Below are 57,671 nucleotides of genomic sequence, written 5' to 3'. Positions count from 1 at the left end.
AAATATCACCAGAAAAAGATAAATCCACATTATTATCAAAAGTTCTATTCTCTATCACAACTTTAGTATAAAGGTTATAAAATTCCCCCTCTTTTCTCTTTAGTATAAAGGAATCTATAATAGCCACTTTTTCCTTATTAATCCTTTGAAAATAAAGCTTTGTTATAAGTTCTTCCAGAGATCCTGGCTTTCTAACCATAAACCCTTTAGAGTCTTTAGGATAACTCTCTAAAACCTTTGTATCTTTAAGAAGTTGAATATCAAAAAGAAGTTTTTCATTATGTAAAAAAACTATATTAAGGGGAATTCTTATTTCTAAAATTTCATCTAAAGCCCAAAATATATCATCACTTAAAGATGTTTTATTGTCTTTTGATATTTCCAAAGATAATATTTCTTTAGTATAATCCCTAAAATTTAATTTTAAGGATATTCCCTTATCAAAGAAATCATTCACCTTCCCATTTTTTACATCAATCCTTATATAAAGATTCTCAAGATCATAGCCATAATATATTCCCTTTATCAATCCATCTTCCCCCAAAAGATTTAAAGAAGAAAGCATCCACTCATCTTGGAAAGTAACTTTCCCGTCTATTTTAGGAGTAAAAATAAAAGATTCTCTTGATTTCCAAATAGGATTTTTAAAGACAATGGGAAAATCCAAAAAAGTAGGATAATCTCTATTTAGTGATCTAAAAACATTTTTCAAATGTTCTCTAAATATATAATCAAATACCTCATCATGGCCTGAATCTTGATCATCTCCATACCACCAGAACCAATCACTCCCCTCAGCAGCCCATAAGCTTTTCCAATCTAAACTTTCCTTATCAAAATAGGCTTTTTTAATTCCTCTTTCTAAATAGGCTCTAACTAAACTCAAATAATCCCAAGCCAAATTTTCTTCAAGCTCTCCAATCCAAGTAGTAAGATCAGTATTTATCCAAGATCCTGTAAAAACATAGTTTAAAGTATCCTTTGGAGGATTTTTAAGTATAAACTCCCCGACCGTTGTAGTTTCAACTTCATTAGAATTCTCAATCAATGTATAAAGATGCCTTAAAAAATCTCTACCATCATTATCATAATATTCCCAGCAGTTTTCACCATCCAAAGCAATAGTCAATAGATAAGACCGATCCTTGGGTAATCTATCCTTTATTTTAATTATTCTCTCATACAGATTCTTAGCTGCATCATAGGGATTCATATTCATATAAACAAAGCCTATCATGTCTGATAAGAACTGATCTCTAAACACTATATTAACTCCTTTACCATTAATATTTACTCTATATGGTTTACACAAAATTTCTGGATTTAAAATATTTCCATTACTATCTCTCACTATCTCTTTTCCAATAGTCTTTCCAAGAATTTTCTCATCTGTAATTATCCACTTTATATTAAGCTCAGAGCATAAAACTATAACCTCTGGAGAAACAGCCTCTTCAGAAGGCCACATTCCTATAGGTTCTCTTGAAAAAATTTTTTTATAATATTCCTTTCCTAAAATTATTTGAGCTTTTGCATCTTCAGGATAAGAAAAGCTAAAAGAAGGTAAAGGTAAATCTGGAGTAGATATCTTAGCATTCTCGGTACTTACAAGAAGTGGTAATATGGGGTGAAAAAAGGGAGAAAAAGTTATTTCTATTTGCCCTGAATCTTGTATCTCTTTATAAAGAGAAAATAAATTTTTAATTATATAAAACTGTTTCTCTATCAGTTTTACTTTTTCCTCTTCATTAAAAAATCTTCCTTTTTTACATAATCCTCTCAAAAATTCATCCTTTTCCCTAAATTCAGGATCAAACCAAGCCAGATTATATAAAACCTGCAAATCTAAATAATCCTGATTAGAATAATCTTCATTTTTTAACTTTTTATCATACAATTCTTTAAACCTATCAAAAATAAACCCCATTTTCTCCTTATTAAGCAGAAAAAAGTTGTCTTTAATAAATTTTCTCTCATTTTCATTTAAATCCTCCACTTTTTTAAGTGTATATTCAAGCCAAAGATCCGTAGTTGTCCCATTTAAATATTCTTCAATTTGCATTAGTAAACTTGGAACTAAATTAAAAGTTTGCTTAATTTTGGGAAAATCTCTTAATATGGACACCATATTGTAGTAATTTTTAATTGCATGAAGCCTCACCCATGGAAAAAGGGAAAGATTATTAATAATATCTTTATAATAAGGTTGATGCATGTGCCATACAAAAGCTATATATAATTTGTTTTCATTCATTATATGAACCTCCATATATTAATACGTGTTAAAAATCAATTGTATAATATCATTATATCCTTTTATCATCAAGTAATTGACGATTATTAGGTTAAGTGTTATAACAAAGAAAAAAAGAAGGGAGGGAGAGAATAAATTGTATGAGTAGTAAGAATGAAGACGTAATTCCGAGATGTAACTCTTTCATTACTACAATACAAAGGAAAGGAGATAAGATATTATGGAAAAAAGTAGACTCTCTCCCTTACGTAAAGGAGGCCAGAGAAAATGCCCAGGCTAATCTGGTCTCCAATAAAATATCGAAAATTTTCTGTTGGAGACATAATAATATTCCTCTTTATAGGAAGTATTATTTACTCCATTGCAACCTTAAATACTATCTATTCAAAACCCACCCAACAAATATATCTTGATCTATCCCCCCTAAAACTTCCCCTTTATGCTATCTTTTCACTTATAAGAATGATCTTCGCTTATATTATTTCTTTAATTTTTACCATTGTATATGCCTATACTGCGGCCTATAAGAAAAACTTGGAAAAGATATTAATTCCTCTCCTTGACATTCTCCAATCTATACCTGTCTTGTCCTTTTTACCACCTGTATTTATGGCAGTAATATCACTTTTTCCTGGCTCCAAAATAGGACTAGAGCTTACATCTATTATATTAATATTTACAGGACAAGTATGGAACATGGTATTTAGTTTTTATCAATCCCTAATATCCATACCTCGAGATCTCAGAGAGGCAGCTAAGCTTTTAAAGCTAAATCCTTGGCAAAGGTTTTGGAATTTAGAATTTCCATATGCTGCTATAGGTCTCATATGGAACAGTATGATGTCCTGGGCTGGGGGCTGGTTTTTCCTTATGGCCTGTGAAATGTTTACATTAACAAATCAAAATTTCGTATTACCAGGCATTGGCTCTTATCTATCATTTTCAGCCATAGAAGGAGACTTAACAAAATTATTCTATGGCTTATTTACATTAGTTATTGTGATCATACTTTTAGATCAATTAGTATGGAGACCTCTTATTGCATGGGGACAAAAATTTAAAATAGAATTTGTTCAAGATGAAGAAACTTATGAATCAAGAGTATTATTATGGTATCGACGTTCAAGAATATTTGAATTTATAAAAAACCATATCGCTGATCCTCTAAAAGAGAAATTAAACCAATTTTTTGTAAGATATTATACAGAGAAAACTCTAAAAACCCCAAATATATCTATATTTCCAAAGATCTTAAATATTATTGTATCTTCCCTCTTAGGATTATTAGTATTAAGAGGAGTCTTCGGATTATTAGATCTATTAATCAAATTACCTTTAACTACCTGGGAAGAAATTCTTACCGCTGCACTCCTAACACTTTTAAGAGTATCCTTAGCAGTTATTATTGCTTTATTATGGACCTTACCTTTAGGTGTAAAAATTGGAATGAATCCAAAACTTTCTAAAATATTACAACCAATAGTACAAATAGTTGCATCCATTCCTGCAACAGCCATATTTCCTATTATCATTATGTATCTTATAAACCTATCAGGAGGGCTAAATTTAGCAAGTATTATTTTAATGTTATTAGGTACTCAATGGTATCTACTTTTTAATATTATTGCAGGAGGTATGTCTATTCCAAAAGATCTTATCGAAGTTTCCAAACTTCTTAAACTTAATAGAAAAGAACAATGGAAGATACTTATATTACCTTCCATATTACCCTACCTTGTAACTGGTGGTATTACAGCAATGGGAGGAGCATTTAACGCGAGTATTGTTTCTGAATATATAGAATTTCAAAATAAGGTGATAAAAATAAAGGGTCTTGGAGCCTTGATAACTGAAGCCTCAAGTACAGGAAATAATGCTCTCCTTGCTGGTAGTACTATTACTATGGCTATCATGGTGGTGACTATAAACCGTTTATTCTGGAAAAGATTATTTAAGAAATCAGAAGAAATGCTATCATGATCATTAGGAGGTATTTAAATCATGGAACTTCTTAAATTAGAAAATATAACTGTAAGCTTTACCTTTCCAGAGGGCATTGTTACAGTATTAGATAATATTAACTTTACAGTTAATGAAGGAGATTTTTTGGCCCTTTTAGGACCATCAGGATCTGGAAAATCAACCCTACTTAGGATTATAGCAGGACTTATAAGACCTAATAAAGGAAAAGTATATTTTAAGGGTAAAGAAATAAAAGATATAAATCCTGGGGTAGCGATGGTCTTCCAAAATTTTGCTCTATTTCCATGGCTTACTGTCTTGGAAAATGTGGAATTAGGACTAAAGGCAAAAGGTTTACCCCCTGAAGAAAGGAGAAAAAAGGCTACAGAAGCAATAGATTTGATAGGACTTGATGGTTTTGAAAATGCATATCCTAAAGAGCTTTCTGGAGGTATGAGACAGAGAGTAGGTTTTGCCAGGGCTTTAGTAATGGAACCTGATATTCTCCTTTTAGACGAGCCTTTTTCTGCTTTAGATGTATTAACAGCAGAAAACTTAAGAAATGACCTTATTGAATTATGGATAGAAAAAAGAATTCCAACTAAAGCTATAATTTTAGTTACTCATAGTATTGAGGAAGCTGTATATATGGCAGATAGAATCATTTTGTTAAGTAAAGATCCTGGAAAGATAATTAAAGAAAAAAGAATAAACATACCTCATTGGAGAGATAAAAAATCTCAAGAATTTTTGGGGATTGTAGATGAAATATATAGCACTTTGACTGGTAAACCATTGGAAAAGATCTTATGGAAAGAAAAAAGACATATTCACATCCCTGAAGCAAGCGTAGGTTCTATAACAGGATTAGTTGAACTTGTCAATGATTTAGAGGGGAAAGCTGATATATACAAATTAGGAGAGGAACTTCTCATGGACGTTGAAGATTTATTACCTATTGTAGAAGCCTGCGAACTTTTAGGTTTTGCTGAGGTTAAAGAAGGTGATTTAATACTTACTGAGGCTGGTAAAAAATTTGCAGAAGCAGATGTGTTAGAGAGGAAAGAAATTTTTAAAACTTTAGCAATTGAAAAAGTTCCATTCTTAAAGCAGATAGTCAAAGTCCTTCAATCAAAATCAAACCATAAGGTTCCAAGGTCTTTCTTTTTAGATTTATTAAGGAAAAACCTTACACCAAAAGAGGCAGAAAGACAATTAGATACACTCATAGATTGGGGCCGATATGCAGAACTCTTTGAATATGATGATGATAAGGATGAACTCTATTTGCCTGAAACATCAGAGTTAATTAATCTTTCTTCGGAAACATAATCTGTGATAAAATAAATAATGGGAGGTTAGAATTTTGGAAACTGTTGCTATAAGCAGGATAAGAATATTAACCTTTCTATTGACTTATACTTATGTTATATCCAATATATTTTTTGAAGACTTATTACAATATCTCGTAATATTATCTTCTATTTTTTATAGTTTTATTCTTTATTACTTTTCATCCCACAATAAAATCAATGAAACTCTTACTATCTCAGTTTTAGATGAGATCTTTATTCTTATTCACCTGTTTATCTTTAAAAATTTTATCTCTAAATTTTTATTTCTCATATATCTTCCTGTAATAAAAGAAGTACTTTTTAGAAGGGATAAAGAAGCATTTATATTAGGATTTATATGTAATGTAATAATTATTCTCTATTCTTTACAAAATACTCAATTTTTATCTCCCACCATATCCTTTTCTCTTCTTCCTTTTTCCTTTCTTATTCCCTATCTTTCTCTCCATTATACTAAGGAAAAGCCGGGAGGGTAAAAATTTGAAAAAAGGAAAGTTTTTCTTAATTCTTTTTATTCTTCTTCTATGGATCATTTCCATTTCAGTTCCTGCCCAAGAGTCGGTATATATAATACCTATTAAAGGAACCATCGAATTAGGGCTTTCTTCTTTCGTAGAAAGAAGTATTAGAGAACATCCAAACACAAAAGCTTTTATATTTGAAATTGATACATTTGGTGGAAGGGTAGATGCAGCAACAAAGATTAGAGATGCTATCCTTAATACTCCCATAACAACCATTGCATATATAAAAGATAGAGCCTGGTCTGCAGGTGCATTAATAGCGCTTGCGTGTGAAAAAATCGCCATATCTCCATCTGGAAGCATTGGAGCAGCAGAACCGAGACCTGCAGAAGAAAAAATTATCTCTGCTCTTAAAGCTGAGTTCGAGAGTACCGCAAAGAAAAGAGGAAGAGATCCCAAAATAGCAGCAGGAATGGTAGATGCAAGCATCTACATACCTGGTATAAAAGAAAAAGGCAAAATTCTTACATTATACGCAGAAGAGGCTAAAAAACTTAAATTTGCAGATCTTATTGCTTCTAATATGGATGATGTACTAAATTTCTTCAAATTAAAGGATACAAATCTTGTAAAGCTTAATCCTACTTGGTCTGAAAATATTGTAAGATTTATAACAGATCCAACAGTATCTAGTATAATTTTGACTATAGGAATGTTAAGTCTTTATGTAGCTATCTTTACCCCTGGATTAGGTGTTCCTGAAATATTAGCCATTGTTTGTTTAGGTCTATTCTTTGGAGGGCATTACTTGGCAGGGCTTTCAGGTCTTGAAACAGTACTATTGTTTTTATTGGGGCTTCTTCTAATTTTTATAGAAATACATACCCCAGGATTTGGAATCCCAGGAATATTAGGTAGTATTTCAGTATTTTTCAGTATATATCTTACTATAGCTCAAAAGGGGAGAACTACCCAAGCAATTCTTACAGGAATTTTTGTAGTAGCTTCCCTTATTATATTTCTTATCTTTTACCTTCCAAGAAGCAGATTTTGGAAAATCTTAAATATTCCTCAAGATCAAAAGAAAGATTTAGGATATACTGCTGTTAAAGAAAGAACAGATCTTATTGGAAAAAAGGGAATAACTCTAACAATGTTAAGACCTACAGGTTATATTGAAGTAGATGGAGAAAAATTAGAGGCATATACAGAATCAGAATTCATTGAACCAAATACAGAGATTGTAGTGGTAAAAGTAGAGGGGAATAAAATTTTTGTAAGGAGGAGGGAAAAATGAGTGTAGTTTTAGGTTTTCTAATCCTAATCTTAGTTTTAATTTTCTTAGTAATATTCTTTAGCTTTGTACCCTTAGGACTTTGGATCTCTGCTCTTGCAGCTGGTGTACGAATAAAAGTTACTGATCTTATCGGAATGAGGCTTAGAAGAGTACCGCCTGGAATAATAATTAATTCTCTAATTAAAGCTCATAAGGCAGGACTATCGGAAGTTACATTAGATAAATTAGAAGCTCATTATTTAGCAGGAGGTAATGTGGATAGAGTAGTAAATGCTCTTATCGCTGCACAAAGAGCTGGAATTCCTTTAACCTTTGAGAAAGCTGCTGCTATAGATCTTGCTGGAAGAGATGTCTTAGAAGCAGTACAAATGAGTGTAAATCCAAAGGTTATCGAAACTCCCACAGTTGCAGCTGTCGCAAAAGATGGAATTGAGCTGAAAGCTAAAGCAAGGGTAACTGTAAGAGCTAATATTGAGAGACTTGTGGGAGGAGCTGGTGAAGCTACCATAATAGCAAGAGTTGGTGAAGGTATCGTAACTACAATAGGTTCTGCAGAGAGCTATAAAGAAGTATTAGAAAATCCTGATAGTATATCAAAAACTGTACTTGCAAAAGGATTGGATGCTGGTACTGCCTTTGAAATAGTCTCTATAGACATTGCAGATGTGGATGTTGGAAATAACGTAGGTGCAAGACTAAAAATGGATCAGGCAGAAGCTGATATGAGAATCGCTCAAGCGCAAGCTGAAAGTAGAAGAGCTCTTGCTATAGCAAGAGAACAAGAAATGAAAGCTTTTACTCAAGAAATGAGAGCCAAGTTAATAGAAGCAGAAAAAGAAGTACCATTAGCTGTTGCAGAGGCATTGAGAGCTGGTAAAATAGGTGTTTTAGATTACTATACTCTTAAAAATATTATGGCAGATACAGCCATGAGAGAAGCCATATCTAAACTTGGACAAACAAAAGAAGAAGGTAAAGATTAAGATGGAATGGATAGTATTCCTATATATATTATACATAATTCTATCCGCCATTTTAAATGCCATTAAAGAAGTTAATAAACAGAAAAAAGTAGTTGTCATTAAACCAGTAGAAGAAAAGTTAGAGAAAACGCCTAAAACTGAGTCCACACCAAAAGAAAAAAACAAAGTTTTATCTACATTATACTCAGAAAAACCAAGAAAAGAGAGTAAAACCAAAGAAATTGTTCAAGGAAAAAAAACACAAGAAGAGCCCCCTTATATAGAGAAAAGCTTGAAAAACAATCTTCCAGAAATTATAGCACTAATAGAGATTATAGGTCAACCAAGAGCTCTTCAAGGATGGAGTCCTCCACATAAGAGGAAAAATTAATTATTCTAAATTCTGAAAAATAAAATTCTTTAAAAAGGAAGAGACCCATCTTATTTTTCAATTCTTCAAAGTTTACATCACGGTGGGTCTCTTCTTTTATTGATGTTACTTCTTTATCTTTTAAACCACAAGGAATAATAAAAGAGAAAGGTGTCAAATCATTATTAACATTTAGAGCAAAACCATGATAAGAAACTCTTTTTTTAATTGCTACCCCTATGGCAGCAATTTTCTTATTTCCTACCCATACTCCTGGATTTTTGACATCAATCTCCGATTCTATTCCATACTCTTCTAATAGCTTTATTAAAGCATTTTCAATTTTAAAGATAAAATTTTTAACTCCTTCAACTCTAAAAATAAAATAACCCACTAATTGTCCTGGACCATGATAAGTTATATCTCCACCTCTATCCACATGAAAATATTCAATTCCTAAGCTATTAAGTTCTTCTTTCGTTTTTAAGAGATTTTCTTCCTTACCAAACTTTCCTAAGGTGATAACTGGATAATGTTCTAACAAAATCAAGGTATCTGGAATTAGATTTTCTACTCTTAAGGAATGCAATTTTCTTTGAAGTTCCCATGCATCTAAATATCTTACTTTTGGAAGATTAAGAATTACTAATTGGCCCATATCTTTTATCAAGTTTTATACTCACTCTCTCATAATACTTCTTTATTATAAAAATATAAAAACTACAAATTGCCTTGAAAGATATATCTGTAGCCATCGCAATCCAAGCCCCAACAAGTCCTAAACCAAGTTTAATAGAGAGTATATAAGCCAGTGGTATTCTTATTAACCACATACCTAAACCACTATATATCATAGGAATTTTTGAAAATCCTGCTCCTCTTAAAGATCCAGACATTACATTAGCTGTTGCCAAAAAAGGTTGTATTATAGCAATAATTCTTAAAGCAGAACAACTCATTCTAATTACTTCTCTATCTCTGCTAAAAATCTGTACAAAATATTCTGGGACCAAAAATAAAATTAATCCTACTGTACCCATAAGTATCACTGCTCTCTTCCATGCTTCTAACGAGGCTAAAAGAGCTTTTTTATCCTCTCCTGCCCCTTTAAATTGACCTACAAGAGCAGTTACAGCAACTCCAAAAGCAAAACCAGGTTGAAAAGAAAGAGACTCTACATTAAGAGATATTCTATGAGCAGCATAGACTTTTGTTCCCAACTTTAAAACGATAGTCGCATAAAGAAGAGCACCTACGTTAAAAAGTAGACTTTCTACTGATGTGGGTATACCTATTCTAAGAATTTGAAAAGCTTTCTCTTTTTCAATTTTTAAAGAAATAGATCTAAAAGATTTAAAAAGCCTATTTTTTTTATAGATTACAAGAAAAAGTACAATAACCCCCAAAAATCTTGAAATAGTTGTTGCCAAAGCAGCCCCAGCAACTTCCATTTTGGGAAAACCAAATTTCCCAAAAACAAAAACATAATCAAGAAATATATTAATAGTATTTGAAAAAATTGTTATGTAAAGAGGAGTTCTTGTATCACCAGCTCCCCTTAAAGCAGATGAAATTATATTCATATAGACCATAAGAATACCGGGAACAAGAATATATTTCAAATATAGAGATGTTTGTTTCAAAAGCTCCCCATTAGCTCCTAACATCCTTAGGGTCTCATCTATACCAAATATGGCATAAAACAAAATTAAAATTGATAAATATAAACCAATATTTAAAGAAATTTGTAAATAATCAGATAAATCTTTATATCTCTTTGCCCCTACATTATAAGCCACCATCACCATTGTACCCGTAGTAAGGGTTGAAATTATAGCAAGGATCACATTAATTATCTGCATGCCAAAACCTACAGCAGCTAAAGCAGTTGCACCTAAAAATCCAACAAAGATCATATCAACAAAACTAAATAGTAGTTGAAAAAGGTTCTCTAAAAGGACAGGTATAGCAAGAGTAATTACCTTTTTACCTATTTCTTTTCTCTCTTCATAGTCAAGCCCCATCGCTTTTTAAAGTCTCCTTTTACTGTTTATCCTTCTAATTAAGAGAGAGGCTGGAAAAACTTTTTCTTTCCAGCCTCTCATAAGGAGGGGGGTGTGGGTTATATTATAATAAAAATCTCTATTTTTTGTAAAGAAAAAATAAGGTAAAATAAAAAAAAAGGGGGATTAAAAAGATGATCCTGAAAAGATATTACGGAAAAAATAAAGAACCTCTTTCCATAATAGGCTTTGGTGGAATATTAGTAATGAATGAAGATCAAGAAACAGCAAATAGGAGAGTTTCAGAAGCTATAGAGTTAGGTATAAATTATTTTGATGTCGCACCTTCATACGGAGATGCAGAAGATAAACTTGGTCCAGCTATCAAAGGAAAACGAGACAGAATATTTCTGGCTTGCAAAACCATGCAAAGAGATAAAGAAGGAGCTTTAGAAGAACTAAAAAAATCTCTAAAGAAATTAAATTCCGATTATTTTGATCTATATCAGCTTCATGCTATGACTACTGAGGATGATTTTCAAAAAGTAATAGGTCCTAATGGAGCCTTAGAAGCTTTTTTAAAAGCAAAGGATGAAGGTTTAATTCGTTATATAGGTTTTTCCGCTCATTCTGCGGATATAGCATTAAAATTATTAGATGTATTTAATTTTGATTCTATTTTATTTCCCATAAATTGGGTATGTTATTTCAATGGCAATTTCGGTCCACAAGTAATTGAAAAAGCTAAAGAAAAAGGTATTACTATTTTAGCTTTAAAAGCTATGGCAAAAACTTCTATTCCTGAAGGACAAGAGAGAAAATACCCTAAATGTTGGTATGAACCTGTTGATAATAAGGAACTTGCTCAATTAGCATTAAGATTCACCCTCTCCCTAAATATAACAGCAGCTATACCCCCAGGAGAATATAAGTTTTTTCAATGGGCAATAGAGGTTGGAATGAATTTTAATCCTATTACTCAAGAGGAGTTAGAGTATTTAAAAAAACTTGCATTAAATATAGAACCAATTTTTAAAGTTTCTTAATGTACTATATCTTGAATTTTCAGATCTTTCTGATATACTCCATATGGTATATATAAAGGAGGTGATAGTAAAATATGGATTTTATTTCTATCGCAAAGCCTATGGATAAAATTGAAGAAGAGCAAGAAGTAATAATATTAGGAGGAGGACCAGCAGGACTCACTGCAGGTATTTATGCTGGAAGAAACTTATGGAAGACCTTGATTATTGAAAAAGCAATAATTGGAGGAAATGCAGCCTTAACTGAAAAAATTGACAATTATCCCGGATTTCCTGAGGGAATAACAGGAGAAGAATTAGTTAAAAGAATGGAAATCCAAGCAAAAAAATTTGGTTCTAAAATATTAGAGGCAGATGTTCTCAATTTTCGTATTGATGGCGTATGGAAAATTATTGAAACATCTAATGGTATATATAGAGCTCCAACCCTTATTATAGCAACAGGAACAAGACCAAGAAAATTAGAAGTACCAGGAGAAGAAGAATTCATAGGAAAAGGTGTCTCTTACTGTGCTGTATGTGATGGAGCATTCTTTACAGGTAAAAGAGTAGCAGTGGTAGGAGGAGGAGACTCTGCTGTTGAAGAAGCCATCTACCTGACGAAATTTGCAGAAGAAGTTATATTAATTCACAGAAGAGATACTTTAAGAGCTGAAAAGATTACACAACAAAAAGCCTTTTCCAATCCTAAAATTAAGTTTTTATGGAGTCATATAGTCAAGGCTATTGAGGGTGATAAAAAAGTGGAAAGATTAATATTACAAGATGTAAAAACCAATGAGATTAAACAATTGCCGATAGATGGAGTCTTTATCTACGTTGGACTAATACCAAATACAGAAATTTTTAAAGATATTTTGAATTTAGATAAAGATGGTTTTATAATAACAGATGAAAAGATGCATACTTCAGTACCAGGTATATATGCTGCTGGAGATGTACGCGGAAAAATATTAAGACAAATAGTAACTGCTGTTGCAGATGGTGCTATAGCAGGCATGGAAGCAAGTAAATTTTTAGAAGATATTAAATATAATAAGGAGGTATAATAATGGCTCTTTTAAAAGAAGAGGATCGTCAGTATTTAGAAAATCTTTTTAGGGAAAATCTAAAAGATAAAGTAAAAATAATATTATTCAGTGAAAAGGCTGCAGGGAGCAAACTTGTAGTTCCGGGAAGAATAGAATGCCCCTATTGTCAACAAACAAGAGAAATTTTGGAAGAATTAACTGGACTTTCTGATCTATTAGAACTTGAGGTACATGATTTCCTCACAGATGAGATTATTGCTAAAAAATATAATGTGGATAAAATACCTGCCATACTTTTTGAGAAAAATAATAATGTTTTAGGAGTAAGGTATTTCGGAATACCATCAGGTTATGAGTTCTCAAGTTTAATAGAAGACCTCATTGATATTTCAAGAGGAGAAACTCAACTCTCTCCTACAACAAAGTCATTTCTTAAGACAGTAGATAAACCTGTACATATACAAGTTTTTGTCACACCTACCTGTCCATATTGTCCAAGAGCTGTAAGGCTAGCCCATCAATTTGCTATGGAGAATCCATTAATCACAGCAGATATGATTGAAGCAATTGAATTTCCACATCTAGCAGAAAAATATGAAGTAACTGGAGTACCAAAAACCATAATCAATGAAAAGGTTGAGATAGAAGGTGCTGTTCCTGAAAATGTATTTCTTGAATATTTTAAATCTGCCCTAAAAGATTAGTCTAATTTACCAAAGAAATGGTCTAAAGCCTCACCTACTAAATACAAAGATCCAGTAATTAATATTAAGTCAGTAGGTGAGGCCTTCTTTATCACATCTTCATATGCTTCTTTAAAATCTACATAAGAAAAAGCATCTTTTACAGAGAAGCTGTTTACTATTCTTGAAAGTTCATCAGGAGTTCTTGTTCTATTAGTAGGTAATGGAACAAAATGATAGCTATAAACCAATGGATCTAAAGTAGAGACAAAGCCTAAAGCATCCTTATCTTTCATCATACCGCAGATTAGAAATAATTTATCATATTTTATATATTCTGTGATAGTATCTCTTAAAGCTTTAGCAGAAGAGATATTATGAGCACCATCTAAAACTACCATTGGGTTTTCCTTTAAAATTTGAAATCTACCTTTCCATTCAACCCTTGAAAAACCTTTTCTTATACTCTCGTTATCAATATCAATAAAATATTTTGACTTTAAAACTTCTAAAACCCCATAAGCAGTAACAGCATTAATTATCTGATGATTACCCAATAAAGGTATAAAATATATTTTTTCATATGAACCATCACTTATTGAAAATTCCTGACCCAAATTACTAAATGACAATCTTTTCCAACTATATTTTTCATCTATTTTAATTATAGGAGCCCTTCTCTCAATAGCCACTTTTTTAACCACATTCCATGCCTCTTCCTCTTGTAAAGATGAGATTACTGGTATATTTTCCTTAATAATGCCAGCCTTTTCAAAAGCTATTTGGGATAAAGTGTTTCCTAAAATATGCATATGATCATAACCTATAGGAGTAATTACAGATACTAAAGGCAATATAACATTGGTAGCATCTAACCTTCCTCCTAATCCTACTTCAATAACTGCAAAATCGACTTTTTTGATAGAAAAGTATAGAAAAGACAAAGCTGTTAATATTTCAAAGAAAGTAGGAGAACCATAAATAGGATGCTTTTTGGCTTCTTCAATATAAGGTTTAGCAATATTTACAAGATCAACCAATTCCTCTTCAGAAATTAATCCACGATCAATCCTAATTCTCTCTCTTAAGGTTTGCAAATGAGGTGAAGTATATAATCCCACCCTATATCCTGCTTCTTTTAGTACTGAAAAAATAAAGGCAGATGTAGATCCCTTACCTTTTGTTCCAGCTATATGAATAGATTTAAGATTATTTTGGGGATTTCCCATAAGATTTAAAAGATATTTCATTCTCTCTAAATAAAACTTTTTCTCCTCATAAGTTAATTTATCTAAGTTTTTCTCATAATTTATAAAACCATATATGTAATCTAAAGCATCCTTATATTTCACTTCCTATTCCTCCCATTTTAATAATCTTTAATTGATTTTAACATCTTTTTGTGATAAATTTATCCTTGAACTAATAAAGGTTCAAAGATGACCAATATTTCCCTCATCAATGAGGATAGAAATATTGGTCTTTGTTTATTTATAAAAATGTTAGAAAGGAGAGCGATTAAATTATGCTAATAGAAGAGGTATCCTACTTTATAGTTCCAAAAGAAGTAAAAGATATCCTCCTTTCATGTAAAAAAGTCATAATACCAGAGAAAAGAGAAGAATTTTTTGAGCTCGCTATAGGAGGAAAGGATAATAAAGAATTTAAAGTAAAATACGATGTACCTGGAAAAGGAGAAGTGGTAGAGGCTATAGTAACAAAATGCAAAAACGGAATTGTAATAAATTATCCTGATGTATATATGAGAAGAAGAGATCCAGATAGCTTAGTAGTTGGCGACGAAGGTGATACAGATAAACCTACATTTAAGGAAAGGTTTGGAGAAGATTTTGATACATTAAGAGAAAAAACCTTTGAATGGCTAAAATCACAAGAACTTATAGTCATGCCATTTATGTCTGGTGGAAAAGAATTAGGATACCCTTCCCTATTAATTTGCCCTTCTAACGCTGCTTTTTTTGCTGGAGCACTTGCTGATATTCAAGGTTTTATACCTAAAAGCCAAATAAGAACAAATTTTGAGCCTATAGCCATAGTATATGTAGCCCCTCCTTTTAGACATACTCATTTTGGAGGAAAACAAGTCGTAGTACATAATAGAATAAATAACCATCATGAGGTTTTTTCATATAATTTATACCCTGGGCCCAGTGCAAAAAAGGGAATATATGGAGTACTGTTAAATATAGGAGAAATGGAAGGCTGGGTTACTGCACATGCCTCAACAGTAAAAATAATAACACCTTATGATAATGTATTAACTATAATGCATGAAGGAGCAAGCGGTGGTGGAAAAAGCGAACTACTACAACAGATGCACAGAGAAAAAGACAACCGAGTATTATTAGGTACAAATATCATTACAGGAGAAAAATTTTATATAGAAATTCAAGAATCTTGTGAAATTCATCCTGTAACTGATGATATGGCAATGTGCCATCCTAAGTTACAGACAGGAAGAGGCAAAATGGCAGTAAAGGACGCAGAACAAGGGTGGTTTGTAAGATTAGATAATATTAAAAGCTACGGTACTGAGCCTCAACTTGAAAGGCTTACTATACATCCACCTGAGCCATTAATCTTCTTAAATATTGAGGGACACCCTGATGCTACTGCCTTAATATGGGAACATACTATGGATGAGCCTGGTAAACCATGTCCAAATCCAAGAGTTATAATTCCAAGAAGATTTATACCAAATATTGTAGACGAACCTATAGAAATAGATGTAAGAAGTTTTGGTTTCAGAACCCCACCATGTACAAAAGAAAAACCAACTTATGGAATAGTAGGTCTTTTCCATGTGCTTCCACCTGCCCTTGCTTGGCTTTGGAGACTTGTAAGCCCAAGAGGGTATGATAACCCAAGTGTAACTGATGGAGATTTAATGAGTAGTGAAGGAGTAGGATCTTATTGGCCTTTTGCTACAGGAAAAATGGTAAAACAAGCCAATCTCCTTTTACAGCAAATATTAGATTATCCTAATACTCAATATATACTTGTGCCTAATCAGTATATTGGTGTTTATAGGGTAGGATTTATGCCAGAGTGGATAGTAAGAGAGTACTTAGCTAAAAGAGGAAGTGCTAGACTCAGACCAGAGCAATTAAGACCCGCAAGATGTCCTTTGTTGGGATATGCCTTAGAAATGGTAAAAGTTGAAGGTCACTATATACCAAAGGCATTTCTTCAAGTAGACCAACAACCAGAAGTAGGACCAGAAGCCTATGACGCTGGAGCAGAAATACTTAAAAATTTCTTCAAAAAAGAGCTTAAAAAATTTATGACCTTAGATCTTGACCCCTTAGGGAAAAGAATTATTGAATGTTGTTTAGATGATGGGAGCTTAGAGGATTATATAAAACTAATTCCTCCTCGAAGATAAAAAATATTTTTTCTCTTTTAAAAATTATATATAAGTGGTATAACTATAAATAGGAAAAAGATTTTATATTCGAGGAGGAATATAAAAATGAAAGAAGTAAAAGTACCAATAGGCGTGTCTGCACGCCATGTCCACCTCTCTCAGGATGATCTGGAGAGGTTATTCGGAAAAGGTTACGAGTTGCATCCTTATAAACCTTTATCACAGCCAGGACAATACGCAGCAGAAGAAGAGGTAGAAGTAATTGGTCCTAAAAGATCTCTAAAGTTAAGAGTATTAGGGCCAACAAGAAAAAATACTCAAGTAGAATTAGCAATAACTGATGCTATTTATTTAGGAATTCAACCAATTCCTCCTATAAAGGACTCTGGTGATGTAGAAGGAACACCCGGAATAAAGATTAGAGGACCATTAGGAGAGATTGAGATTCCTAAAGGGGTAATTGTTGCATGGAGACATATACACACTCCAAAAAATATGGCAGATGAGTTGGGACTTGTTGACAAGCAGATTGTAAAGGTAAAAGTAGAAGGAATAAGAGCTGTAGTATTTGAAAATGTCTTAATAAGAGTAAGCGACAAATATGCCTGGGAATTTCATATTGATACGGACGAGGCAAATGCTGCTTTTGTTAAGAACGGAGATATAGCTACAGTTGTCTTTGAGCCAGTAAAGCTTTTGCAAAAGACATAGCTAAAAAAATTAAAACAAAAATTCCTTAAAAAGAGAGGAAGAAAATTAATTTCTTCCTCTCTTTTTATTTACACAATTTTAGATATAATTAATAGATAAAATGAATTTCAAGGAGGTGATTTTTTTTGTCCAACTTAATTATTATACTTCTTTTGGGAATAATCATAGCTTTAATTTTTTCATTTCAAAATCAAACTGATGTTGTAATCTACTTCATATATTGGTCTCTTACAACTAAAATTTCTACAGTACTTTTTATTACTTTTGCAATTGGAGTTCTCTTAGCTTTTATCAGTATATTACCAGTATTGTTTAAATATAAACGAGAAATATCGAAATTAAACAGAAAAATAAAAGATTATGAAAAACAATTTAAGGTAAATAAGGAGCAAGAAATATCTCCAGGAAACTAAGAGGTGAAAAAATGATAGAGGAAAAGATAAAAAAATTAAAAAAAGAAAGAGACGCTGTTATATTAGCTCATAATTATCAACTTCCTGAAGTACAAGATATAGCTGATTTTGTAGGAGACTCATTAGAACTTGCAAGGATAGCAAAGGAGGTTAAAGAAAAAGTAATAATTTTTTGTGGAGTACATTTTATGGCAGAAACAGCTTCTATTCTTGCTCCAGATAAGATAGTAGTTCTACCTGACTTACATGCAGGGTGCCCTTTAGCTAATTCTATAACCCCAGCAGATATTTTAAAATTAAAAGAAAAATATAAAAATTATGTTGTTGTTAGTTATATAAATACAACCGCAGAAGTAAAAGCATTAAGTGACTATATTTGTACCTCTGCCAATGCAGTCTCTGTAGTAGATAAAATTTCAGAGGATAAAATCATCTTCGTACCAGACCGAAATTTAGGCTATTATGTAAGTAAGCATACTAAGAAAGAAATGATAATTTGGGATGGATTTTGTCCTACTCATCAAAGAATTCTTCCTCAAAATATATTGGAACTTAAAGAAAAACATAAAGATGCTAAAATAGTGGTACACCCAGAATGCAGAAAAGAGGTATTAGACTTAGCTGATAAAGTAGCAAGTACAAGTGGAATTATTAAGTATGTAAAAGAAGATGATCATAATAGATATATAATAGGCACCGAAGCAGGATTACTACACAGACTAAGGAAAGAAATTCCCAATAAAGAATTCTTCCTGGCATCCCCACTTGCAGTATGTGCTAACATGAAAAAAATCACATTAGAAAAAATATTATGGTCTCTGGAAGATTTATCTCCACAAGTAAAGGTACCAGATCATATAAGAGAAAAAGCATTAATACCGATTGAGAGAATGCTATCCTTATGATAGATAGATATATTGCTAATTTCAAATCAAAAAATACAACAGAAAAATTTGACATAATAATTGTTGGAAGTGGAATAGCAGGCTTAATTTCAGCCTACTACATTCCCCCTCAATTTAAAGTTGGTCTTTTCACAAAGGATAAAATAGAGGAAAGTAATACTTATTATGCCCAAGGAGGAATTGCAGTAGCATTAGCTCCTGATGATTCTCCCGAATTACACTTCAAAGATACTATTTTAGCTGGGGCAGATTTTAATGAGGAAAAAATAGTAAGAATTGTTGTGGAAGAAGGAATAGATAGGGTTAGAGATTTAATAAAATTAGGTGTGAATTTTGATAAAAAAAATGGACTTTCCTTCACAAAAGAGGCTGCCCATAGTAGAAGGAGAATAATCCATGCCCATGGAGATGCTACAGGATACGAAGTAGCTTGTACTCTAATTAAAAAAATTAAAGATAAAGATAATATTAGATTATTTCATAATCATATGCTTATTGATATATTGACCCTTGATAATCAGGCTTATGGATGTATTTTTCTTAATTCAAAAACGAATGAAATTTCAATATATCTTAGCAGTTATATCATATTAGCCACTGGTGGAGCAGGACAGTTATACCTTCATACCACTAATCCTCTCATTGCCACAGGAGATGGTATAGTATCTGCTTTTAGGGCGGGAGCAAGAATTATGGATCTTGAATTTTTCCAGTTTCACCCAACTGCATTAAAAATAGATGCCCCACAAAGATTCCTTATCTCCGAAGCAGTAAGAGGCGAAGGAGGAAGACTTATAAACTCCTATGGAGAGAGGTTTATGCTTAATTATCATCCTTTGGGAGAATTAGCCCCAAGAGACATAGTCACAAGGGCTATATACTTTGAAATATTAGAAACACAAAAAGATGTATATCTTGATTTAAGACCAATTGGAGAAAATAAAATAAAGAGAAGATTTCCTAATATATACAAAAAATGCTTGGAATATGGAATAGATATAACAAAAGACCTTGTCCCTATATCACCTGCTGCCCACTATTTTATGGGGGGAATAGAAACTGATGAATATGGAAGAACATCCATAAGAAATTTATATGCTTGTGGAGAAGTAGCTTGTACAGGACTGCATGGAGCTAATAGACTTGCTAGTAATTCTCTACTGGAAGGGCTTGTTTTTGGTAAGAGATGTATTGATGCTATATTAAATGATAACCCATCTTTGATCTCAGAATATGATGAAAACCTAAATTTAAAAGAAATTGAAAATGACAAATCTTTAAAGGAGAAAACACAAAAACTAAAAACTCTTATGTGGGATAAAGTAGGAATTATAAGGGAAGAAAGTAAACTGAAGGAAAGTGAAAGAGAAATAATTGATTTAATGGAAGAGATAAACGGAGTATATATGAAAAATAGAAACTTTTTTGAATACAAAAATATGTTAACCCTTTCTTTATTGATGATAAGATCAGCTATTCTAAGAAAGGAAAGTCGTGGTGCTCATTTTAGAATAGATTTTCCTACCTCAAAAAAAGAATGGAAAAAACATATAATTTGGGAAAAAGATAAGGAGGTAATATATCGTGAGGTCAATTCCCCACCATCTTTTAAAAAAGATCGTTGAAGAAGCTTTAATTGAAGATATTGGTACAGGAGATATTACAACCGATAGTATCGTTCCAGAAGATATGAGATCAAAGGCTTTTATTTTGTCAAAAGATAATGGTATTATTGCTGGCCTAACTGTAGTAAAAGAAGTTTTTAAATATCTTGATGCAGATGTAAAATTCAATGAAAAGTATAAAGATGGTGATTCCATTAGAATAGGAGACATAATACTCGAAATATATGGAAAAACAAGAGCTATACTTTCAGGAGAAAGAACAGCTCTAAACTTTTTACAAAGATTATCTGGTATTGCAACCTATACAAGAAGATGTGTTGATATAGTAAGTCCATACAATGTTAAAATTTTAGATACAAGAAAAACAACGCCCCTCCTAAGAATTCTTGAAAAATATGCAGTAAAGGTTGGTGGAGGAGAAAATCACAGATTTGCACTATACGATATGGTATTAATAAAAGATAATCATATAAAATTTGCAGGAAGTATCACTGAAGCAATCAAAAGGATTAGGAAAAACCTATCTCACATATATAAAATAGAAGTAGAAATAAAAAATATTGAGGAACTAAAGGAAGCATTAGAAAATAATGTAGATATGGTATTGTTGGATAATATGGATTTAAAAACCATAGAAGAATGTGTAAAAATAGCAAAAGGAAAAGCATTAATAGAAGTTTCAGGAGGAATATCCATAGAAAATTTAGAATCTATTGCTAAATTAGGTGTAGACTTTATATCTATGGGAAAACTAACTCATTCAGTGAAAAGTTTAGATCTAAGCTTGGAAATAGAATAATATTCCAATGTTGAAAACCAAAACCCAAAAGGAAAAAGCATATATCTTCCTTTTAATTGGCATAACAGCTATGGCTTCTGCTTCCATTATTATTAAGCTGACAAAAGCTCCTCCCCTTGTTATAGCATCATACCGTTTATTAATATCATCTCTTATTCTTTCCTTAATGAATTACAAGAAGGTAAAGATATGCTCTAAGATATTTAACAATATATTATTAACTTTTGCAGGATTATCCTTAGGTATTCATTTTTACACATGGATCTCTGCTCTCTTTCTAACTTCTGTGGCTAATGCTGTGGTACTTGTAAATACAAGTCCCATATTTATATCTATCTTAGCATCAATTATAGAGAAAAAAATACCATCAAAAAAATTCTACCTTTCAGTATTAGTAGCCCTTATAGGTGTGTTTCTTATAACCTATAACAATGATTTAAAAATCCAAATAGGAAAAGGTGAAATATTATCTATTATAGGTGCTTTAACCTTTGCTATTTATATATATACAGGTAGATATCTCTCAAAGGAAATATCCTTCATCTCATATATTACCTATGTATATTCTATTGCAGGAATATGCTTACTTTTAATTACTATCCTCTTAAAAATACCTTTAATAGGATATTCTGCCTATACATACCTAAATTTTTTGCTTCTTGCCCTAATACCACAGTTAATAGGTCATTCTTCTACCAATTATGCTATTAGAATTTTATCTCCTACCTTTACTTCTATAGTATTAATAGGTGAAACAGTTATAGCAACTTTTTTCTCAGTCATCTTCTTAAGAGAAACTACAAATCTATATAAACTTATAGGAATAGGTTTAATAATAATAGCGGTATTCTATGCTTCTTTAGAAGAAAAATAATTGTATAATTTCCAAGCTATTTCCTCTTGTTCTCTAAAATTTCCAAAAACTACACCTTTTGGAAGAAGTTTATTTATAACTTTCCTCATATACTTATCAAATTTACCTGGAGGAAAATTCTCAAAAGGAGTTCCAGGAAGAGGCATAAAGGTATGAGCATGAATCTTTGCTCCCATTTTTACTAAATCTTCTATCATTTTGACTGTCTGGTTTATATCATCCTCATTTTCATATGGTAATCCAAATATGAAATCCACATTCACCTTGAGACCATAGTAAGTAGCAGTTTCTACAGCTCTATAAACATCTTCTACTTTATGCCTTCTATGAGCTAAATCTAAAATCCTCTGACTACCAGATTGAGCTCCTATTACGATATTGTCATTATTAGCATATAACTTTATCAGCTCTACAGTTTCAGGTAAAACATGTTCTGGTCTTACTTCTGAAGGGAAAGATCCAAAAAATATTCTTCCTTCTTTTCCAATAATTTTTCTAATTTCAATAAGTAATTCTTCTAATTTTTTAAGATTTATTGTCATACCATCAGAAGATCCATAAGCAAAAGCATTAGGTGTAATAAATCTTATATCTTTTAAATTTCTTTTTACCATAACTTCCACAATTTCCAATATTTTTTCTATACTCCTATGCCTCATAATTCCACTAAAAATTCTTGGTGTCTGACAAAAGTAGCACCCAAAAGGACAACCTCTGCTTATTTCAATAGGTCCAAACCTACCAAATTTTTTTGAGAAAGGGAAGTAATCGTTTAAATCAATTTTCTTTTTATCATGAAATATTCCAAAAATTTTTTTACCACTAACTATCTCTTTTATTAAGTTTGGAAATATTCTTTCTCCCTCTCCCTTTACCACAATATCAAATCCCATATCTAATACTCCCTGGGGATCTCCCGATGGATGAGGTCCACCTGCCACAAAATAAAGATTCTCATTACTCTTTTTAAGTTCCCTGAGCTTTCCTAATATATCTTTTATTTCAAAAAATTGAGTAGTAAAAAAGGAAAAACATAAAATACTATTTCTTAAATCTCTTTCGAAAAATAAATCATCTATTTTTTCAAAAAATAATATTGGAAGTTCTTTTAGCTCTTTATCCCCTTCTACTGCTCCAAGAAGAGCATTTATACTATATTTGTTTTCCTTAGAGTCATAGAAAAATAATTTATATTCCATATATTTCTTATTTTACAAATTTAAATTTGACTTTTAAATCTCCCTTAAATAAAATAATTGAAAACTTTCCAACCGAGAAGGAGGCTAAAAAGGTTATGAATTTTAATGAAAGATTCTTAGGAGAAGCTCTAACTTTTGATGATATACTATTAGTACCAGCATACAGTGAAGTAACCCCAAAAGAAGTAAGTGTCGATACATATATTACTGAAAAGATTCATCTAAATATACCCATATTAAGTGCCGCAATGGACACAGTAACAGAAGCAAGAATGGCTATTGCCATGGCAAGAGAGGGAGGCTTAGGGATTATTCATAGAAATCTTTCCATTGAAAAACAAGCAGAGGAGGTAGACAAGGTAAAAAGATCAGAACATGGTATGATTACAGATCCCATATTCCTATATCCAGATCAAACTGTCGGTGATGCCTTAAATATCATGGCAAAATACCACATTTCAGGATTACCTGTTGTAGAAAAAAATGGTAAGCTTGTAGGGATAGTTACTAATAGAGATCTAAGATTTGAAACTGATATGAACAAAAAAATATACGAAGTAATGACAAAAGAAAATCTTATAGTTGCTCAAGTTGGTGTAACTATTAAGGATGCCCAAGAAATTCTACAAAGATATAAAATTGAAAAACTTCCTATTGTAGATAAAGATTATAAATTAAAGGGTCTTATTACAATAAAGGACATTCAAAAAATGAAACAATATCCTAATGCAGCAAAAGATAGTAAAGGTAGGCTTTTGGCTGGTGCTGCTATAGGGGTAGGCTCAGAGGCTATTGAAAGAGCAAAAGCATTAGTGGAAGCTGAAGTAGATGTTATTGTAGTTGATACGGCCCATGGACATCATAAAAAAGTATTAGAAACTGTTAAAGGATTAAAAAAATTATTTAAAGACAATATAGTAATAATTGCGGGTAACGTGGCAACAGCAGAAGGCACAAAAGCATTAATAGAAGCAGGAGCAGATGCAGTTAAAGTGGGTATAGGACCTGGGTCCATTTGTACTACTCGAGTTGTGGCAGGTATAGGAGTACCACAATTTACAGCTATATGGGAATGTGCTGAGGAGGCAAAAAAATATAACGTGCCAATAATTGCAGACGGAGGAATAAAATTTTCTGGAGATATTACAAAAGCAATAGCAGCAGGAGCTCATGCAGTTATGTTAGGAAGCCTACTTGCTGGTACTGAAGAAAGCCCTGGAGAAATTGAGATATATCAAGGTAGAAGCTTTAAAGTATATAGAGGCATGGGCTCACTCTCAGCAATGAAAGAAGGAAGTAAAGATAGATATTTCCAAGAAAATTCAGAAAAACTTGTACCAGAAGGTATTGAGGGACGAGTACCATATAGAGGACCAGTTTCAGAAGTCATCTTCCAACTTGTAGGTGGGCTTAAATCAGGTATGGGGTATTGTGGTGTTAGAAATTTAGAAGAGTTAAGAACAAAAACTAAATTTATAAAAATAACTAATGCTGGACTTAGAGAAAGCCATCCTCATGATGTAATAATAACAAAAGAAGCACCTAATTACAGTATATCAACATGGGAGTCTCGTTAAAAATCTTCATTTATTAATTTAACTACCTCTTCAATAGTTTTACTTGTGGATGAAATAAAATTAAATTTCAATCTCATAGCTCCCATATCTCCCAAAGAGATATGGGAGACTTTTTCTTCAATATCCATAACAGAACGGGTAAAGACATAAAATCTATCAAAACCATGACCTATAAGATCATTGGGTCTTAATTTATCCTTTATTAATGATGCCAGATTAAAAATAGAGGATCTTCTTAAATTCTCCGAAACAAGACCTTCAAATTCATAAGCAATTTTACCAAAGGCAAAAGATGATTTTTCTCTATAAAGTTCTCTCCAAAGGATAGGGAAAAAGTAAGGAAGAGAAAGCGTTCCCGTTAAAGGATCTACTAAAGAATATCTTCGAGGCAATTTTATTGTAAAGGTAGTACCTTCTCCTACCTTACTACTAACAGATATTTTACCATTATGGGCTTCTACTATACTCTTAACTATTGAAAGCCCCAAACCAGTACCACTTGTTGATTTTCTCAATGAACTGTCTACCCGATAAAATCTATCAAATATATGGGGAAGATGCTCTGGAGGTATTCCTACTCCTTGATCTTGAACCTCTATAATTATATCCTCCATTTTATCAGTAACTCTCACCCATACATTTCCTCCATTTGGGGAATACTTTATAGCATTATCTAAAAGATTATGAAATACCTGTGTAAGTCTTGCTGAATCACCTAAAAGAAGAGTGGGATATTCTGGAAATTGCAAAATTATTTTGTGCTTTGAAGTTTGAGTTTGAAAAAAAGAAGCTCTTTCTCTAATTATTCTTCTCAACTCTACCATATCTTTTCTAAGTTCTATTCTTCCTGATTCAATTCTTGATACATCCAAGAGATCATTTATAAGTTGAGTAAGCCTCTCTGCCTCCTTGTATATGATCTGATGATAATTTTTTATTTTCTCTGGAGGGAGATTCATTTTCATTAAAAGCTCACTATAACCCTTTATTGCAGTTAATGGAGTCTTCAACTCATGAGAAACATTAGCTACAAATTCTGACTTCATTCTATCCAATTCTTTTATCAAACTGATATCTCTAAGAGCTAAAATAAAATTAGTTACTTTTCTTCCTTCCCATATACCAGAAAGGTTACATCCAAGAATATATTCTTTTTGCCCATTCCAAGTTTTCATTTCATATTGAAGTAAGGATAATCCCTGAAAAACCATTTTATCAAGGGGACACTCAGAACACATCAACTCTCCATTTGCATTTCTACATTTTAAGACTTCTGTACATCTTTTCTGAATATCTCCCTGTGTAATATTAAAGAAATTATTTGCTACATTATTCCACATACTTAATCTTTTTCGCCCATCCAGAATTATTAGTCCGTCACCAACATTTTCAAGAATCTTTTTCATCTTTTCTCTTTCCAAATTTACATTACTGTAAAGAATTGCCTTATGCAAAGCTATAGAAGTTTCATAAGATAAATTAATAAGCATCTCTAATTCATAATTAGAAAATTTCTTATTCCTTGTACTATTAACTACTTCTATTGCTCCCAATACTTCATCTCCAACTTTAAGAGGTACACATAAAATAGAACCTGTTTTGAAACCTGATATATAGTCATAATATTGACTAAACCTTTTATCTTTAGATGGATTATTTACAATAGCAGGATTTCCTGTCTCCACAACCCAACTAACTATTCCTTCTCCCTTTGCAAGCTTTTTACCTTCTAATAAATCTCCCTTTTCTCCTATAGCCTTTTCAAAGATTAAATCCCCTGTCTCTTTATCTTTAAGAAAGATGGTTCCACCATCAGCATCAAGTAATTTAACAGCAGAATCTAAAATAAGTCCTAAAACCTCTTTAGTATCCAAGGATGAATTTACAGCTTTAGTTATATCAGAGAATATCTTCATTTCATTTATTTTCTGTTCGAGCTTTAAACTTTCTCTCCCAATATAATTTAAAAACAGAGCCAAAACGATAGCCATAATTCCAAGTTCTAAAATTCTGATATAGGCAGAACTTAAGACTACATTTATTCCCTGAATTATTCCAAAAAGAATAAAAACAAGAGTAACTAAAAAAGCAGAAAGAATTGCAGTCCTAAAATCATATCTAAAGGCTGCTGCTACCACTGGAAAAACCAAGAATAAGTATAAATCACTACTTATACCCCCAGTCAAATATACCAGAATTGATACTAATATAACATCTATAGAGGCAAATATTTCATGCTTATAAAAAAAGGGATATTTATGTACAGGGAAAATAGTAGTAAATAATATATAGATGGACGAAATAATGAGAAAAATATTAAATACTCTTACATCTGTAGGAGGCACAATATCTAACTTTACAAGAAGAAGAGCTACAAAAAGAATTAAGCCTCTAAATAAAGATAAAAAGTTTTCTCTCTTTTGATTATAGTAAACTTTCATAAAATTTCTATGCCCCTAAAAGTAGTTCTACCTTAGAAATCAAATCCGCAAGACCAAAAGGTTTAGTCATATACTCATCTGCCCCCATACTATAACCTACTTTTTTATCTAATTCGCTGGACCTTGCTGTAAGCATAAGTACCATGGTATTCATAGAAGGATCACCTTTTATTTGTTCGCATATACTATAACCATCAATATCAGGAAGCATTATATCAAGAATTACTAAATCGGGTTGTACTTCTCTTATTTTCTCTAATGCTTCCCTCCCTGTCCCAGCTTCGTGTATCTCATATTTTTTTAAAAAATCCAAGGTTTCTCTGATAAGGCTTCTAACATTTTCTTCATCTTCCACTATTAGAATCTTCTTCATAATACCTCCTAATAAATCTTTAATTTAATTAATTTAATTTTAATTTTACCTTATTATACCAAGTATATTATAATAAAAAAAATATTACGAGGTGAAAGGTATGAATTTAAAAGAGCAAATAGAAAACAGACTTAGAGAAATTATAGATCCTGAGGTAGGTATGGATTTGGTAACACTTAATACCATCGATAAACTGGAAGTAGACAATGATGGAAATGTGAAAGTTGTATTTAGACCCACAACTCCTTTTTGTCCTTTGGGTATTCAACTTGCTCTATCCATCAAAAAAGCCATTAAAGAAATAGAAGGTGTAAAAAATGTAGATGTAGAGGTGGTAGATTTTATATTTGCAGAACAAGCAAATGAAATTTTAAAAAATCAATAAAAGTTAATCATTCTTTCTTAACAATCCACTCTTCGAAGAGCTCCTCTTTAGGGAGCTCTTCGATAAATATGGAAGGCTTATTAAATATATTCATATCCTTTAATCTTTTCATTATGTGAGTAATAACAAAAAGTTCTCTTTTGGCTCTTGTTACTGCCACATAAAAAAGTCTCCTTTCTTCTTCTAAATTATCCATACTTTTATAAGAAGGAAATTCTCCTTGTGCTAAACGGAGAATAAAAACCACATCCCATTCCAAACCCTTTGCCTGATGAATAGTAGATAAAACCACATAGTCCTTTTCTTCTCCCTCTTCTTCTATTAATTTTTCTCCTGCATAGGTATATAAGGTAAGTTCGCTTAAAAAATCGCCTAAATTCTTATATTTTTGAGAAAAATTAATAAGTTGAACAATATCCTTTTCTCTATCTTTAAAATCAGGATATTTAGTTTCCAAATAATTTCTGTACTCTTCGTTATAAAAAACAAATAGAATATCTGAAAATCTATCTAAAGGGATATTCTTAATCTTATCCCATAAATCTCTTATCCTTCTTAAACCATCTAAAGTTCTACCGCTTACTGAGATCTGAAATATCCTTTCAAAATCTCTTGTTTCTCTCAAAATAGATGCAAATTTTTTTGCATAAGCTCTACCAATTCCTGGAAACAATTTAAAAAATCTCTGGGCAGAAAGTTCATCTTGGGGATTATATAGAATTTTTAATATGGAAAGCATATCTTTTATATGAGCTTGTTCAAAAAATCTTAAACCTCCTCTTACCTCATATGGGATACCTTGAGTAGTAAGCTCCATTTGTAAAATCATAGAATGATAGTTAGACCTAAAAAGTACTCCCATATTCTTATATTTAATACCTTCCTGATGCATATTTTTAATGATCTCTGCCACAAATTGAGCTTCTTCTTCATCATCTCTTACCCATACTAATTTGGGTTTAGATCCACTTTTTAATACGGGTCTTATAGTCTTAGGATACTGATTTACATTTCTCTTAATAATCTCATTAGCCAAAGCTATTATCTCGGGTGTACTTCTATAGTTATATTCTAAATAAAAAATCTTCGTTCCTAAAAATATATTAGGAAAATTCAATATATTATCAATAGTAGCCCCTCTAAAGGAATATATACTTTGAGCATCATCTCCAACTACCAATACATTTTTATTTTCTTCTCTCATAAGTCTTACAATTTCTCCTTGAAGCCAATTTGTATCCTGATATTCATCTACTAAAAGCCAGATAAATTTATCATTTAAGATTTTTTTTACCTTCTCTTTTTCCATAAGAAGCTTATACCAAAACATAAGTAGATCATCATAATCTACAAGATTTAGCTCTTTTTTCCTCTCTTCATATCTTTTAAAAACTCTCTCAATTAAATCTACCTTTTCTATAATATGAGGAGCCTTTATTTTCAAAACCTCATCCCAATTTTTCCCAGTGTTCACCTTATAACTAAATATTTCCAAAACTAAATTTTTACCTAATTCTTCCTCCCTCAGCTCCTCTAAACATTCATCAATAAGATCTGCTGAATCCTCTCTATCCAATATGTTATAATCTACCCTCATTCCAATTTCCTTTCCAAATATTCTTAAAATTCTATTTCCTACATGATGAAAAGTACCCCCCCATATATCTTCAGCCTTTTCTCCTATTAAAGCAGAAGCCCTGTTTATCATGTTTTTAGCGGCATGGTTGGTGAAAGTTAAAAGCATAATATTCTTAGGAGAATAACCTAAAGCAATAAGATATCCTACTCTATAGATAACTGTACGAGTCTTTCCTGATCCAGGTCCAGCAATAACCAAGGAAGGACCATCTGCTTCTAAAACTACCTTTTTCTGTTCATCATTTAGGTCCTTCTCTATACGTTTAAGAAATTCTTGCTTCTTTTTAGAAGGGAGAATATAAATTTTCTTATCACTAAATTGGTTATCCATAAGAATTATTATATAATAAGAGAAAATAAAATCCTTTAAGGAGGAAATAATAAAATGAAAAAAATTATAACTTTGATTCTTATTGTAATTTTAATCATAAATTTAAGCTTTGCCCAAAATACTCAAACCCCCACCCAAAAAAATATTGTGAAAAAAACAGTTACTATATTTACCCTTCATGTATTAACATTTAACAAGCTTGTAAAATCCAATTTAGAAAAAGATTTAAAAGGGCTTGACGATTCTTTTAAAATGAGTATTCCCATATATCATCCTGCGATTGGTTTAAACCTATCTTTTTATACAAAACTTTCCCAAAAAGGTAATCCTTATCCTTCCATGATAAATAGAATTCTTAAAAATTTGGTCTTTGCTTTAAATAGTTCAGAGCTTCCTGATAAAACAAATATCAACATAATCCTATATACAGAAGATGAGAAAAATATATATGATTCTAAAACCCTTTTTATCACATTTACTCTATCTTCTCTAAAAGAGTTTGCAAAAGCCAAGGATATAAATAAGTTTGGTAGCCAAATGTTAGTCTTTTTAGAAACTGAGAAACTTGAATATAAAAATGGAGTATTTTCATCTAAAAATTACGATTTTGAATGGATATTAAAAATATAAGATGAGGAGTGATATTGTGTATAAAGAAATAAGAAATACCTTTACCTATCTATTACATCCCCTGCCTGCTCTTCTTATCACAAGTATTAGCAAAAATCAAAAGCCTAATGTTATGACTATTTCTTGGATCATACCAGTAAGTATAAACCCACCTCTTATTGCTGTAAGTCTTAGACCAGAGAGATATACCTATGCCCTTATTAAAGAAACAAAAAACTTTGCAATAAACATTCCTGATTATTCTTTAAGAAAATCAGTTTTTATATGTGGAAGATTTAGTGGTAGAAATACAGATAAATTTAAAAAGGCTAACCTTACTCCCATACCTGCCCATAAAATAACTGCTCCCCTAATCAAGGAATGTACCGCACATATAGAATGTTCTTTAGAAGATATTGTAGAACTTAAGGCTGATCATCACATAGTAATAGGTAAAGTAATTTACTCTGAAGCCTTAGAAGAATATTTTGAAACCATTTATGATCCTTCAAAGTACAAAGCCCTTCTCTATTTTGGAAAAGATGTTTATACTACAACAGGTGAATATGAAACCATCAAATTATCAGAAGAAAATTAAACATCATTTTATATTAGTTTTATTATTTATTTTACTAAGCATATCCTTATCCTTAGGTATATCTATTGAAGAAGTAATAAGAAAAACCCAAGAAGCTAATAATAAAGTATCCACTCTTTATAGTATTCTTGAGGTTTATAATAGACTAGGGAATAACGAAGAATATATTACATATAAATTTTATTACCAGAAACCAGATAAAATAAGGTTGGAAGTACTAGAGGGAAAAGATAAGAGTACAATAATGGTATATCAAACAGGTAAAGTAAGATATAAAAAGGGTGGATTATTAAGCTTTATTCCCTTATCTTTAAACGTAGATGATCCCTTGGTAGTATCCATTAGAAAAGGGCAAATACCTGACCTCACTTTTGATTATATTATAGATTTATTAATTACCAATAACCCAACTGGAATAAAGGAAACTGTTTTTTTAAACTATAATTGTTACATAATAGAAATAGGAAATAGTAGAGATAAATTATATAATTATTCTTTCCAAAGGATATATATAGAAAAAAATTCATTTTTACCTGTTTCCTTAGAACAATATGAAGATATTAAAGGAGAAAGAACATTGGTACATAGGAGATTATATAAAAACCTTCAGATAAACATAAAAATTGATCCACAAACCTTTGAAATATAAATATGGGAATAAAAATAACTCTTGAAAATATATATAAAACTTATAAAGAGGAAGGCTTATTAAAAGAGAAAAAATTTATAAATGCCTTAGAGAATATTAATTTAGAAATTCCTGAAGGGAAAACCTTAGCTGTAATAGGACCATCTGGATGTGGTAAAACTACTTTATTAAAAGTAATAGCAGGTTTAGAAAACCCAGATAGTGGAGATATTTATTTTAATCAACAAAAAGTCAATGATCTCTCACCCGCTGAAAGAAAAATTGGAATGGTTTTCCAAAACTATGCCCTTTATCCTCACTACGAAGCAAGAGGTAATTTAGCATTTCCATTTTGGATTAAAAAAACCCCAGAAAAAGTAATTGATGAAAAAATTAAAGAAACAGCAGATATATTAGGAGTTGATTTTCAATACTTACTAAATAAAAAACCAAAACAACTTTCAGGAGGAGAACAACAAAGAGTAGCAATAGGAAGATGTATAATTAGAAATCCTTCAGTTATGTTATTTGACGAACCCTTATCTAATTTAGATGCAAGATTAAGGGCTATAACAAGAGTACAAATAAAAAAGCTCCTTTTAAGATTTCAAGTTACATCAGTATATGTCACCCACGATCAAATAGAAGCAACAAGTATGGGAGATATAATAGCAGTAATGAATGAAGGGAAAATATTACAGGTTGGTACTTATGATAAATTAATAGAAGATCCTAAAAATTCTTTTGTGGCTTCTTTTGTAGGGAAACCTCCAATGAATCTTATAGAAGCAAAGATTATAAATTCTTACATTATCATAGGTTCAAAAAATATTCCTATCAGATATACTATAAGAGACGGAAAATACCTTATAGGTTTTCATGCAAGGGATATAAAAATTACTTCCGAAGGAGTTTTTAGAGGAGAAATCTTTTTTATTGATGGAACTCCCTCAGATAATTTAAGAATCCTAAATGTTGAAACCGAAGAAAAGAAGATCATAAAAATAGAAATAAAGGAAAATACAAGATTTCATGTAGGAGAAACTATATCATTTTCCCTTCCAAATAGAATTTATGTGTTTGATAAGATTTCAGGGAAAAGAGTTATCTAAAATAAAAGGAGGATAATCCAACATGTGGAAAAAAGTAACTTTAAGCATTTTCTTAATAATACTTTTTCTCTCCCCAGCTCTTTCTTGGTCTGCTCATAGAGAAATGACAGAAATCATACTGAAAGATTTAGATTGGCTAAAAAAATATAAGAACATAACCGTAACAGCTTATACCTATCATGATACATCCCCATACAATTCATCATATATTATTCCCTATCGTGGAGAAAAAATAGGTGATAAAATAGATGCCATAACAATAATCACAAGGTATGTAACTGAACCAGATATGGGAATGGACGAAAACATAAATCTTAACTCTTTGCAAAAACTTACAGGAGGAAGCTCAGGTTGGAGACATCAATATTATATACTCTTTGGTGGAACCCTTAAATTAGGCGAAGCCCCCAAAAGAATAATCCATTTTTGGAACTTAGCCAAAGAGGCCTTCCAAAAGAATGATTATTATTGGGGTTTCCGTTTCTTTGCTTATAGCCTCCACTACCTTCAGGACCTTACACAACCTTTTCACGCCTATCCTATGCCTCTGGGAAACGCTATTGGTAATATTTTTAATCTTGAAAAACTCATTGCCCAGGGAGAAAATCACCATTATACTTTAGAAGATTATCAAGAATGGCAAATAATAATAAATAAAAATCCTATATATATTCAAACCATTAAAAAGGCCCAACCTCACAAGGTAGATAATCCAGAAGAAGCAGGAATTAAAGCAGCATGGAAAGCAAGAAAAGATGCAGGAAAATTATGGGAGATTCAATCTAAATATTTTCCTGGAATAAATGACAATAAAAATTATAAAGCCCCAAAAGAATTATTTAGTAAACCTTCTCAATTAAGAGAAGAGTATGATAAAATTATCCTTCATAATTTAGAAAATTTTGCAGGATGGACAAAAGGTTATTTGGAGTTCTTAAAAATTACTCTTGACAAATTAAACGAGGTATCAGGCAAATGAGAAAAGTATATATAACTATATTACTATTAGGAATCGCTATAGCTCTTTTTGCATATTTTCAAATAACTAATAGACCTGTAGATGTAGAAGTATTAAGGCTCTCAAGAAGAGATTTACCCTTATCTATAAGCGTAAGTGGTATTTTATTTTTTTCAAGAAAAATAGACATATATCCTAAAATATCCGGAGTAGTAAAAGAAGTTAGAGTAAAACCAGGAGACAAAGTTAAGAAAGGAGATATACTGGCTACAATAGATGCTCAAGAATTAAAAAAACAGATGGACCAAATAAAAAATATGATCGATCTTTTGAAAATAAACAACGCATTAAGAGGCATAGGATTTCAACAAAGTAGTACTCCTTATTTCTCACAAGATCAATTAAAGACCTTAGAAAACTATTATGATTCTTTAAAAAACCTTTATGAAGAACGAATAGTAAAAGCCCCAATATCTGGTATTATCGCCAAAGTAAATATTACTCCTGGAGAAACCATAAAATCTCAAGAACAAGTCCCTGCTACAAATTTCTTAGGAAATCTCTCCAGTCTATTATCCTTATTCAACCTTAATATTTCAAATAGTAACTCCATAATTACTATAATTGATCCTACTTCTTTGGTTGGTTTACTAAAAGTAGATGAAAACAATATTTTAAAAATAAAAGAAGGTCAAGATGTAGAAATATATGTAGACGCTTTGGAAGAAAACCTATGGAGAGGAAAAATAACATCCATAAACATGATTCCTTCGTTAAATAAAGATGGTTCTTACTCTTATGATGTTTCCGTGAATATTCCCCAACTTGGAAATAAAGTAGTGGAAGGTATGAGTATTTCTGCTACCATAAATATAGGAGTAAAGAAAAATGTTATTGTTATACCTTTAAGTACTATCTCCTTTAAAGAAGGCAAAACCTATGTCTACACTGTAGAAAATGGAAGAGCAAAAAGAAAAGAAGTTGTAATAGGAGATATGAATACTGATTATGTGGAAATAAAAGGAGGACTAAAAGAAGGAGATTTAGTAATCTTATCTCCTCTTGATAAAATCTCTGATAACTCCAAAATAAAAATATATAAAGAAAACTAAAATGAACACAAAATTTTATGAAAACCTAAAGATAGCTATTTTTACTCTTAAAAGTAATAAGTTAAGATCTTTTTTAACCATCTTAGGGATTATTATTGGTGTATTTTCTGTAGTTCTCCTTATTTCTATAGGAGAAGGTGCTAAAAACCAGACTCTTCAAATAATTGAAAATTTAGGTGGAAATACCCTATTAATCTTTCCTACATCGGTAGAAACAGAAGGAACATTTAATTCCATCAGAAATCAGAATTTTAGAAATCAAAGAGGAGTTATTCCTCAGCTCTTTAAGTATAATGACTTAATATCTCTAAGAAGAGTATTTAAAGATGAAATTATATTCTCATCTATGGTGACCTCTTACTTAGAAGTGAAATACAAAATTTTTCCTATTAATGCTACTATTTATGGTACTGATAGCAATGGATTAATCATCAATAAAGATGGAATTACCTATGGAAGATTCTTTTCAGAGTATGAAATATCTTCAAAGGAGAAAGTATGTATCATAGGACCTAAGATTGCCCAAAATATTGCATCTCAACTTCAAGAATCACTGAACAAAATAATTAAAATAGGTAGTTATAATTTTAGAGTTATAGGAGTTCTCAAAGAAAGGGGATACAGTCAAAATTTAGGTGATTTAGATTCCAGAATCATAATACCTATTACTACCGCCTTTATCTTAAAAGGAGATCAAAATCTTAATATTATTATTGCTCAAGTAAAAGATTCAAAAAATATTGATATTTATAAACAAAAGCTCATATTTATACTAAAGCAAATCAGAGGAAAATTAAATTTCATTGTTGCAAAACAAGAAGATCTTTTATCTGCTATGAATGAAATATTAAATATATTGACTTTAACATTAGCAGGAATAGCAAGTATATCACTTATTGTAGGAGGTATTGGAATAATGAATATAATGCTGGTCTCTGTTACAGAAAGGTATAAAGAAATCGGTATAAGAAAAGCCATAGGAGCCAGAAGAAAAGATATTTTAATTCAATTTCTTACTGAATCATCTTTTTTAGGAATAATAGGTGGATTTTTAGGAATCATTTTATCCATAATCACTGGAGAAATATTGAAAAATTTCGAAATACCATATTCTTTTAATATAACCACAGTATTACTTGGTTTCTTTTTCTCTCTTTTTATAGGACTTATATTTGGAGTGTTACCTGCTATGCGTGCTGCCAATTTGGATCCAATACAAGCATTACGCTCAGAGTAAACTTTTTACCATAGTAAAAATCCTTTATTCAAAATGTTGATTTTTATAATTGAAAATTATAAAATTTATTTGTAAATTTTTAAAGGAGGAAAGGATGCCTCACAATTTACCAAAATGTCCTATATGTGGTAAAGAAATGATTATCAGGAAACTTGAATGTCCTGATTGTAAGATAACTATTGAGGGAGAGTTTTGGGTTAGCAGATTAGCAAGTCTAAGCAAAGAAGAAATGGAATTCTTAGAGCTCTTTCTAAAAACAAGAGGAAATGTAAGAGAAATGGAAAGAATTCTTAAAATTTCTTACCCTACGGTGAGAAGTAAATTGGATAATATTTTAAAAAATTTAGGACTTTTATCTGAGGAGGAGCCAAAAGATAAAATAAGATGGATCATTGATAAATTAGAAAAAGGAGAAATTACAGTTCAAGAGGCTTTAAAGGCTTTAGAGGAGGATAAAGATGTTTAATAAATATTTTTTGGGGATAGCTTTTCTAATTATTGGTATCTCTCTTATTGCCCAAAATTTTCAAATACCTTTGCTTAAGGATCTATGGAAATTTTGGCCTCTTATTTTCATATACTTTGGAATAAAGATTATCTACAATTCTAAAAGATATGATCATAAAAGGAGGATAAAAATGAGAGAAGAAAGATATAAAATTTTGAAATTAGTTCAAGAAGGCAGAATTGCAGCAGAAGAAGCAGAAGAACTCTTAAAAAAATTAGAAGAGAATCAAAATAGAGGCAAAAGGTTACTTCTATTAAAGGTAATAGAAAATGGAAATAATATAGTAAACATAAGTATCCCACTATCCTTAGCAAAATGGGGCCTAAAATTTGCTAATTCATATGCAGAAAAATACGGAGAAAAAATAGATTTCTCTCCAGAAAAATGGGAAGAACTAATAAGCAATCCAGATTTAAAAGGGAAAATTGTGGATATAAATGTACCAGAAAAAAACACACAAGTAACTGTGGAAATAGTTTAGATATTAAACATCTATCAATTCATATTTGCCCCAAACTCCTAAATGCTCTCCTATAATAATTATTACTTGATGAACTTCTGGAAATTTTTTAGCAAATTCTAATCCTATATTTATATCTTCAGGCTTTTGAATAAGATTTCCCACTGCTGTAGCCATAGCATCTGCAAAAATAACAGAATGTGATATTATAACAACAGCATCAGCTTTGCCAAAACTAAGAGAAGGTCCCACTGTTCCAGAAGATGTACAAATACCCAATACCGAATTTTTAGGAATAAGTATCCCTATTTTATTACTCCAGGGAGATTCTCCTGCAAAGATTAACACTTTTCTTTCTTTTTTTGTAGAAATGAAAATATCTCCACCATTTTCAATAATTATTTGAGAAGAATAATTTAAAAGATCTTTTCCAACAAACTCGGATATAGCTCCTGCTACAGAAGCCATTGGCCCAACTCCTGCCTTTCCTGTCCAGTATGACATCTGTTTAACTATTAAAGGTGCATCCTCTTCCACAGTGTAAGGAGTTAAGGATACCCTAAATAAAGGATCTCTTGATATATAATCTTCTAATTGTTGTCTATAGAAAGATAAAATTTTTAATGTTTCTTCTTCAAGGTTTTTCTCAGCTAAAACAAATAGGTCACTTTCCCGAATTTTTACAGGAAAACCAACAAGATCCTCTGTTTTCACTAACCTTCTATATTTTCTTTCTATATATTCTTTTGTCATAAAAATCCATAAAATATGGGGAGAGGATATATTTCTCTCCCCATTTAAATATATCTAAACAAAGAGTTTCATCTCCATAGCATTATATGGACATAGTTCTACACAAATTCCACAAGCTGTACATTTTTGAGAATCAAACTTGACAAAATAACCTTCTCTATAAAGAGCTTTTGTTGGACAATAACTTACACAATATCCACAATGTACACATTTATCCTCTAACCATACTACATCTTGAGAAAGAGGCTGAATCTCAACACCTAAATCTTTCAAATATTCAATTCCTTTTATAAAATTATCATCTTCTCCCGAAAGCTCTAAAACCATTAACCCTTCTTCGTCTGGAGTGATCGTAGCCTTAAGTATATTAAAATCCAAATTATATTTTTTCACCAAATTTACCACTACAGGCTTATCAGCAAGTTCCTTTGGAAAATGTAATACTATCCTCTCTGTTCTCACTTCTGCTCCACCTCCCCTAAAATCTCTTTTCCACTAAATTGTTTAAATTTTATACCTGACTCTACTCCAGGAAGTGGGGCAGAAGGAGAAGTTAAAAAGAATTTTCCTTCTTTTATCCATGATTTAAGTATTTCAGCTATCTCTTTAGCTTTAGGATAACTTGATAACGGGCTTGTAGGTATCTTCTTTCCAAAAAGCTCTATATAACCACTTTTAAGTTCCTTATAACTTACATAAGTGATAACATCAGATTCTCTATTAGGATAAGCTGTAGCATAATCTACTACTGGCGCCAGTATATCCTCATCACTAACAGAGGTATAAAAAGCCATCTCTTCATCTAAAATAGGAATTGGTACACCTATGCCTACTGCCAGTGAGACCCCATATCCTTTCATGCTTACCCCACGAAGCCATTTTGCGTTCATCTGTTTAAGATCACCAATAACTGCTAATGTACCTGCTCCACCTTTTGGTATACCCCTTTCTGTCCTCTCTACAGAAGGATTATGTTGAGTTCCATGCCAAATCACATATCCTATACCACCACCCAAAAATATACGAGTTCCGATTCCTATAGTCTTATAATAAGGATCATTTAAAAGAGGTGATAATTGCCCTGCACTGGAATAATTTGCATTACCAAACTTAGGTTTTAACATACCTAAGTATGTATACAACACTCTGTTTGAAGAGTTTACAGCCACATTATAATTTTGATATGCATTTCTTATATTAAAAAGTACAGCTTCATTAAGGTCATTTATTGTAATATAAGCATCCAAAAATCTTCTTGGGTAACAATCTGTACCATATGCTTGAGCAGTTATTCTAATTTCTTTACCTGAAACTAAATCCTCTATTACGTGTCCTCCACCATATGGGAAATCTCCGGGATAATACTTATTTCTTGGATCATCATCAGGCAAGGCATTTGCACCTAAGAATAAGTCTACTGCTGCGTAAGCAGCATAAGCAGGAACACCGTTAAGATATACTTTTCCTCCCCCGAGCTTTATTCTTGGTTTTGTATGGCCAATGTTAAAATATATACCAGAAGAACACATAATTCCAAAAGTCCCAGTTGTTACAACATCTACTTCTTTAGCTGCTCTCTCTACACCCTTTTCCTTCACAATATCAATCATTTCCTCAGCAGTAACAACCACTGCCTTACCCTGGCGGATTTTCTCATTAATTTCTTCAATTGTTTTCATCCTTTTACCTCCTTTTTTTAACTTCTAATATAAATTCTTCTATATTAACCGCCCTTTTCGGGCAAGGCATGATCCATAACAATTTCACCACCTCCTTAAACAAGGGGTAAAATTTTCCATATATAATACCAAAAACGTCGGAATTTTTCAAGACTATAACAAAAACCTATCTAATTATCTAAATTTCTTAGCAGTTTCCATAAAAACCTTTATATTTTCCAAAGGTGTACCTACAGGTATATCACAACCAGAACTTAAAATAAAATTTTTAACATCTTTCATTTTATTAAGAAGCTCAACAGTTTTCTTCTCTATTTCTTCTTTTTTACCTTGTAAAAAAACTTTTACAGGATCTAGATTACCTATAATATACATTTGAGATGGGATTTTTTCAGCAACCCATTTTAAATCCACCAAACTATCAAGACTTAATCCATAAGCATCACTTTTCCCCATATCTTCTATAAGATGAGATGTATTACCACAAATATGATATATGAGAGGTTTTTTAAGTTCAGATACAAGATATTTGAAATAGGGTAAAGAAAATTCCCTAAAATAAGCCGGAGAAAGTATAACTGCGGTTGGCTCCAATACCGCTACCACATCAACCCCTGCATCGAAAAAAGCTTTTGCATACTCTTTAATAACATTCACAGAAAACTCCAGCAATTCCCTTACAAAATCGGGATCATCTATTACATTAATACCTAAATCATTTACCCCCATAAGTTCACCAGCTAAAGTAAAAGGACCTATAACATAACCTCCTTTTATTACCTTGAAATTCTGGGCCATTTTTTCAGCCACTTTAATAAATGTTATCATACGTCCAGAAATACCCTTCCATCTTCTTTTTATATCTTGAAGAACTTCTCTATCTTTAACCGGATGATCTAAAACAGAAGGATTTTCATTCTCAGGGAAATTAATCTTTAGACCTAAAGCTTCTGCTTCTACAGTCAAATCCATAAAAGTAAATATTCCATCAGGTTGAAACTCTGAAAGAATCATATCCAAAGTTTTAAACTGTATTTCTGGATTTATTAAATTTTCTTTTAAAGTAGTATTAGTCAATTTTATTCCTGGAGCACCAAGTAAAGGAATTATTAGTCTTTCTCCTCTTTTATCAAGCATTGATCATCCTCCTCAAAATACATAAACTTTATAAAATATTCCTGAAATTTCTTATCAGAAGAAAGCTCTACATAATTGACCTCTTCTTTTATCTTTTCTGCATCCTCCATAAGAAATCTATTTAAAAGTAAACTCTTAGCCCCTCCAATAGCCGAATTCCCAACCAATATAATTTTTTCCAAAGGTATATGAGGTAAAAGTCCTGTTTTAATAGCATTTTTTCTATTCAAATAACTACCAAAAGAACCAGCAATATAAATTTTATCTATTTCTTTATAGGTTATGCCTGCTTTATTAAGTAATACCTCTATACCGGCTCTTATAGCGGATTTTGCCAATTGAAACTCTCTAACATCTTTTTGAATTATTTTAACTCTACCTAAACAAAATTCTTCACCCTTTATAAACCTCCCAGTTTGATCTATTATCTTTAGATCTAACATTACTGATATAGCATCTAAAAGTCCAGAACCACATATTCCTTTCTCTTCCATATTACCAATAACCTCAAACTTAACTGTATCTTCTAACCACACATGAGAAATAGCACCTTTCTTTGCAATCATACCATGTGAAATATTACTTCCTTCAAAGGCAGGTCCTGCAGCCGTAGCACACGCAAAAAGAGTATCCTCTGACTTTAAGACTATCTCACTATTGGTTCCTATATCTATAAGCATAACACTTCCTTTCTCATTTAATAAATTAGTGGCTATAATTCCTGCTATTACATCTCCCCCCACATAACCTGAGATTAAAGGAAAGACATAAAGTTTTGCGTTAAATAAATTTCCAAAAATATCTTTTGAATTTAAAATCATTCCATTTCTAAAAGCAGGAACAAAAGGAGAAAAAGCTATATTTTCCAGAGTTACACCAAGAAAAATGTGAGTCATAACAGAATTACCAGCTATAGAGATGGCATAAACATCATTTAAATTTATATTATTCTTTGTACACAAATCTCGAATAATCTCTGTAATAGCCTTTATTAACATGTCTCTTAGAATCTGCAAACCATCAGGATTGTGAATAATAAAATTAGTTCTTGAAATTATATCAGCCCCATAAGTTAACTGAGGGTTTTCAGTAGAATAGCTATCTATATCACTTCCATTTGTAAGATCCAATATATGTCCTACTAAAGTTGTAGTCCCTATATCCAAAGCAATACCATATACACTTTTTAGTTCTTCTTCCCTTATATCAATTATTTCTTCTTTAAAAAGCACGAGATTCCCTTTATAATTATTTCTCCTCAAAAATGTTGGTAATTTTCTTAAAACAGAAATATCTTGTAAATATATATTTTCTTTTACAGATAAAATTCTTTCTAAATCAGACCTTAAATCGCTAAGAGAAGGAATTTGCAGAGAAAAAGTTTGTAATTTAATAACGGGGGAAAGGATAAAATTATTATCTTCTAAAAATTCCTTTTGTATGTTTATGTCAGTACTTTCTTCTTTTAACAATTCAATCGTTAAATCTTCTTCCACATATATCTGACAAGCAAGGCTTATACCCTTATCTAATATTTTTACCTTACACTTTTTACACCATCCAGCTCCACCACAATAAGAAGGAATCTTTATATTATTTTCTATCAATATATCTAATAACCTATCCCCTTGAGTTACCTTAATTATTTTATTTTCAGATAAAATCTTTACATACGGCATTTATGATACCTTGAGTAATCTATTGACCAACTCCACAGCAGAATAAGCATCTTCCGCATAACCATCTGCGCCAATCTCCTTTGCAAATTCTTCTGTAACAGGAGCACCGCCGACAATAATCTTAACCTTATCTCTTAATCCTTCCTTTTCAATAACATCTATAGTAACCTTCATTTGAGGCATTGTAGTGGTAAGAAGAGCTGACATCCCTACCACATCAGGTTTATTTTCTTTTATTGCTTGCACAAACTTCTCAGGTGGCACATCTATACCAAGATCAATTATTTGATAACCAGCTCCCTCCAACATCATAGCGACTAAATTTTTCCCAATATCATGTAAATCTCCCTTAACAGTACCTATTACAATCTTTCCTTTAATAACACTTGAGGATTTTGCAATAAGAGGTTTTAAAATTTCCATACCTTTTTGCATTGCTCTTGCAGAAACAAGAACCTCGGGAACAAAGATTTCATTTTTCTTAAATCTTTCTCCTATAACACTCATACCTGAAAGAAGTCCTTTGTCTATTATATCTCCTGGGGTAATCCCTTCTTTTAATGCCTTCTCCACTAATTCTTGAACCTTTTTTCTATCACCTGAAATTACAGCATTTGCAATTTCTTTTAATATTTCCATATTATAAACCTCCCGAAAACGTTTTTCTTTTATGAATTATATCATATTTACCTCAATTTTTACCCAAATTTTCTATTTTCTTGGAGCAGTACTCTCCCTTATCACCAACTTTGTAGGAAGTTTAATATGTTGAATAGGAAGATCTGGATTTTTTAATCTTTCTATTAAAACTTCCGCTGCTTTAACTCCCATCTCATAGAATGGCTGAGAAACAGTGGTTAGTTCGGGTATAGTAAGATTGGCAAGAGTGTCATCAAACCCCACTATAGACATATCCTGAGGTATACGAATTCCTCTTTTGACAAGTATCTTCATAATCTGAATAGCCATAAAATCACTAAAAGCAAAAATAGCAGTAGGCGGAATAGGAAGAGAAAGTAACTCATTAATTGCTATTTCTTCATTAACCTGATCATAAAATATCTTCAGAAGATTTTCATCAAAAGGAATTTTAGCATCCTCCAACGCTTTTTTATAACCTTCAATTCTTTCCCTTACAATAATACTTTCTGGATTTATAGTAATATGAGCTATTCTTGTATGACCTAACTCAATTAAATACTTAACTGCCTCATAACTTCCCTGAACATTATCAGCATATACCACATCATGTTCGGAAAATCTTGGATGCTCCAATATAACCAAAGGCATATTTTTCTTACGAGCAAGCCTACTTACTTCTTCATTTGACAGTGCTCCAACGATCACACCATCAACCCTTCTTTCCAACATAAGATTCATATATCTTAGTTCTCTCAATGATTTTCCATCTGTATTACAAAGAAGAACGGTATATCCATTATGTCTTGCCACATCCTCTATTCCCCTTGCCATATTAGGAAAGACAGGATTAGCTATATCTAATACAAAAAATGCAATAGCTTCAGTTTTTTGCTTTGCTAAACTTCTTGCAATTGCATTTGGTTTGTAATCCAGTATTTTCACAGCCTCAAGTACTCTTCTTCTAGTTTCTTCACTTATTTTTATTCCAGGAGTATTATTAAGAACAAAAGAAACAGTTGAACGAGAAACTCCAGCAAGTCTTGCTACATCCCAACTCGTAGGCGCTTTCTTTTTCTTTGTCATTTTTCCACCCCTTTTATTAACACGTTTTTCTTAGTATATTAGCACAAAATTTATATTCTTTGATATAATAATTCTCAAAACATTATGAAAAGAAAAAATATATTTCTTTTATTTCTCCTTATTATACTTATATTTCAAGTCTCTGCTCAACAAAAAGCAGATCCTAAAATATTATGGAGCGCCATCTTAGATGAAAATTTTAACTATGCAAAAAACTTAGAGACTGATGATTTTAATACAAACATAGCAAAAGCTTTAATTTTTTTATTAGAAGATAACTTTACAGAATCCTGGAATTACTGGAAAAAAGCACTTCAAATAAATTCTTCCTCTTATTGGCATGACATCATAGGACTTCTTGGAGAAGGTGGTTGGGAGAATTTAGGGATATTTAAAGAAATTCCCATTATCTTAAAAGATAAAAAAAACCTTTCTCCTTTCATGGAAAATTTATATTGGAAATCTTTGCTTTCTCAACAAAAGATAAAAGAAATCTATAATTATGCAAGAAGTAAAGGCTTTATTACTGATTTTCTTTTCATCGGCCCTTTTGAAAATGTAGGAAATTCTGGATTATATAAAGAATTTCCACCTGAAAAAGAGATTTTGCTAAATCAAAAGTATAAAGGAAAAAATGGCATAGAAATTAATTGGTTTAAGCCTATGGAAAAAAGTATAAATGGTTATATCAATCTTTACAACTTATTCTATCCTAATGAATGGGCTACTGCTTACGCTCTGTGTTATGTTTTTATGCCCAAAAGCCAAGAAGTATTAATTAAAATAGGTTCGCCAAATTCCTATAAATTATTTATAGACGACTCTTTTATCTATAGCATAGAAACAGAAAGACGAAACTTGTTTGACCAAGAGATTATAAAAATTTACTTACCTTTAGGTTGGCATAAATTATTAATTAAAATTTCTAATACTATGGGTCCTTTTGGATTTTATTTAGGGATCACTAATGAAAAGAATGAACCTATATCTGGAATAAAGATATCTGAGAATATTCAGAATTATATAAAAAGGAATTTGTCCTGGGTAAAAATAATCCCACAAAAAGACTTTATCAGAGAATCACCACTCTCTGAGATATTTTATGCTTTTTACGGGTATATTTTAGGTACCTATTATGGATATAGTGATGATGGAGAAGAATTTTTAGAAAGAGCAGAAAAAATAAAACCTAAATCCTCATTAATAAAGTTTTTAAAAGGCAAGCTTGAATATGAACTCGGAAACTTAGAAACTGCTAAAAAATATATGGACATTGCCTATAAGGGTAACAGAGACATAAAACTCTCTGCATATTACTTATCTCTCTACAACTTAAATTATGGAAGATATGAGGATGCCATAAAGATAATCAAAGAAAATATACACGATAATTCATTCCTTTTAAGATCTCTACTCTCAAGAATCTTCATAGTATTGTCATGGGAAAAAGAAGTTAATTCAAACATCAATGTACTACTATCTAAATATCCCACCTCTCCAGAAACATTATTTTTAATTGGAAAATATTATGAGATAAAGGAAATTAAAGATAAGGCTATAGATTATTACCAAAAAGCATTATCTATAGACACTGAAAATTGGGAGATATTTTTAACATTATACAATTTAGCGGATGAATTAAATCAAATTGATATTTTAGAAAGGTTATTAGATTTAGCCTTAGAAAAAGATCCAACAAGCACATGGGCATACTTAGAAAAGATAAGATTATACATGATTAGGGAGGACAAGGAAAAAGTATCTTCTATATTAGAAAGAGTCGAAAAAATATCCTATCAATATCCAGAAATCTATTTATATAAAGGGAAACTTTATTTAGGAGATAATGACGAAAAAGCTATAGAGCTTCTTGAAAGAACCCTTCAATTAAACCCATATTTTACAAATTTAAGAATCTATATAAACCATCTGAAAAGAGAAGAATATAATCTCCCTGATGTTTCTTCTTATTTAGAATCAAAAATTCCAGAAGAATATTTAGAATATCCAGCTGTAATCTTATTAGATCAAAAAGAAAGAACTTTTTTTAATGATGGAACTTCAAGGATGATTTATCATAAATTAATTAAAATTCTTAAAAACTCAGCAAAAGACAAATATGGCGAAATTCAAATAGACTACGATTCAAGCTTTGAGAGAGTAAGAATATTAAGGGCAAGAACAATAAAACCAACCGGTGATGAAATTGAAGTCTCAACAATACAGGATTTTCCAATACTTAGTGATTATCCTCTTTATACTGATGAAAGAAAAATTGTTCTTTCATATCCAGGAATTGAAAAAGGAGCTATCTTAGAGTGTCTATACATGGTAGAAGAATACACTGGTGGGGTATATGGTAAAAACTTTCAAGATATCTTTTTCTTTCAAAACGAGATACCTTCATTATACAGTAGATTCATATTAAAGATTCCAAAGGATTTAGAGATAAAATATACCTTTTATAATGGTAACAAAGAACCTAACATAGAAGAAGATAATAATTGGAAAACATACAAATGGGAAATGGAGAAACTTCCTGCTATAATAGAAGAACCACTTATGCCTAAAGTAATAGATCTAATACCTCAAGTATGGATAACCACATTCAAAGATTGGGAACAATTAGCAGATCTTTATTATTCCTTAGCTTACCCTCAAATTAGAGCTGATAAAGCAATTAAAGAAAAGGTTAAAGAATTAATATCAGGTTTGAAAAAAGAAGAAGATAAAATAAAAGCTATATACTATTATGTAACGTCAGAAATAAGATATGTTGGATTAGAATTTGGTATTGGAGGAATTATGCCTCACAGTGCTCCCAGCATATTTAGAGAAAAATATGGTGATTGTAAAGATAAGGCAATACTACTCATTACTATGCTTCAAGAAGCAGGAATAGAAGCGTATTATACTCTCGTAAACACCAGATATTCCATATCCTTTAAGAAAGAAATACCTGCTTTTCAGTTTGATCATGCTATAGTAGCTGTACCTCTAAATAATAATTTTATTTTCCTTGATGGAACAGCTGAAAATACACCTTTTGGAGAGATACCATATATGGATCAAGGAGTGGATATTATGATCATAAAAGACAAAGAACCAATATTTACAAAAATTCCCATGAGCAAACCTGAAGAAAACACAAAAGATTTTAAGACAGAAATTATTTTTGAAAATGGTAATGCCATAATGAAAACCACATTATCTTTTAAAGGTTATTTTGCAAATTATTTTCGTCTGTTATTAGATGGTCTATCTTATGAAGAAAAGGAAAACCTTATATCACATATTATAAACAATACTTATCCAGGCTCCCATATTACTTCTTGGAATATCGAAAATCTATATAATTTAGAAGCCCCTCTAAGGATAAATGTCCAATATTATAATAGTCAGCTTCTTAAAAATAAAAAATATACATATATATATTCCCCATTTATTACAAAAATAGAGAAGGCTGAAGAAATATCAAAAGAAGAAAGAATATATCCCATTGAATATTACCTTCCATATGAGGAAAAAGAATTAATAACCATTAATTTGTCCTCTATTAATAACATCTTTGAAAATATATTGGAAAACGTAAACATAGAAAATCCTTGGATAACCTATACGAGAAAATGTTATTGGGAAGGAAAGAATATTATAATTGAAAGAAACTTCAAACTAAAAGAGATATTTATCCCCACTGAGAATTATAAAGAATATAAGAAAACAATCGAGGAAATTATAGACAGAGATAACGAAATACTAATATTAAGATAAAAATTTCATTTTACAAATCTAACCTCTATGTTTCTTACCTCTGGTATCTTCCTTAGATTTTCCTCTATTTCTTGTTTTATATGACTCTTGAAAGAATCATCATCAGACAATAATAGTTCTATTATTATATCTCCTTCCTCAGTAATTTTTAAATAATTAATTAACTTTAGACTAATAAGATCCATGGACATAGCTGGATAAACAACCTTAGAAAGGATATCAATAACTTCTTTTTCACTTAAAACCGAACTATTATTTTCTCCCAAATAATTTTTTATTGCCGACTTTAATCCATCTATTGCCAAAACAGAACAATGCATTTTTACCGGAGGTAACCCACCAAGGGCTTCAGCAACATCTTTCCAAGTAATTTTTAATGCTTCTTCAATTGTTTTTCCTTTTACCATTTCTGTCATCATAGATCCTGTAGCAATATTTGAGGCACATCCAAAAGATTGAAATTTTATATCTGTGATAATACTAGTCTCTTTATCCACTTTAATATATACCGCTATCTGATCTCCACAAGCAGGACTCCCCTCTATAGCAAACCCATCTGGGTTTTCTATAACTCCTACATTTCTCGGATTTCTAAAATGCTCCAAAACAATTTCAGAATACTTTAAAGTCATTATACACCTCCTCCTTTTCATACTATTTTAGTATGTTTTAGGTAGATTTTACAACATAATTTTTCATATTGCAAGAACCATTAAACATAGCTTTGACAATAATTATTATATAATTTATACTATTCCAGTATATTTTTAAGGAGGTAAATTACCATGGAAAAAGAAGTATATTTAGACTATGCAGCCACAACTCCTATAAGACCTGAAGTCTTTCAAGCTATGGAACCATTCCTTACAAAAGAATTTGGAAACCCATCCAGCATTCATCATTTCGGAAGACAAGCAAAAATTGCAATAGAAGAAGCAAGAGAAAAAATTGCCAAAGCTTTAGGAGCAAAAAACGAGGAGATTATATTTACCTCTGGAGGGACAGAATCCAACAATACGGCTCTAAAAGGAGTAGCATATGCCCTTTCTGATAAAGGAAAACATATAATTACATCCTCAATAGAACATCATGCCATATTAGAACCATGTCATTTCTTAGAGAAACTTGGATTTGAGATAACCTATTTACCAGTTGATAAAGAAGGATTCATTGATCCAGATTCATTAAGAAAGGCAATAAGAAAAGATACCATATTAATTTCCATAATGCATGCTAATAATGAAATCGGTACCATTCAACCAATAGAAGAACTTACAAAAATTGCTAAAGAGTATGAAATATATTTTCATACTGATGCTGTACAAACAGTTGGTCATATACCTGTAAATGTAGATAAATTAGGAGTTGATCTATTATCCATCTCTGCCCATAAATTTTATGGCCCCAAAGGGGTTGGAGCATTATATATAAGAAAAGGGACAAAAATACATCCTCTTATTCATGGTGGAGAGCAAGAACAGAGAAAAAGAGCAGGTACTGAAAATGTAGCAGGTATTGTAGGAATGGGTAAAGCTATTGAAATCTCAATTTTAGAACTTGATAAAGAGAAGGAAAGATTAATTAATCTTAGAGACTATTTTATAAAAGAGGTAGAAAAACGAATAGAAGATGTCTATCTTAATGGACCAAGAGAAAAAAGGCTACCTAATAATATAAATTTTAGTTTTGCCTATATAGAAGGTGAATCCATACTCCTTAATTTAGATTTAGAAGGAATAGCTGTATCTACAGGTTCTGCTTGTAGCTCTTCCTCTCTTGAACCCTCTCATGTCCTTTCAGCAATAGGCCTTCCAATAGAACTTACTCATAGCGCAGTAAGGTTTACTTTAGGATACTATACTACAAAAGAAGATTTAGACTATACCTTAGAAGTATTAGAAAAAACTGTAAAAAGATTGAGAGATATATCACCATATAAACAAGGATGGAAAATCAAATAGTAATTTATTTTTATGATAAAATAATAAAGAATCTTCAAGCTTATAAGGAGAAACAATGGAAAATAGAATAAAAGCTCGATTAAGAAAACATGATTTCGTTATTAAAATGATAGAAGAATTTCTTATAGAAGATATTAAAAAGCTTGCTGAAATAATTGTAGACGGATATAGAAGAGGTAATAAAGTTATATTATTTGGAAATGGTGGAAGTGCTGCAGATGCTCAACATATTACTGCAGAACTTGTAGGAAGATTTCTAAAAGAAAGGCGCGGTATTCCAGCTATCTCATTAACCACAAATACTTCTAATCTTACATCTATATCTAATGATTATGGCTTTGAAGAGGTATATGCAAGACAAATAGAATCAATAATGAATGAAGGAGATATTGTTATAGGAATAACAACATCTGGTGAATCACCTAATATTTTAAGAGGATTAGAAAAGGCAAGAGAACTTGGAGGATATACAGTTGCTTTAACTGGGAAGAATGGAGGGAAAGTCACCGATTTAGCCCACCTTTCTATAATTGTACCTTTCCATATGACCCCTCATATTCAAGAAGCCCATATAACTATTGGTCATATTCTATGTGACCTTATAGAAGAAGCCTTATTTCCATCAAAAAGAGTTGCTTGTTTCTTAGATAGAGATGGAACAATTAATATAGACAAGGGTTATGTCCATAAGATAGAAGATTTGGAACTTATTCCTGGAGTTATAGAAGCTTTAAAACTTTTACAAAAAAAGTACCTTTTAATAGTTGTTACCAATCAATCAGGAGTTGAAAGAGGCTACTATACGAAAGAAGATGTAGAAAAGTTTCATAGATATCTATATTACATCCTTTCTAAGGAAGGAGTATATATAGATGATTTTTATTATTGTCCCTATTTGGAAGGAGACTGTAGAAAACCAAATCCAGGTATGCTGTTAGAAGCAGCAAAAGATTGGAATATAGATCTCAAAAATTCTTATATGATTGGGGATAAAACAAGTGATATTGAAGCTGGTAAAAATGCAGGCTGTAAAACCATAATTATAGGAAAAGAGGATATAACCGCTAACTACTTTGCTAAAAACTTGATGGAGGCTGCAAAATGGATCTTAAATCAAGGCTTATAGAAATTATTAAATCATGGAAAGGGAAAAAAATAGCAGTCATTGGAGATGTAATGTTAGATGAATACATAATAGGAAAAATTGAGAGAATTTCACCAGAAGCTCCCGTTCCCATATTAGAAGTTGAAGAAGAAAGACATGTATTAGGAGGAGCAGCAAATGTAGCAAACAATATCAAAGCTTTAAGTGGAGAACCTGTTCTTTTTGGGGTTATTGGAGAAGATCACGGAGGAGAAAAAATTATAAACCTTCTCTCTAATAAAAATATAAAACACATATTAATTACAGATAAAGAAAGACCTACTACACTAAAAACGAGACTTATAGCTTTAAATCAACAAATAGTAAGAATGGACCGAGAGAAAAAATACCCAATAAATAATTATATACAGGAAAAACTCATATCAGAGTTTAAAAAACATATAAATGAAGTAGATCTTATAATCCTATCCGATTATGCAAAGGGGGTCTTAACCCCAGAGACAACCCAAAAAATAATAAATATAGCCAAAGCTAATAATAAAGAGGCAATTGTAGACCCTAAAGGAAAAGATTTTTCTAAATATGAAAATGCCACACTTATCACTCCAAATGAGAAAGAAGCAAAAATCGCTACAAATATGGAGGAAGAATGGGATTTAATTAAAGGTGCTCAAAAACTTATGGAGATAATTAAAGGAAAAGGAATAGTTATAACAAGAGGAGAAAAAGGTATCTTTCTTTTAGAGAATGATAAATTTTTTGAAATTCCTGCCTTAAAATCTGAAGTAAGAGATGTAACAGGTGCTGGAGATACTGTTATATCTGCCCTATCATTAAGTTTGTCCACAGGTACTGATATCCTTTCTGCATGTATAATTGCTAATTTTGCCGCAGGCTGTGTAGTGAGGAAATTTGGTACAAGCACTCTATCAACTGATGAACTAATTGCAATAATACCTGAAAAAATAGAAATAAAGAATAACCATGTTATCTTCTGATAGAAAAATCAAAAAAATTGAAGAACTAAAAGATGTCATCGATATTCACAAAAAAAAAGGGAAAATAATAGTCTTTACTAATGGTTGTTTTGAAATTTTACATCCTGGTCACATAAAACTTTTAGAAGAGGCCAAAAATTATGGTGATATTCTCGTAGTGGGTATAAATAGTGATGAGTCTGTTAAAAGAATAAAAGGAGAAAAGAAGTTAATATTTGATGAAAAAAGTAGATTAAAAATCATCTCAGCATTAGAATGTGTTGATTATGTGACTCTTTTCAATGAAAATACCCCAGAAAATTTAATAGAAATTATAAAGCCTCATATACATGTAAAAGGAGGAGACTATAAAGAAGAAGATTTACCTGAAGCAAAAATTGTTAAAGAATACGGAGGAAGAATAATAATTCTACCTTTATTAGAAGGTTTCTCTACCACCCAAATAATCCAAAAAATTCTAACTCTCTATAAGAATCATTAATTTTTCCCATACTAAATCGACTGTAATATCCATACAAGATAAATTATCACAAACTTTATTTCTCTTATCCCATAGGCATGGTTCACAAGGAAGATCTATTTTACCTATTTGAAATTTTGGATCATCTGGAACAATCTCTTTAGGATTAGTAGGTCCAAATAGGGCGACTAAAGGTTTCTTCAATGCTACACCTAAGTGTAGAGGAGCCGAATCCAAACATATCATAGCCTTACTAAAATGTATCCACCCTATAAATTCATCCAAACCATCAGGTAATATAAACAATCCATCTTTTATTAATTTTTTTAACTCTTCTATTGTCTCTTCTTCATCTGGACCATAAACAATTATATACGGAAGTCCTTTTTGATTTAATTTTTCAATCAATTCTTTCCATTTTTCAGAAGCCCACCTTCTATCTATACCTCTTCTAATACTCATCTTACTAATTCCAGGATGTATTAATATATAAGAGAAAGGTTCTAAAGAATACTTTATGAGTTTATTTTTTACTCTATCTTTTATACTCTCTGGTATATCTATCTCCGGTAGCGAGAATTCTAAATTCTCATCTAATACTTTTAAAAGCCTAAAATGAACCTTTCCCATATACTCATTTCTTACAGATGAAGCCTTATGGGTATATAAAAAGCTTAAAGGATTTTCCACATAACCTACCCTAATGGGAGCTCCTATAAAATACATAAAGATAGGAATAAAAGGAGACTTTCCTGTAGATACACTCAAATCATAAGATTCTCTTCTTAATTTTGCCATAAGATATAATGTTGTGGAAAAAGAAAGTTTTTCTTTTGGATTGAATTCTTCTACATCTATTCCAAGAATATCAAATATTTTTCTCCCTCTTCTCTCAGTTATAATCTTCAGAGTTTTAGGAGTATATCTCTGAATAACCCCTTTAACCACTGGAAGGAATAAAATTTGATCTCCTAAACCTCCTAAATTAAATAAAAGCACCTTTTTTATTTTTCCATCATATTCAAAAAGATTTAAGAGAATAGCTACAGAAAACCAAAACATTATTTGAGGGTAAGGCCTATACCATATAGTATCTACAATTCCATGAAAAAGAGGAGCAGTAATAGATGAAATAGCTGATATACCCAATACTTTATGTTTCAGATCCCATGTAGAATATTTTATGAAAAATCTCCTATAAAGATAATAGATCATAAGAAGAAAAACAATAAGGGCTAATATACCACCTTCTATTCCAATTTCTAAAAATAAGTTATAAGAAGCAAGGGCAGTAAATTTAGGCTCCATATAGAAAGCATACACTCTTCTAAAAACGTCATTACCTAAACCTATACCAGTCCAAAAGAAATCCTTAAAAATCTTAAAAGAACGTTCCCAAATTACAATTCTGGTCGCATTAGAAGAGTGTCCCCAAAGGGTAAAAGCAGAGAGAATTCTTTTTTGAAAATAAGAGGACTGGGAGAAAATTCCTACACTAGCCAGTATTACAACAAACAAAAACATCAATAAAATTTTCCTTATATTTCTATTTGCTACCATATAAATTATCTTTAATATCATTATAAAATACAAAGCCATAGATACCAAAAAACCCAAGTATGCTCCTCTTGAATATGTCCAAATAATAGAAAGAAAAGTTAAAATAGCAGTAATTACAGAAATACTCTTTAAGCTAAATATATAAATTGTAGATAATATAAAAGGCATAACTCCTATTAAATAACCACCTAAGAGATTAGGGTTTAGGAGAGTACCATAAACTCTTGTCACTTTCTCTCCCACAAACTCCACATCTTCCCATCCAGCTAATGGTGGGACTTTAATTATCCACTGATAAAGACAATATAAAGAAAGGAAGAACGTAGAAAGAAGAATAGAAAAGAAAGCTCTCTTTATTTTCTCATCATCTTTAAAAACATCTTTAAAGACTAAGAATATGGCAAAATAAACTAAAAACTTTAAATACCCATTAATGGCTGGTATAAGATAAGGAGAAAAGAAAGTTGCAACAAGATTTATAAGAAGAAAAATCACATATATAATAACAAAGGAATTTAAACTTTCAAAAAATTTTTTATCCTTTGAAAGAAAAGTATCAAGAAACCATAAGAAGAAAGCAATAAATATTCCTATAGCAATTTTTCCAGATGATAAAAAAGGAATAAGAAAGAGAAAAAGATATAGATAATATTCAAGAACAAAAGAGATAAGGGGGAAAGAAAAAGATTCAGAGATAACTTTATCAGTTATATCCTTTATAAATAATTCTGCTTTATTTAATATATAAAAAAGAAAACTTTTTCTCCAAATATCTAAAAACCTCTCCATATTAATACCTTATTGCCGATACAACTCCCGAAATATCAGCCTTAAAACTCTCCACATTTATACTCATACCAACCTTTACTTTAACCCCAAGAATAACACTATCTTCTGTTACATAACCTTTAGTAGTAAAAGTAATAAGCATATCCACATTAAATGGATTATTCACATCATCTATAAAAGTATATGTGTCATTAAAATTAGGTACCAACATTTTTTTCTCATATATTTTTACATCTTTAACTGTTACCCATGCAAATGGTTGATTCTTTATTCTTATAAAGGCTTTCTCACCTGGTTTAATTACAGATTTATCATTAAGAGGTAAATTTCTAACAATCATGTCAATTTCTATATCCTTTTCCTCCCCCTTCACTCTTGCAAGAGGAGTCCTACCTTCTTTCACTAAAAAAAAGCCTAATATGGCTAAAAATATGACCAAAACCACAAAAAGATCAAAAATATTTATTCTCTTCATAATTTCTACCTCTCCATCTACATAAGTTTATAACTAAAAGATTATACATCACAAATAAAAAAAAGAAAATGATCTTTAAAAAATTCTTAACATATGCTATAATTTTACTAACACGAGTTAAGTAGGGAGGTGAAAGACTTTAAAAGACAAACCTTCTGTAATTTATGGATTTTAAAAAACATATTTTAAGGGGGTATTAAAAAATGAAGAAGCTTCTAATTTTAAGCTTGATTCTTTTATTAGTTTTCACCTTATCTAAAGGAGCAGTTCCTGGCAAAATAACTATCTGGACGTCAGAAGCACAAGTTAAAGGATTAAGAGAAGCTGTTAAACCTTTTGTACAAAAATATGGTATTCAGGTAGAAGTAAATGAGGTAAGTTTTGGAGATATTAAACCCAAATTCATAACTGCTGCACCTACAGGAGAGGGTCCAGACATCATTGTTGGGGCTCATGATTGGGTTGGAGAATTAGTAGTAAATGGCCTTCTTCTTCCAATAGATTTCTTACCACAAAAAGTACTCGATGAATTTACACCTGTCACTTTAAAAGCCATGTCCTATAGGGGAAAATTATATGGAATCCCCTACTCCATGGAAGCAGTAGCCTTAATTTATAATAAAGATTTAGTTCCAAATCCTCCAACTACCTATGAATCCTTAGTTAGGGTGTCTAAAAGTTTAACAAAAGGTGGAATTTATGGATTCCTATATGACTATAATAACTTCTATTTTAGTTTTCCTTTCTTCTCAGCTCTTGGAGGATATGTCTTTAAAGAAACTCCAAATGGATTAGATCCATTGGACATAGGACTTGCAAATGAAGGAGCAATTAAAGGAATCGAAAAATTAGTCAATCTCTTTAAAGAGGGCATCTTAAAACAAGGAGTAGATTACCAAACAACTACCAGTTTATTCTCAGAAGGTAAATTAGGAATGATGATAAATGGTCCATGGGAAATAGATAATATCAAAAAAGCAAAAATAAACTATGGGGTAGCCAAACTACCTAAGATTGATGGAAAACCAATGAGGCCTTTTGTAGGAGTTCAAGGCTTTATGTTAAATTCCAGATCACCCAATCTAGCTATATTAAAAACCTTTACAATTGAAGTATTAGCCTCTAAAGAATTAGAATTAAAACTCTTTGAGACAGATCCCAGAATATTGGCAAGGAAAGACGCTTATAGAGTAGTATCATCAAATCCAGACATAAAAGCCTTTGGAGCAAGTGCTGCTGATGGAATTCCTATGCCTAATATACCAGAAATGGGGCCTGTATGGAGCTACATGGGTGACGCTCTCACTTTGATAACCTCAGGCAAAAAAGCTCCTGATGTAGCCTTAAAAGAGGCAGTTGCACAGATAAAAGATGCCATACAAAAAGCAAGAAAGTAATAATACACCAAAGGAGGGAGAAATATTTTCTCCCTCCTTCTTTACAGGAGGTAACTCGAAATGAATCTTTATAAGACAATCTATCATATTTTATACTCTATAGTAATAGCTGTAATAGGGATATTTTTTAGTTATATTATAGGAAATGTAGCAGGACTTATATGGGGTTTAATCTTTTTCATGGTTACTTTCTTCTTTTCTTTACTTGTTTTACATCCTAAAACCTATCCATGGAGATATATAGTACCTGCCTTTCTTTTAATGTTCATATTTATGATTTATCCAATTATTTATACCATCCAGATAGCTTTTACAAATTATGGTACTGGACACATACTCACTAAATCTCAAGTGATTGAACAATTAGAAAAGGAGACGTTTTTACCTCAAAACACTCAAAATTATGAATATGCAATATATGAAAATGAAAATAAGATTAAAATCCTATTAAAAGATTTTTTAGGGAATATATACAAGATAGAGAATAAAAAGCTTATATTAATAGCAAAAGAAAATTACCCCCCAGAATTTGAAGGATATAAAATAGTCTCTCAAGAGGGAAAATTCTCCAAAATTTCCTCACTACAAAATCTGAAATTTGAATTGGAAGACAACTCTTTTCTACAGCTTTCAGACCTTAACCATTTCTCGTTATATAAACAAAGATATGTTTATATTCCAGAGGAAGATGTAATAATAGATAAACTCACTAATGAAAAATTATTTCCAAAGGATGGATTCTTTACAAGACCAAATGGTGAAAAGATAATTCCTGGATTTGTTGAGTTTGTAGGTACAGAAAATTTTGTAAGATTAATAAAGGATGATAGAGTATCTAAGCCCTTCCTTAGAGTGTTTCTATGGACCATTTTTT

52 protein-coding genes (2 of these 52 cut by a window edge) are annotated in these 57,671 nt (G+C 31.2%); 34 read left to right on the top strand and 18 right to left on the bottom strand.

Features of this window, described 5'->3' with window-relative positions:
- Nucleotides 1–2,254, bottom strand: the 5' portion of a protein-coding gene (locus ACY3JJ_RS04080) for a glycoside hydrolase family 57 protein (protein ID WP_463092509.1). It extends 260 nt beyond the left edge of the window; the window shows 2,254 of its 2,514 coding nt (coding positions 1–2,254); the start codon lies at nt 2,252–2,254; its stop codon lies off the left edge, out of view.
- A gap of 267 nt (nt 2,255–2,521) precedes the next feature.
- Here ACY3JJ_RS04080 and ACY3JJ_RS04075 point away from each other — a divergent pair, with 267 nt between their 5' ends.
- The 6 genes from ACY3JJ_RS04075 to ACY3JJ_RS04050 are packed head-to-tail and all read left to right on the top strand — an operon-like array spanning nt 2,522 to nt 8,685.
- A complete protein-coding gene (locus tag ACY3JJ_RS04075) occupies nt 2,522–4,234 on the top strand; it encodes an ABC transporter permease (protein WP_463092508.1) in 1,713 nt (570 codons plus the stop codon).
- Between the two features lie 21 nt (nt 4,235–4,255).
- Nucleotides 4,256–5,548 (top strand): ABC transporter ATP-binding protein, encoded by a 1,293-nt coding sequence (locus ACY3JJ_RS04070; RefSeq protein WP_463092507.1) that lies wholly within the window; start codon nt 4,256–4,258, stop codon nt 5,546–5,548.
- 34 nt (nt 5,549–5,582) lie between these two features.
- A complete protein-coding gene (locus tag ACY3JJ_RS04065; protein ID WP_463092506.1) occupies nt 5,583–6,047 on the top strand; it encodes a hypothetical protein in 465 nt (154 codons plus the stop codon).
- A 4-nt stretch (nt 6,048–6,051) separates the two neighbouring features.
- A complete protein-coding gene (locus ACY3JJ_RS04060; protein WP_463092505.1) occupies nt 6,052–7,332 on the top strand; it encodes an NfeD family protein in 1,281 nt (426 codons plus the stop codon).
- On the top strand, nt 7,329–8,315 hold the full coding sequence (gene floA, locus ACY3JJ_RS04055; protein WP_463092504.1) for a flotillin-like protein FloA: 987 nt from the start codon (nt 7,329–7,331) through the stop codon (nt 8,313–8,315). Before ACY3JJ_RS04060 ends, floA begins: the two co-directional genes overlap by 4 nt.
- 1 nt (nt 8,316) lies before the next feature.
- On the top strand, nt 8,317–8,685 hold the full coding sequence (locus tag ACY3JJ_RS04050; protein ID WP_463092503.1) for a hypothetical protein: 369 nt from the start codon (nt 8,317–8,319) through the stop codon (nt 8,683–8,685).
- Here ACY3JJ_RS04050 and lipB read toward each other — a convergent pair.
- Nucleotides 8,627–9,334 carry a lipoyl(octanoyl) transferase LipB gene (lipB, locus tag ACY3JJ_RS04045; RefSeq protein ID WP_463092502.1) on the bottom strand — a complete coding sequence of 236 codons (708 nt, stop codon included), beginning with the start codon at nt 9,332–9,334 and terminating at the stop codon, nt 8,627–8,629. The two genes, ACY3JJ_RS04050 and lipB, sit on opposite strands and share 59 nt — an antisense overlap.
- On the bottom strand, nt 9,300–10,688 hold the full coding sequence (locus ACY3JJ_RS04040) for an MATE family efflux transporter (RefSeq protein WP_463092501.1): 1,389 nt from the start codon (nt 10,686–10,688) through the stop codon (nt 9,300–9,302). The genes lipB and ACY3JJ_RS04040 overlap by 35 nt, the downstream gene beginning before the upstream one ends.
- Before the next feature lie 173 nt (nt 10,689–10,861).
- Here ACY3JJ_RS04040 and ACY3JJ_RS04035 point away from each other — a divergent pair, with 173 nt between their 5' ends.
- The 3 genes from ACY3JJ_RS04035 to pdo all read left to right on the top strand — a co-directional run bounded on the left by ACY3JJ_RS04035 (nt 10,862) and on the right by pdo (nt 13,448).
- On the top strand, nt 10,862–11,713 hold the full coding sequence (locus tag ACY3JJ_RS04035) for an aldo/keto reductase (protein ID WP_463092500.1): 852 nt from the start codon (nt 10,862–10,864) through the stop codon (nt 11,711–11,713).
- Nucleotides 11,714–11,787: 74 nt separating this feature from the next.
- Nucleotides 11,788–12,762, top strand: a complete 975-nt coding sequence (gene trxB, locus ACY3JJ_RS04030) for a thioredoxin-disulfide reductase (RefSeq protein WP_463092499.1) — start codon at nt 11,788–11,790, stop codon at nt 12,760–12,762.
- A gap of 2 nt (nt 12,763–12,764) precedes the next feature.
- A complete protein-coding gene (gene pdo / locus ACY3JJ_RS04025; RefSeq protein ID WP_463082455.1) occupies nt 12,765–13,448 on the top strand; it encodes a protein disulfide oxidoreductase in 684 nt (227 codons plus the stop codon).
- On the opposite strand, the gene ACY3JJ_RS04020 is transcribed toward pdo, so the two are convergent.
- Entirely contained in the window at nt 13,445–14,779 is a 1,335-nt protein-coding gene (locus ACY3JJ_RS04020; protein WP_463092498.1) for a bifunctional folylpolyglutamate synthase/dihydrofolate synthase, read from the bottom strand. The two genes, pdo and ACY3JJ_RS04020, sit on opposite strands and share 4 nt — an antisense overlap.
- 173 nt (nt 14,780–14,952) lie before the next feature.
- On the opposite strand from ACY3JJ_RS04020, the gene ACY3JJ_RS04015 reads away from it, so the two are divergent.
- From ACY3JJ_RS04015 to ACY3JJ_RS03985, 7 genes are all read left to right on the top strand, one after another.
- Nucleotides 14,953–16,833 carry a DUF4914 family protein gene (locus tag ACY3JJ_RS04015; RefSeq protein ID WP_463092497.1) on the top strand — a complete coding sequence of 627 codons (1,881 nt, stop codon included), beginning with the start codon at nt 14,953–14,955 and terminating at the stop codon, nt 16,831–16,833.
- 87 nt (nt 16,834–16,920) lie between these two features.
- Nucleotides 16,921–17,526, top strand: coding sequence for a phosphate propanoyltransferase (pduL, locus tag ACY3JJ_RS04010; protein ID WP_463092496.1), 606 nt, complete (start codon nt 16,921–16,923; stop codon nt 17,524–17,526).
- Nucleotides 17,527–17,651: 125 nt separating this feature from the next.
- Complete coding sequence (locus ACY3JJ_RS04005) at nt 17,652–17,939, top strand: LapA family protein (RefSeq protein ID WP_463092495.1); 288 nt, start codon at nt 17,652–17,654, stop codon at nt 17,937–17,939.
- An 11-nt stretch (nt 17,940–17,950) separates the two neighbouring features.
- The gene (gene nadA / locus ACY3JJ_RS04000) at nt 17,951–18,844 is read left to right on the top strand and encodes a quinolinate synthase NadA (protein WP_463092494.1); all 894 of its coding nucleotides are present in this window, start codon (nt 17,951–17,953) and stop codon (nt 18,842–18,844) included.
- On the top strand, nt 18,841–20,469 hold the full coding sequence (gene nadB / locus ACY3JJ_RS03995) for an L-aspartate oxidase (RefSeq protein ID WP_463092493.1): 1,629 nt from the start codon (nt 18,841–18,843) through the stop codon (nt 20,467–20,469). The genes nadA and nadB overlap by 4 nt, the downstream gene beginning before the upstream one ends.
- A complete protein-coding gene (nadC, locus tag ACY3JJ_RS03990) occupies nt 20,429–21,268 on the top strand; it encodes a carboxylating nicotinate-nucleotide diphosphorylase (protein WP_463092492.1) in 840 nt (279 codons plus the stop codon). Before nadB ends, nadC begins: the two co-directional genes overlap by 41 nt.
- Before the next feature lie 7 nt (nt 21,269–21,275).
- On the top strand, nt 21,276–22,142 hold the full coding sequence (locus ACY3JJ_RS03985) for a DMT family transporter (protein WP_463092491.1): 867 nt from the start codon (nt 21,276–21,278) through the stop codon (nt 22,140–22,142).
- On the opposite strand, the gene ACY3JJ_RS03980 is transcribed toward ACY3JJ_RS03985, so the two are convergent.
- Entirely contained in the window at nt 22,118–23,341 is a 1,224-nt protein-coding gene (locus tag ACY3JJ_RS03980; protein ID WP_463092490.1) for a TIGR04013 family B12-binding domain/radical SAM domain-containing protein, read from the bottom strand. The genes ACY3JJ_RS03985 and ACY3JJ_RS03980 overlap by 25 nt on opposite strands.
- Before the next feature lie 95 nt (nt 23,342–23,436).
- On the opposite strand from ACY3JJ_RS03980, the gene guaB reads away from it, so the two are divergent.
- Nucleotides 23,437–24,918: an IMP dehydrogenase gene (guaB, locus tag ACY3JJ_RS03975; protein WP_463092489.1), complete on the top strand. Its 1,482-nt coding sequence runs from the start codon at nt 23,437–23,439 to the stop codon at nt 24,916–24,918.
- Here the strand turns inward: guaB and ACY3JJ_RS03970 are convergent.
- A complete protein-coding gene (locus ACY3JJ_RS03970; protein ID WP_463092488.1) occupies nt 24,915–27,359 on the bottom strand; it encodes an ATP-binding protein in 2,445 nt (814 codons plus the stop codon). The two genes, guaB and ACY3JJ_RS03970, sit on opposite strands and share 4 nt — an antisense overlap.
- Before the next feature lie 7 nt (nt 27,360–27,366).
- Entirely contained in the window at nt 27,367–27,732 is a 366-nt protein-coding gene (locus ACY3JJ_RS03965) for a response regulator transcription factor (RefSeq protein ID WP_463082466.1), read from the bottom strand.
- 100 nt (nt 27,733–27,832) lie between these two features.
- On the opposite strand from ACY3JJ_RS03965, the gene ACY3JJ_RS03960 reads away from it, so the two are divergent.
- Nucleotides 27,833–28,117, top strand: coding sequence for a metal-sulfur cluster assembly factor (locus tag ACY3JJ_RS03960; RefSeq protein WP_463092487.1), 285 nt, complete (start codon nt 27,833–27,835; stop codon nt 28,115–28,117).
- Between the two features lie 7 nt (nt 28,118–28,124).
- On the opposite strand, the gene ACY3JJ_RS03955 is transcribed toward ACY3JJ_RS03960, so the two are convergent.
- Nucleotides 28,125–30,086, bottom strand: coding sequence for an ATP-dependent helicase (locus tag ACY3JJ_RS03955; protein WP_463092486.1), 1,962 nt, complete (start codon nt 30,084–30,086; stop codon nt 28,125–28,127).
- A 54-nt stretch (nt 30,087–30,140) separates the two neighbouring features.
- Between ACY3JJ_RS03955 and ACY3JJ_RS03950 the strand changes: the two genes are divergently transcribed.
- From ACY3JJ_RS03950 to ACY3JJ_RS03910, 9 genes are all read left to right on the top strand, one after another.
- Entirely contained in the window at nt 30,141–30,716 is a 576-nt protein-coding gene (locus tag ACY3JJ_RS03950; RefSeq protein WP_463092485.1) for a hypothetical protein, read from the top strand.
- A 16-nt stretch (nt 30,717–30,732) separates the two neighbouring features.
- Nucleotides 30,733–31,293: a flavin reductase family protein gene (locus tag ACY3JJ_RS03945; protein WP_463082470.1), complete on the top strand. Its 561-nt coding sequence runs from the start codon at nt 30,733–30,735 to the stop codon at nt 31,291–31,293.
- On the top strand, nt 31,262–31,942 hold the full coding sequence (locus tag ACY3JJ_RS03940) for a LolA family protein (RefSeq protein WP_463092484.1): 681 nt from the start codon (nt 31,262–31,264) through the stop codon (nt 31,940–31,942). Before ACY3JJ_RS03945 ends, ACY3JJ_RS03940 begins: the two co-directional genes overlap by 32 nt.
- A 2-nt stretch (nt 31,943–31,944) precedes the next feature.
- Nucleotides 31,945–33,033, top strand: coding sequence for an ABC transporter ATP-binding protein (locus ACY3JJ_RS03935; protein WP_463092483.1), 1,089 nt, complete (start codon nt 31,945–31,947; stop codon nt 33,031–33,033).
- A 22-nt stretch (nt 33,034–33,055) separates the two neighbouring features.
- Nucleotides 33,056–34,012, top strand: coding sequence for a hypothetical protein (locus ACY3JJ_RS03930; protein WP_463092482.1), 957 nt, complete (start codon nt 33,056–33,058; stop codon nt 34,010–34,012).
- Nucleotides 34,009–35,103, top strand: coding sequence for an efflux RND transporter periplasmic adaptor subunit (locus ACY3JJ_RS03925; RefSeq protein WP_463092481.1), 1,095 nt, complete (start codon nt 34,009–34,011; stop codon nt 35,101–35,103). Before ACY3JJ_RS03930 ends, ACY3JJ_RS03925 begins: the two co-directional genes overlap by 4 nt.
- Before the next feature lies 1 nt (nt 35,104).
- Nucleotides 35,105–36,340: an ABC transporter permease gene (locus ACY3JJ_RS03920; RefSeq protein WP_463092480.1), complete on the top strand. Its 1,236-nt coding sequence runs from the start codon at nt 35,105–35,107 to the stop codon at nt 36,338–36,340.
- Nucleotides 36,341–36,434: 94 nt separating this feature from the next.
- Complete coding sequence (locus ACY3JJ_RS03915; RefSeq protein WP_463082476.1) at nt 36,435–36,806, top strand: DUF2089 family protein; 372 nt, start codon at nt 36,435–36,437, stop codon at nt 36,804–36,806.
- Nucleotides 36,799–37,329, top strand: coding sequence for a LiaF transmembrane domain-containing protein (locus ACY3JJ_RS03910; protein WP_463092479.1), 531 nt, complete (start codon nt 36,799–36,801; stop codon nt 37,327–37,329). The genes ACY3JJ_RS03915 and ACY3JJ_RS03910 overlap by 8 nt, the downstream gene beginning before the upstream one ends.
- Nucleotides 37,330–37,332: 3 nt before the next feature.
- Here ACY3JJ_RS03910 and ACY3JJ_RS03905 read toward each other — a convergent pair whose 3' ends face one another.
- The 7 genes from ACY3JJ_RS03905 to ACY3JJ_RS03875 all read right to left on the bottom strand — a co-directional run bounded on the left by ACY3JJ_RS03905 (nt 37,333) and on the right by ACY3JJ_RS03875 (nt 44,281).
- Nucleotides 37,333–38,061, bottom strand: a complete 729-nt coding sequence (locus ACY3JJ_RS03905) for a UPF0280 family protein (RefSeq protein ID WP_463082478.1) — start codon at nt 38,059–38,061, stop codon at nt 37,333–37,335.
- A gap of 54 nt (nt 38,062–38,115) precedes the next feature.
- Nucleotides 38,116–38,523 carry an NIL domain-containing protein gene (locus ACY3JJ_RS03900; RefSeq protein ID WP_463092478.1) on the bottom strand — a complete coding sequence of 136 codons (408 nt, stop codon included), beginning with the start codon at nt 38,521–38,523 and terminating at the stop codon, nt 38,116–38,118.
- Complete coding sequence (locus ACY3JJ_RS03895) at nt 38,520–39,740, bottom strand: homocysteine biosynthesis protein (RefSeq protein WP_463092477.1); 1,221 nt, start codon at nt 39,738–39,740, stop codon at nt 38,520–38,522. The genes ACY3JJ_RS03900 and ACY3JJ_RS03895 overlap by 4 nt, the downstream gene beginning before the upstream one ends.
- A gap of 174 nt (nt 39,741–39,914) precedes the next feature.
- A complete protein-coding gene (locus ACY3JJ_RS03890) occupies nt 39,915–40,877 on the bottom strand; it encodes a uroporphyrinogen decarboxylase family protein (RefSeq protein ID WP_463092476.1) in 963 nt (320 codons plus the stop codon).
- Nucleotides 40,850–42,556, bottom strand: a complete 1,707-nt coding sequence (locus ACY3JJ_RS03885) for an ASKHA domain-containing protein (protein ID WP_463092475.1) — start codon at nt 42,554–42,556, stop codon at nt 40,850–40,852. Before ACY3JJ_RS03885 ends, ACY3JJ_RS03890 begins: the two co-directional genes overlap by 28 nt.
- On the bottom strand, nt 42,557–43,195 hold the full coding sequence (locus tag ACY3JJ_RS03880; RefSeq protein WP_463092474.1) for a cobalamin B12-binding domain-containing protein: 639 nt from the start codon (nt 43,193–43,195) through the stop codon (nt 42,557–42,559).
- A 72-nt stretch (nt 43,196–43,267) separates the two neighbouring features.
- A complete protein-coding gene (locus tag ACY3JJ_RS03875) occupies nt 43,268–44,281 on the bottom strand; it encodes a LacI family DNA-binding transcriptional regulator (protein WP_463092473.1) in 1,014 nt (337 codons plus the stop codon).
- Nucleotides 44,282–44,365: 84 nt separating this feature from the next.
- Between ACY3JJ_RS03875 and ACY3JJ_RS03870 the strand changes: the two genes are divergently transcribed.
- Entirely contained in the window at nt 44,366–48,052 is a 3,687-nt protein-coding gene (locus ACY3JJ_RS03870) for a DUF3857 domain-containing protein (RefSeq protein ID WP_463092472.1), read from the top strand.
- 5 nt (nt 48,053–48,057) lie between these two features.
- Here the strand turns inward: ACY3JJ_RS03870 and ACY3JJ_RS03865 are convergent, their stop codons facing one another.
- Nucleotides 48,058–48,684 carry an iron-sulfur cluster assembly scaffold protein gene (locus ACY3JJ_RS03865; RefSeq protein WP_463092471.1) on the bottom strand — a complete coding sequence of 209 codons (627 nt, stop codon included), beginning with the start codon at nt 48,682–48,684 and terminating at the stop codon, nt 48,058–48,060.
- A gap of 153 nt (nt 48,685–48,837) precedes the next feature.
- Between ACY3JJ_RS03865 and nifS the strand changes: the two genes are divergently transcribed.
- Genes nifS through rfaE2 form a run of 4 tightly spaced genes read left to right on the top strand, consistent with a single transcriptional unit; the run spans nt 48,838 to nt 52,597 of the window.
- Complete coding sequence (gene nifS, locus ACY3JJ_RS03860; protein ID WP_463092470.1) at nt 48,838–50,013, top strand: cysteine desulfurase NifS; 1,176 nt, start codon at nt 48,838–48,840, stop codon at nt 50,011–50,013.
- Nucleotides 50,014–50,068: 55 nt separating this feature from the next.
- Nucleotides 50,069–51,139: a D-glycero-beta-D-manno-heptose 1,7-bisphosphate 7-phosphatase gene (gene gmhB / locus ACY3JJ_RS03855; RefSeq protein WP_463092469.1), complete on the top strand. Its 1,071-nt coding sequence runs from the start codon at nt 50,069–50,071 to the stop codon at nt 51,137–51,139.
- Entirely contained in the window at nt 51,115–52,116 is a 1,002-nt protein-coding gene (gene rfaE1 / locus ACY3JJ_RS03850) for a D-glycero-beta-D-manno-heptose-7-phosphate kinase (RefSeq protein WP_463092468.1), read from the top strand. The genes gmhB and rfaE1 overlap by 25 nt, the downstream gene beginning before the upstream one ends.
- The gene (rfaE2, locus tag ACY3JJ_RS03845) at nt 52,103–52,597 is read left to right on the top strand and encodes a D-glycero-beta-D-manno-heptose 1-phosphate adenylyltransferase (RefSeq protein ID WP_463092467.1); all 495 of its coding nucleotides are present in this window, start codon (nt 52,103–52,105) and stop codon (nt 52,595–52,597) included. Before rfaE1 ends, rfaE2 begins: the two co-directional genes overlap by 14 nt.
- Here the strand turns inward: rfaE2 and ACY3JJ_RS03840 are convergent.
- The gene (locus tag ACY3JJ_RS03840) at nt 52,574–54,925 is read right to left on the bottom strand and encodes a glycosyltransferase family 9 protein (RefSeq protein ID WP_463092466.1); all 2,352 of its coding nucleotides are present in this window, start codon (nt 54,923–54,925) and stop codon (nt 52,574–52,576) included. The genes rfaE2 and ACY3JJ_RS03840 overlap by 24 nt on opposite strands.
- A 1-nt stretch (nt 54,926) precedes the next feature.
- Nucleotides 54,927–55,403: a DUF4330 domain-containing protein gene (locus tag ACY3JJ_RS03835; RefSeq protein WP_463083645.1), complete on the bottom strand. Its 477-nt coding sequence runs from the start codon at nt 55,401–55,403 to the stop codon at nt 54,927–54,929.
- Nucleotides 55,404–55,603: 200 nt separating this feature from the next.
- Between ACY3JJ_RS03835 and malE the strand changes: the two genes are divergently transcribed.
- Together malE and malF are read left to right on the top strand one after the other, a co-directional pair.
- Entirely contained in the window at nt 55,604–56,797 is a 1,194-nt protein-coding gene (gene malE / locus ACY3JJ_RS03830) for a maltose/maltodextrin ABC transporter substrate-binding protein MalE (RefSeq protein WP_463092465.1), read from the top strand.
- 60 nt (nt 56,798–56,857) lie between these two features.
- Nucleotides 56,858–57,671, top strand: partial view of a maltose ABC transporter permease MalF gene (gene malF, locus ACY3JJ_RS03825; RefSeq protein WP_463092464.1) — the 5' portion only. It continues 701 nt past the right edge of the window; 814 of the gene's 1,515 nt are visible here — the first part of the coding sequence; the start codon lies at nt 56,858–56,860; its stop codon lies beyond the right edge, outside the window.

This window comes from Dictyoglomus sp. DH (assembly GCF_055181375.1).
This window is presented reverse-complemented; position numbering and strand designations above follow the sequence as displayed.

What these genes read in the sequence shown, in the direction of transcription:
- ACY3JJ_RS03880 (WP_463092474.1), bottom strand. Translation starts at nt 43,195, where the DNA reads ATGGAAATATTAAAAGAAATTGCAAATGCTGTAATTTCAGGTGATAGA.
- ACY3JJ_RS03950 (WP_463092485.1), top strand. Translation starts at nt 30,141, where the DNA reads ATGAAAAAAATTATAACTTTGATTCTTATTGTAATTTTAATCATAAAT.
- ACY3JJ_RS03940 (WP_463092484.1), top strand. Translation starts at nt 31,262, where the DNA reads ATGAAACCATCAAATTATCAGAAGAAAATTAAACATCATTTTATATTA.
- floA (WP_463092504.1), top strand. Translation starts at nt 7,329, where the DNA reads ATGAGTGTAGTTTTAGGTTTTCTAATCCTAATCTTAGTTTTAATTTTC.
- ACY3JJ_RS03840 (WP_463092466.1), bottom strand. Translation starts at nt 54,925, where the DNA reads ATGGAGAGGTTTTTAGATATTTGGAGAAAAAGTTTTCTTTTTTATATA.
- ACY3JJ_RS03885 (WP_463092475.1), bottom strand. Translation starts at nt 42,556, where the DNA reads ATGCCGTATGTAAAGATTTTATCTGAAAATAAAATAATTAAGGTAACT.
- ACY3JJ_RS03905 (WP_463082478.1), bottom strand. Translation starts at nt 38,061, where the DNA reads ATGACAAAAGAATATATAGAAAGAAAATATAGAAGGTTAGTGAAAACA.
- rfaE1 (WP_463092468.1), top strand. Translation starts at nt 51,115, where the DNA reads ATGGATCTTAAATCAAGGCTTATAGAAATTATTAAATCATGGAAAGGG.
- nifS (WP_463092470.1), top strand. Translation starts at nt 48,838, where the DNA reads ATGGAAAAAGAAGTATATTTAGACTATGCAGCCACAACTCCTATAAGA.
- ACY3JJ_RS04070 (WP_463092507.1), top strand. Translation starts at nt 4,256, where the DNA reads ATGGAACTTCTTAAATTAGAAAATATAACTGTAAGCTTTACCTTTCCA.
- ACY3JJ_RS03935 (WP_463092483.1), top strand. Translation starts at nt 31,945, where the DNA reads ATGGGAATAAAAATAACTCTTGAAAATATATATAAAACTTATAAAGAG.
- ACY3JJ_RS03865 (WP_463092471.1), bottom strand. Translation starts at nt 48,684, where the DNA reads ATGACTTTAAAGTATTCTGAAATTGTTTTGGAGCATTTTAGAAATCCG.
- ACY3JJ_RS03890 (WP_463092476.1), bottom strand. Translation starts at nt 40,877, where the DNA reads ATGCTTGATAAAAGAGGAGAAAGACTAATAATTCCTTTACTTGGTGCT.
- ACY3JJ_RS03915 (WP_463082476.1), top strand. Translation starts at nt 36,435, where the DNA reads ATGCCTCACAATTTACCAAAATGTCCTATATGTGGTAAAGAAATGATT.
- ACY3JJ_RS03965 (WP_463082466.1), bottom strand. Translation starts at nt 27,732, where the DNA reads ATGAAGAAGATTCTAATAGTGGAAGATGAAGAAAATGTTAGAAGCCTT.
- ACY3JJ_RS03870 (WP_463092472.1), top strand. Translation starts at nt 44,366, where the DNA reads ATGAAAAGAAAAAATATATTTCTTTTATTTCTCCTTATTATACTTATA.
- malE (WP_463092465.1), top strand. Translation starts at nt 55,604, where the DNA reads ATGAAGAAGCTTCTAATTTTAAGCTTGATTCTTTTATTAGTTTTCACC.
- ACY3JJ_RS03875 (WP_463092473.1), bottom strand. Translation starts at nt 44,281, where the DNA reads ATGACAAAGAAAAAGAAAGCGCCTACGAGTTGGGATGTAGCAAGACTT.
- ACY3JJ_RS03970 (WP_463092488.1), bottom strand. Translation starts at nt 27,359, where the DNA reads ATGAAAGTTTACTATAATCAAAAGAGAGAAAACTTTTTATCTTTATTT.
- gmhB (WP_463092469.1), top strand. Translation starts at nt 50,069, where the DNA reads ATGGAAAATAGAATAAAAGCTCGATTAAGAAAACATGATTTCGTTATT.
- ACY3JJ_RS03960 (WP_463092487.1), top strand. Translation starts at nt 27,833, where the DNA reads ATGAATTTAAAAGAGCAAATAGAAAACAGACTTAGAGAAATTATAGAT.
- guaB (WP_463092489.1), top strand. Translation starts at nt 23,437, where the DNA reads ATGAATTTTAATGAAAGATTCTTAGGAGAAGCTCTAACTTTTGATGAT.
- ACY3JJ_RS03955 (WP_463092486.1), bottom strand. Translation starts at nt 30,086, where the DNA reads ATGGATAACCAATTTAGTGATAAGAAAATTTATATTCTCCCTTCTAAA.
- trxB (WP_463092499.1), top strand. Translation starts at nt 11,788, where the DNA reads ATGGATTTTATTTCTATCGCAAAGCCTATGGATAAAATTGAAGAAGAG.
- nadA (WP_463092494.1), top strand. Translation starts at nt 17,951, where the DNA reads ATGATAGAGGAAAAGATAAAAAAATTAAAAAAAGAAAGAGACGCTGTT.
- rfaE2 (WP_463092467.1), top strand. Translation starts at nt 52,103, where the DNA reads ATGTTATCTTCTGATAGAAAAATCAAAAAAATTGAAGAACTAAAAGAT.
- pduL (WP_463092496.1), top strand. Translation starts at nt 16,921, where the DNA reads ATGAAAGAAGTAAAAGTACCAATAGGCGTGTCTGCACGCCATGTCCAC.
- ACY3JJ_RS03930 (WP_463092482.1), top strand. Translation starts at nt 33,056, where the DNA reads ATGTGGAAAAAAGTAACTTTAAGCATTTTCTTAATAATACTTTTTCTC.
- ACY3JJ_RS03895 (WP_463092477.1), bottom strand. Translation starts at nt 39,740, where the DNA reads ATGAAAACAATTGAAGAAATTAATGAGAAAATCCGCCAGGGTAAGGCA.
- ACY3JJ_RS03925 (WP_463092481.1), top strand. Translation starts at nt 34,009, where the DNA reads ATGAGAAAAGTATATATAACTATATTACTATTAGGAATCGCTATAGCT.
- ACY3JJ_RS04050 (WP_463092503.1), top strand. Translation starts at nt 8,317, where the DNA reads ATGGAATGGATAGTATTCCTATATATATTATACATAATTCTATCCGCC.
- ACY3JJ_RS03985 (WP_463092491.1), top strand. Translation starts at nt 21,276, where the DNA reads ATGTTGAAAACCAAAACCCAAAAGGAAAAAGCATATATCTTCCTTTTA.
- ACY3JJ_RS03920 (WP_463092480.1), top strand. Translation starts at nt 35,105, where the DNA reads ATGAACACAAAATTTTATGAAAACCTAAAGATAGCTATTTTTACTCTT.
- pdo (WP_463082455.1), top strand. Translation starts at nt 12,765, where the DNA reads ATGGCTCTTTTAAAAGAAGAGGATCGTCAGTATTTAGAAAATCTTTTT.
- ACY3JJ_RS04015 (WP_463092497.1), top strand. Translation starts at nt 14,953, where the DNA reads ATGCTAATAGAAGAGGTATCCTACTTTATAGTTCCAAAAGAAGTAAAA.
- ACY3JJ_RS04035 (WP_463092500.1), top strand. Translation starts at nt 10,862, where the DNA reads ATGATCCTGAAAAGATATTACGGAAAAAATAAAGAACCTCTTTCCATA.
- nadB (WP_463092493.1), top strand. Translation starts at nt 18,841, where the DNA reads ATGATAGATAGATATATTGCTAATTTCAAATCAAAAAATACAACAGAA.
- ACY3JJ_RS04040 (WP_463092501.1), bottom strand. Translation starts at nt 10,688, where the DNA reads ATGGGGCTTGACTATGAAGAGAGAAAAGAAATAGGTAAAAAGGTAATT.
- ACY3JJ_RS03980 (WP_463092490.1), bottom strand. Translation starts at nt 23,341, where the DNA reads ATGGAATATAAATTATTTTTCTATGACTCTAAGGAAAACAAATATAGT.
- ACY3JJ_RS03910 (WP_463092479.1), top strand. Translation starts at nt 36,799, where the DNA reads ATGTTTAATAAATATTTTTTGGGGATAGCTTTTCTAATTATTGGTATC.
- ACY3JJ_RS04075 (WP_463092508.1), top strand. Translation starts at nt 2,522, where the DNA reads ATGCCCAGGCTAATCTGGTCTCCAATAAAATATCGAAAATTTTCTGTT.